General features: G+C 65.6%; 56 protein-coding genes (2 of these 56 cut by a window edge). 38 read left to right on the top strand and 18 right to left on the bottom strand.

Going from position 1 to position 56278, the window contains the following annotated elements; all coding sequences use genetic code 11:
• Window positions 1-1484 carry the 5' portion of a heavy metal translocating P-type ATPase gene (locus tag GFD32_RS17740; RefSeq protein WP_455429262.1) on the bottom strand. Its footprint begins 1297 nt before the window's first position, so 1484 of the gene's 2781 nt are visible here — the first part of the coding sequence; it begins with the start codon at window positions 1482-1484; its stop codon lies off the left edge, out of view.
• On the bottom strand, window positions 1481-1927 hold the full coding sequence (locus GFD32_RS17735; protein WP_163577905.1) for a MerR family transcriptional regulator: 447 nt from the start codon (window positions 1925-1927) through the stop codon (window positions 1481-1483). The genes GFD32_RS17740 and GFD32_RS17735 overlap by 4 nt, the downstream gene beginning before the upstream one ends.
• Window positions 1928-2199: 272 nt before the next feature.
• Here GFD32_RS17735 and GFD32_RS17730 point away from each other — a divergent pair, with 272 nt between their 5' ends.
• From GFD32_RS17730 to GFD32_RS17695, 8 genes are all read left to right on the top strand, one after another.
• Window positions 2200-3507 (top strand): OmpP1/FadL family transporter, encoded by a 1308-nt coding sequence (locus tag GFD32_RS17730; RefSeq protein ID WP_163577904.1) that lies wholly within the window; start codon window positions 2200-2202, stop codon window positions 3505-3507.
• Window positions 3508-3872: 365 nt separating this feature from the next.
• Window positions 3873-4971 (top strand): peptide chain release factor 2 gene (gene prfB, locus GFD32_RS17725; protein WP_163577903.1). Its coding sequence is split into 2 segments (ribosomal slippage): window positions 3873-3947 and window positions 3949-4971, totalling 1098 coding nucleotides; the frame shifts between segments, so codons are not numbered across the junction.
• 84 nt (window positions 4972-5055) lie between these two features.
• Window positions 5056-6606: a lysine--tRNA ligase gene (gene lysS, locus GFD32_RS17720; RefSeq protein WP_163577902.1), complete on the top strand. Its 1551-nt coding sequence runs from the start codon at window positions 5056-5058 to the stop codon at window positions 6604-6606.
• Window positions 6607-6778: 172 nt separating this feature from the next.
• Complete coding sequence (locus GFD32_RS17715; RefSeq protein WP_089683969.1) at window positions 6779-7165, top strand: hypothetical protein; 387 nt, start codon at window positions 6779-6781, stop codon at window positions 7163-7165.
• A gap of 82 nt (window positions 7166-7247) precedes the next feature.
• On the top strand, window positions 7248-8723 hold the full coding sequence (locus GFD32_RS17710; RefSeq protein WP_163577901.1) for an MFS transporter: 1476 nt from the start codon (window positions 7248-7250) through the stop codon (window positions 8721-8723).
• Window positions 8701-9009 (top strand): BolA family protein, encoded by a 309-nt coding sequence (locus GFD32_RS17705; protein WP_163577900.1) that lies wholly within the window; start codon window positions 8701-8703, stop codon window positions 9007-9009. Before GFD32_RS17710 ends, GFD32_RS17705 begins: the two co-directional genes overlap by 23 nt.
• On the top strand, window positions 9006-9818 hold the full coding sequence (locus GFD32_RS17700) for a flagellar biosynthesis protein FlhF (protein ID WP_163577899.1): 813 nt from the start codon (window positions 9006-9008) through the stop codon (window positions 9816-9818). The genes GFD32_RS17705 and GFD32_RS17700 overlap by 4 nt, the downstream gene beginning before the upstream one ends.
• Window positions 9811-10269, top strand: a complete 459-nt coding sequence (locus GFD32_RS17695) for a GNAT family N-acetyltransferase (RefSeq protein WP_163577898.1) — start codon at window positions 9811-9813, stop codon at window positions 10267-10269. Before GFD32_RS17700 ends, GFD32_RS17695 begins: the two co-directional genes overlap by 8 nt.
• A 4-nt stretch (window positions 10270-10273) precedes the next feature.
• Here the strand turns inward: GFD32_RS17695 and GFD32_RS17690 are convergent, their stop codons facing one another.
• Entirely contained in the window at window positions 10274-10477 is a 204-nt protein-coding gene (locus tag GFD32_RS17690; protein WP_163577897.1) for a cell division protein ZapB, read from the bottom strand.
• Between the two features lie 90 nt (window positions 10478-10567).
• Window positions 10568-11200, bottom strand: coding sequence for a 16S rRNA (guanine(966)-N(2))-methyltransferase RsmD (gene rsmD, locus GFD32_RS17685; protein ID WP_163577896.1), 633 nt, complete (start codon window positions 11198-11200; stop codon window positions 10568-10570).
• Window positions 11201-11290: 90 nt separating this feature from the next.
• Between rsmD and ftsY the strand changes: the two genes are divergently transcribed.
• The 4 genes from ftsY (at window position 11291) to rpoH (ending at window position 15181) form a co-directional block, all read left to right on the top strand.
• Complete coding sequence (ftsY, locus tag GFD32_RS17680) at window positions 11291-12475, top strand: signal recognition particle-docking protein FtsY (protein WP_163577895.1); 1185 nt, start codon at window positions 11291-11293, stop codon at window positions 12473-12475.
• A complete protein-coding gene (ftsE, locus tag GFD32_RS17675; RefSeq protein WP_163577894.1) occupies window positions 12472-13140 on the top strand; it encodes a cell division ATP-binding protein FtsE in 669 nt (222 codons plus the stop codon). The genes ftsY and ftsE overlap by 4 nt, the downstream gene beginning before the upstream one ends.
• Complete coding sequence (gene ftsX / locus GFD32_RS17670) at window positions 13137-14111, top strand: permease-like cell division protein FtsX (RefSeq protein WP_163577893.1); 975 nt, start codon at window positions 13137-13139, stop codon at window positions 14109-14111. The genes ftsE and ftsX overlap by 4 nt, the downstream gene beginning before the upstream one ends.
• A 203-nt stretch (window positions 14112-14314) precedes the next feature.
• Entirely contained in the window at window positions 14315-15181 is an 867-nt protein-coding gene (gene rpoH, locus GFD32_RS17665) for an RNA polymerase sigma factor RpoH (protein WP_163577892.1), read from the top strand.
• Window positions 15182-15314: 133 nt separating this feature from the next.
• Here rpoH and slmA read toward each other — a convergent pair whose 3' ends face one another.
• The 5 genes from slmA to coaBC form a co-directional block, all read right to left on the bottom strand.
• A complete protein-coding gene (slmA, locus tag GFD32_RS17660) occupies window positions 15315-15926 on the bottom strand; it encodes a nucleoid occlusion factor SlmA (RefSeq protein ID WP_163577891.1) in 612 nt (203 codons plus the stop codon).
• Between the two features lie 70 nt (window positions 15927-15996).
• The gene (gene argB, locus GFD32_RS17655; RefSeq protein ID WP_163577890.1) at window positions 15997-16914 is read right to left on the bottom strand and encodes an acetylglutamate kinase; all 918 of its coding nucleotides are present in this window, start codon (window positions 16912-16914) and stop codon (window positions 15997-15999) included.
• A 56-nt stretch (window positions 16915-16970) separates the two neighbouring features.
• Complete coding sequence (locus GFD32_RS17650; RefSeq protein WP_163577889.1) at window positions 16971-18353, bottom strand: phosphomannomutase/phosphoglucomutase; 1383 nt, start codon at window positions 18351-18353, stop codon at window positions 16971-16973.
• 43 nt (window positions 18354-18396) lie between these two features.
• On the bottom strand, window positions 18397-18873 hold the full coding sequence (gene dut / locus GFD32_RS17645; protein ID WP_163577888.1) for a dUTP diphosphatase: 477 nt from the start codon (window positions 18871-18873) through the stop codon (window positions 18397-18399).
• 35 nt (window positions 18874-18908) lie between these two features.
• Window positions 18909-20165 (bottom strand): bifunctional phosphopantothenoylcysteine decarboxylase/phosphopantothenate--cysteine ligase CoaBC, encoded by a 1257-nt coding sequence (gene coaBC / locus GFD32_RS17640; protein WP_163577887.1) that lies wholly within the window; start codon window positions 20163-20165, stop codon window positions 18909-18911.
• A gap of 161 nt (window positions 20166-20326) precedes the next feature.
• Between coaBC and radC the strand changes: the two genes are divergently transcribed.
• From radC to GFD32_RS17585, 11 genes are all read left to right on the top strand, one after another.
• Complete coding sequence (gene radC / locus GFD32_RS17635) at window positions 20327-21001, top strand: RadC family protein (protein WP_163577886.1); 675 nt, start codon at window positions 20327-20329, stop codon at window positions 20999-21001.
• Window positions 21002-21225: 224 nt separating this feature from the next.
• Complete coding sequence (rpmB, locus tag GFD32_RS17630) at window positions 21226-21462, top strand: 50S ribosomal protein L28 (RefSeq protein ID WP_089683940.1); 237 nt, start codon at window positions 21226-21228, stop codon at window positions 21460-21462.
• Window positions 21463-21491: 29 nt separating this feature from the next.
• The gene (gene rpmG, locus GFD32_RS17625; RefSeq protein WP_021819788.1) at window positions 21492-21647 is read left to right on the top strand and encodes a 50S ribosomal protein L33; all 156 of its coding nucleotides are present in this window, start codon (window positions 21492-21494) and stop codon (window positions 21645-21647) included.
• Between the two features lie 87 nt (window positions 21648-21734).
• Entirely contained in the window at window positions 21735-22559 is an 825-nt protein-coding gene (mutM, locus tag GFD32_RS17620) for a bifunctional DNA-formamidopyrimidine glycosylase/DNA-(apurinic or apyrimidinic site) lyase (protein WP_163577885.1), read from the top strand.
• A 27-nt stretch (window positions 22560-22586) separates the two neighbouring features.
• Entirely contained in the window at window positions 22587-23777 is a 1191-nt protein-coding gene (locus tag GFD32_RS17615; RefSeq protein WP_163577884.1) for a class I SAM-dependent rRNA methyltransferase, read from the top strand.
• 37 nt (window positions 23778-23814) lie between these two features.
• Window positions 23815-24135 (top strand): putative signal transducing protein, encoded by a 321-nt coding sequence (locus GFD32_RS17610; protein WP_163577883.1) that lies wholly within the window; start codon window positions 23815-23817, stop codon window positions 24133-24135.
• A gap of 34 nt (window positions 24136-24169) precedes the next feature.
• Complete coding sequence (locus GFD32_RS17605) at window positions 24170-24610, top strand: acyl-CoA thioesterase (protein WP_163577882.1); 441 nt, start codon at window positions 24170-24172, stop codon at window positions 24608-24610.
• Between the two features lie 171 nt (window positions 24611-24781).
• On the top strand, window positions 24782-25897 hold the full coding sequence (gene ald, locus GFD32_RS17600; protein ID WP_163577881.1) for an alanine dehydrogenase: 1116 nt from the start codon (window positions 24782-24784) through the stop codon (window positions 25895-25897).
• A 307-nt stretch (window positions 25898-26204) separates the two neighbouring features.
• Window positions 26205-27230, top strand: a complete 1026-nt coding sequence (gene trpS, locus GFD32_RS17595) for a tryptophan--tRNA ligase (RefSeq protein ID WP_163577880.1) — start codon at window positions 26205-26207, stop codon at window positions 27228-27230.
• 229 nt (window positions 27231-27459) lie between these two features.
• Window positions 27460-28620 carry a YeeE/YedE family protein gene (locus GFD32_RS17590; RefSeq protein WP_163577950.1) on the top strand — a complete coding sequence of 387 codons (1161 nt, stop codon included), beginning with the start codon at window positions 27460-27462 and terminating at the stop codon, window positions 28618-28620.
• A 182-nt stretch (window positions 28621-28802) separates the two neighbouring features.
• Window positions 28803-30482, top strand: coding sequence for an NAD-dependent malic enzyme (locus tag GFD32_RS17585; protein ID WP_163577879.1), 1680 nt, complete (start codon window positions 28803-28805; stop codon window positions 30480-30482).
• A 293-nt stretch (window positions 30483-30775) separates the two neighbouring features.
• Here the strand turns inward: GFD32_RS17585 and acnA are convergent, their stop codons facing one another.
• The gene (gene acnA, locus GFD32_RS17580; RefSeq protein WP_163577878.1) at window positions 30776-33520 is read right to left on the bottom strand and encodes an aconitate hydratase AcnA; all 2745 of its coding nucleotides are present in this window, start codon (window positions 33518-33520) and stop codon (window positions 30776-30778) included.
• A gap of 184 nt (window positions 33521-33704) precedes the next feature.
• Between acnA and GFD32_RS17575 the strand changes: the two genes are divergently transcribed.
• Both GFD32_RS17575 and trxB read left to right on the top strand, forming a co-directional pair.
• Window positions 33705-33914: a CPXCG motif-containing cysteine-rich protein gene (locus tag GFD32_RS17575; protein ID WP_089683920.1), complete on the top strand. Its 210-nt coding sequence runs from the start codon at window positions 33705-33707 to the stop codon at window positions 33912-33914.
• 140 nt (window positions 33915-34054) lie between these two features.
• Window positions 34055-35008, top strand: a complete 954-nt coding sequence (gene trxB / locus GFD32_RS17570) for a thioredoxin-disulfide reductase (RefSeq protein WP_163577877.1) — start codon at window positions 34055-34057, stop codon at window positions 35006-35008.
• A 146-nt stretch (window positions 35009-35154) separates the two neighbouring features.
• On the opposite strand, the gene GFD32_RS17565 is transcribed toward trxB, so the two are convergent.
• A complete protein-coding gene (locus GFD32_RS17565) occupies window positions 35155-35478 on the bottom strand; it encodes a SlyX family protein (RefSeq protein WP_163577876.1) in 324 nt (107 codons plus the stop codon).
• A gap of 50 nt (window positions 35479-35528) precedes the next feature.
• Here GFD32_RS17565 and GFD32_RS20085 point away from each other — a divergent pair, with 50 nt between their 5' ends.
• On the top strand, window positions 35529-35993 hold the full coding sequence (locus tag GFD32_RS20085; protein WP_276208819.1) for a cold-shock protein: 465 nt from the start codon (window positions 35529-35531) through the stop codon (window positions 35991-35993).
• Between the two features lie 187 nt (window positions 35994-36180).
• Here the strand turns inward: GFD32_RS20085 and GFD32_RS17555 are convergent, their stop codons facing one another.
• The 7 genes from GFD32_RS17555 to map all read right to left on the bottom strand — a co-directional run bounded on the left by GFD32_RS17555 (window position 36181) and on the right by map (window position 43999).
• On the bottom strand, window positions 36181-36579 hold the full coding sequence (locus GFD32_RS17555; RefSeq protein ID WP_163577875.1) for a hypothetical protein: 399 nt from the start codon (window positions 36577-36579) through the stop codon (window positions 36181-36183).
• An 18-nt stretch (window positions 36580-36597) separates the two neighbouring features.
• Complete coding sequence (gene dapE, locus GFD32_RS17550) at window positions 36598-37770, bottom strand: succinyl-diaminopimelate desuccinylase (RefSeq protein ID WP_163577874.1); 1173 nt, start codon at window positions 37768-37770, stop codon at window positions 36598-36600.
• Window positions 37757-38782, bottom strand: coding sequence for a 2,3,4,5-tetrahydropyridine-2,6-dicarboxylate N-succinyltransferase (gene dapD, locus GFD32_RS17545; protein ID WP_163577873.1), 1026 nt, complete (start codon window positions 38780-38782; stop codon window positions 37757-37759). The genes dapE and dapD overlap by 14 nt, the downstream gene beginning before the upstream one ends.
• Window positions 38783-38849: 67 nt before the next feature.
• Entirely contained in the window at window positions 38850-39188 is a 339-nt protein-coding gene (locus tag GFD32_RS17540; RefSeq protein WP_163577872.1) for a Spx/MgsR family RNA polymerase-binding regulatory protein, read from the bottom strand.
• Complete coding sequence (gene dapC / locus GFD32_RS17535; RefSeq protein ID WP_163577871.1) at window positions 39188-40387, bottom strand: succinyldiaminopimelate transaminase; 1200 nt, start codon at window positions 40385-40387, stop codon at window positions 39188-39190. Before dapC ends, GFD32_RS17540 begins: the two co-directional genes overlap by 1 nt.
• Before the next feature lie 127 nt (window positions 40388-40514).
• Complete coding sequence (locus GFD32_RS17530) at window positions 40515-43196, bottom strand: [protein-PII] uridylyltransferase (RefSeq protein ID WP_163577870.1); 2682 nt, start codon at window positions 43194-43196, stop codon at window positions 40515-40517.
• A gap of 11 nt (window positions 43197-43207) precedes the next feature.
• Window positions 43208-43999 (bottom strand): type I methionyl aminopeptidase, encoded by a 792-nt coding sequence (gene map / locus GFD32_RS17525; protein ID WP_163577869.1) that lies wholly within the window; start codon window positions 43997-43999, stop codon window positions 43208-43210.
• Between the two features lie 298 nt (window positions 44000-44297).
• Between map and rpsB the strand changes: the two genes are divergently transcribed.
• The 12 genes from rpsB to fabZ form a co-directional block, all read left to right on the top strand.
• A complete protein-coding gene (gene rpsB, locus GFD32_RS17520) occupies window positions 44298-45041 on the top strand; it encodes a 30S ribosomal protein S2 (RefSeq protein ID WP_163577868.1) in 744 nt (247 codons plus the stop codon).
• Window positions 45042-45123: 82 nt separating this feature from the next.
• Entirely contained in the window at window positions 45124-45993 is an 870-nt protein-coding gene (tsf, locus tag GFD32_RS17515) for a translation elongation factor Ts (RefSeq protein ID WP_163577867.1), read from the top strand.
• Between the two features lie 117 nt (window positions 45994-46110).
• Window positions 46111-46896, top strand: coding sequence for a UMP kinase (gene pyrH, locus GFD32_RS17510; RefSeq protein WP_163577866.1), 786 nt, complete (start codon window positions 46111-46113; stop codon window positions 46894-46896).
• Between the two features lie 4 nt (window positions 46897-46900).
• A complete protein-coding gene (gene frr / locus GFD32_RS17505; protein WP_163577865.1) occupies window positions 46901-47458 on the top strand; it encodes a ribosome recycling factor in 558 nt (185 codons plus the stop codon).
• Between the two features lie 60 nt (window positions 47459-47518).
• Complete coding sequence (gene uppS, locus GFD32_RS17500; protein WP_163577864.1) at window positions 47519-48286, top strand: polyprenyl diphosphate synthase; 768 nt, start codon at window positions 47519-47521, stop codon at window positions 48284-48286.
• Window positions 48279-49079, top strand: a complete 801-nt coding sequence (locus tag GFD32_RS17495) for a phosphatidate cytidylyltransferase (RefSeq protein WP_163577863.1) — start codon at window positions 48279-48281, stop codon at window positions 49077-49079. Before uppS ends, GFD32_RS17495 begins: the two co-directional genes overlap by 8 nt.
• Before the next feature lies 1 nt (window position 49080).
• Entirely contained in the window at window positions 49081-50289 is a 1209-nt protein-coding gene (gene ispC, locus GFD32_RS17490; RefSeq protein ID WP_163577862.1) for a 1-deoxy-D-xylulose-5-phosphate reductoisomerase, read from the top strand.
• A 38-nt stretch (window positions 50290-50327) separates the two neighbouring features.
• Window positions 50328-51683, top strand: a complete 1356-nt coding sequence (rseP, locus tag GFD32_RS17485; RefSeq protein WP_163577861.1) for a sigma E protease regulator RseP — start codon at window positions 50328-50330, stop codon at window positions 51681-51683.
• A 127-nt stretch (window positions 51684-51810) separates the two neighbouring features.
• Window positions 51811-54156 carry an outer membrane protein assembly factor BamA gene (gene bamA / locus GFD32_RS17480; RefSeq protein WP_240455699.1) on the top strand — a complete coding sequence of 782 codons (2346 nt, stop codon included), beginning with the start codon at window positions 51811-51813 and terminating at the stop codon, window positions 54154-54156.
• Window positions 54157-54180: 24 nt separating this feature from the next.
• Complete coding sequence (locus GFD32_RS17475) at window positions 54181-54693, top strand: OmpH family outer membrane protein (protein WP_163577860.1); 513 nt, start codon at window positions 54181-54183, stop codon at window positions 54691-54693.
• A 37-nt stretch (window positions 54694-54730) separates the two neighbouring features.
• Window positions 54731-55771, top strand: coding sequence for a UDP-3-O-(3-hydroxymyristoyl)glucosamine N-acyltransferase (gene lpxD, locus GFD32_RS17470; RefSeq protein ID WP_163577859.1), 1041 nt, complete (start codon window positions 54731-54733; stop codon window positions 55769-55771).
• Between the two features lie 144 nt (window positions 55772-55915).
• On the top strand, window positions 55916-56278 hold the 5' portion of the coding sequence (gene fabZ, locus GFD32_RS17465; protein ID WP_089683878.1) for a 3-hydroxyacyl-ACP dehydratase FabZ. 81 nt of this gene lie beyond the right edge of the window; only the first 363 of its 444 coding nucleotides appear in the window; it begins with the start codon at window positions 55916-55918; its stop codon lies beyond the right edge, outside the window.

Raw genomic sequence — 56278 nt, 5'->3', positions numbered from 1 at the left:
CGGGCCACCTGCTCGGTGATCTGACCCAGTCGCGTGTCGCTACCCACTCTTGTCGCGCGGTAGATCAGGCCGCCCTTGCCGTTCACGGTGCCGGCGCTCACCTCGTCGCCTTCGCCCTTGGCCACGGGCACGGGCTCGCCGGTGAGCATGGACTCGTCGATGTGGCTCGAGCCCTCGGTGACCTGGCCGTCCACCGGCAGGCGCTCCCCGGGCCGCACGCGGATATGGTCTCCCTCGCGTACCGCATCGATATCGACCTCCTGCTCCTGGCCGTCGCGGATCACCCGTGCAGTGCGGCTTTGCAGGTCGAGCAGGCGCTTGAGTGCCTCGCTGGTGCGGCCGCGCGCCTTGAGCTCCATGGCGTTGCCGAGCAGGACCAGGCCGATGACCATCGCCGAGGCCTCGAAGTAGATCCCCTGGGCCACTTCGGGCAGCCAGGGAGCGAAGGCCACCACTGCCATGGAGTAGAGCCAGGCGGTGCCGGTGCCCATGGCCACCAGGGTGTCCATGTTGGCCTGATGGTGCTTGAAGTTCTTCCAGGCGTTGACGAAGAAGTGGCGGCCGGGAAAGGCCATGATGGCCAGGGTCAGCAGGCCGACCACCAGCCAGTAGAGGCGCCCGCCGCCCATCGGATGCGGATGGTAGACGAACATGCTGGCCATCAGCGGCACCGCGAGTGCCAGCGACCAGGCGCTGCCGCGCAGACGCTGGCGGTAGGTTTTTTCGTCCTTCTCGGCACGGGTCGCTTCGGCCTGGCGCAGGTCGACGATGGGTTCGGCGCCGTAGCCCACGGACTCTACCGCCGCCACCAGGGCATCGGTCTCGGCCGTACCGTGCACCTGGGCGGCGTGGGTGCCGAAGTTGACGCTGGCCGTGGCCACTCCGGGCGTGCGCTCCAGCGCCTGCTGTACGCTCTTCACGCAACTGGCGCAGGTCATGCCGCTGATCGACAGCCGCTGGGTGGTGGCCCCTTCCATGGGCGCATCGCTGGCGGTCGTGGACGAACGGTCCTCCTCGCTCGCACTTTCCGGTGTACCGTCGGTTTGCGGCTCCGCCGCTTCGCCGGGCGGATAGCCCGCCTCGTGCAGGATCTCGTCCAGGGCATCGTCATCGAGTGTGGTGGTCACTTCCAGGCGCTGCTTTTCCGGCATGCCGGTCACCTCGGCATGCGGATCGCGGGCCTGGATCGCCTCGCGCATGCGTTTCACGCAGCCCTGGCAGCTCATGCCCGGCACGTTACGGGTGCGCCGGCGTCGCTCGTCGGCGTCGCCGGATCCTGTCTCGGGAGGATAGCCGGCACCTTCCAGTACACCGTCCAGTGTCTCGGCGTCGAGAGCGGCCGTGACCTCCAGGCGCTTCTCGGCTGGCGTACCGGTCACTTCGGCCTCTGGATCACGCGCCAGAATGGCGCGGCGCATGTTGGCCACACAGCCCTGGCAGCTCATGCCGGGTACGGTGCGAACCAGCGTTCGTCTAGCGTTCATCGGGCCTCCTTGGCGGGCTGTTCCTCGTCGCCTCGCAGCGGTTCGGGAAAACTCTCGATCAGCCGGCACAGGCTATGACCGTCGGGCGTGCCGTCGGGCATGTCGGCCCAGGCGTCGAGTGCCTGCTCCATGCGCGCGGCCAGCGCTTGCAGCTCGGCGATGCGGCGGTGGATTTCCGGCAGCCGGGCGGCGAGCAGGTCGCGCACCATGGGGCAGGGTGAGTCGCCGTGGTCGGCATGGACGAGGATGTCGCGCACCTCGGCCACGCTGAAGCCCAGGGTGCGGGCGCGCTGGATGAAGCGCAGCCGTTCCAGGTCGGTTTCGTCGTAGCGGTGGTAGCCGTTGCTGGGTTCGCGGTCGGGGCTCAGCAGACCCTCGCGGGTGTAGTGACGCACCGTCTCGGCGGTGACTCCGGCGTGTCGGGCCAGTTCGCTGACTTTCATGACGACTCTCGTGGTTGTCGATACATCGACAGTGTAAAACCTTTGGGTAACACAAGGGTCAAGTCGTTTTTGGCGCCTCGGCCAGGCATTGCGATCAAACGTATGTTCAATGGCTTAGACGGGCCTGCCACTAAAGTATGAGCGTTTTCAGCATTAAAACGAACGTTTGCCCTTGATCCGAGTGGACTGATAAGCGACAACTGAACGCAGAGCGCCCCGCCGAGGGCCCGACAACAATGCGCGCCAGCGTACGAGCAAGAGGAATCGAGACCATGCACAACAAGTTCAACAAGCTGTCCTGGGCCGTGGCCATCGCCGCTGCCGCCATCGCCGGTCAGGCTCACGCCGGCGGCTACCAGGTCAACGAGCAGAGCGTCAGCGGCCAGGGCTACGGCCACGCCGGGCGCAGTTCCAACGTCAACGACGCCACCATCGTGTTCGGCAACCCGGCGGGCATGTCGTTTCTCGATCGTGCCCAGGTGACGGCTGGGGGGACTTACCTGAACGTCAATAGCGATATCGACAATGCGGAAGCGACTCGCTACCCGACGGCTGTTGGCCCGATCGCTGCTCAAGATGTTTCTGGCACAGCCGATGGCGATATGGTGCCGGGCAAGTTCGTGCCCTTCGCCTTCTACGCCCAGCCGGTGACCGACAAGCTGGCTTTCGGCTTCGGCGTCTATGCGCCCTTCGGTTCGGAGACGGACTACGAAGATGGCTTCGTCGGCCGCAACCTGGGCAACTACACCCAACTGACGGTGATGAGTGCTCAGCCGACCGTTTCTTATCGTTTCAACGACCAGTGGTCGGTGGGTGCCGGCATTACCTATAACCGCGTGGATGGAGAGCTGCATCGGCAGGTTCCGGCAATTGTCGGAGCAGGACCTACTTATGCTGAGGCCGATGCCCGTGTGGAAGGCGACGACGATGGTTGGGGATACAATCTCGGTGTGGTGTTTCAGCCGGTGCCGGAAACCACGCTGGGCCTGACCTATCGCTCCAAGGTCGACTACACGCTGACCGGTGATTACCAAGCCACAATCGGAGGCGTGGTTCAGAGTGAGAGCGATGCAAACCTGGATCTGACGACGCCGGAAACCGTCAACTTCTCCATCACTCAGCAGATGAGCGATAACCTCAAACTGATGTTCGGCGCTTCCTGGACGCGCTGGAGTCAGTTCGATGAGATTCTGGTGACCAACAACCAAGGCGGCACGATCACTCGCGAAGAGCAGGACTACTCCAATGCCTGGGCCTTTGCCGCAGGCGGTGAATACCAGCTCAATCCGCAGTGGGTCTTGCGCGCCGGCGTGACTCTCGACAATACGCCGACCAGCGACGAGTTCCGCAGTGCTCGCATTCCCTCGGACGATCGCCGCATCTTCTCGCTGGGGGCCGGCTGGACGCCCACCGAGAATCTGACGCTGGACTTCGCGTATTCCTATCTGACCGAGCGCAGTACCAGTGTTAGCCAGGAACGAGTGGATAGTGGTCCCGGGGGGGATGTGACTTCCACCTACGATGCCGACTACAAGAACGAGGCCCATGGCTTCGGCGCGCAGCTGACCTATCGGTTCTGACGGCGAACCCGTTCATCGCGATGCAGGCGACCCGGCTTCGGCCGGGTCGCCTGCGTTTGGCCGACGCAGGGCAATGGCAGTTGAACACGGCGAGGTGCGCCGGGGACAGGTCGAAGAGGAGGTCTTTTGCCATGGATGGCAAAAGTAGCGCCCAGGGAGGGGTTCACAGCGCCTCCTTGCAGACCTGTCGACGGATCAGCATCGAGTAAACTTGCTAACTGCGATAGCTATGCTAGCCGACGTCGCCATGATGCGATGGCGCGGCACATTCGCTACAATGGCCGTCTTTTCCGTGCCGCCGGGGCCTGGTGTTCGACCAGTGCCGCGGCGGCCGTTTTGCCACTGACGATTCAGGTGAGCGATCCATGCTGGAAACCAACGCCATCCACAACCGCATCAAGGACCTGTCTGAGCGGACAGACGTCCTGAGGGGGTATCTTTGACTATGCCGAGAAGAAGGATCGGCTAGAGGAAGTGACCCGCGAGCTCGAGGACCCGGACGTGTGGAGCGATCCGGACTACGCCCAGAAGCTCGGCAAGGAGCGCGCCACGCTCGAGGTGATCGTCGCTACCATCGACGAGCTGGAGCAGGGGCTCGGCGACAGTCGTGACCTGCTGGAGCTGGCCGAGATGGAGGCGGACGAAGGCACTGTCGCCGAGGTCGAAAAGGAGCTCGAAGGCTTCGAGACGAACCTGCAGAAGCTCGAGTTTCGGCGCATGTTTTCCGGCGAGATGGACGCCAACAACGCCTACTTGGACATCCAGGCCGGTTCCGGTGGCACCGAGGCCCAGGACTGGGCCAACATGCTGCTGCGCATGTACCTGCGCTGGTGCGAGCACCACGGCTTCAAGGCGGAAATCATCGAGCTCTCCGGCGGCGAGGTGGCCGGCATCAAGTCGGCGACCCTGCATGTGCAGGGCGATTACGCCTTCGGCTGGCTGCGCACCGAGACCGGCGTTCACCGCCTGGTGCGCAAGAGTCCCTTCGATTCCGGTGGGCGTCGCCACACCTCCTTTGCCTCGGTGTTCCTGTCGCCGGAGGTGGACGACAGCTTCGAGGTTGAGATCAACCCGGCGGACCTGCGCGTCGACACCTATCGCTCCAGCGGGGCGGGCGGCCAGCACGTCAACACCACCGACTCCGCCGTGCGCATCACCCACGAGCCGACCGGTATCGTGGTGGCGTGCCAGAGCCAGCGCAGCCAGCATGCCAACCGCGACTTCGCCATGAAGCAGCTCAAGGCGAAGCTGTGGGAGCACGAGATGGACAAGCGCAACGCCGCCAAGCAGCAGGCCGAGGAGGCCAAGGCGGACATCGGCTGGGGCAGTCAGATCCGCTCCTACGTGCTCGACGACCAGCGCATCAAGGATCTGCGCACCGGCGTGCAGACGAGCAACTGCGAGAAGGTGCTGGACGGCGATCTGGATCAGTTCATCGAAGCCAGCCTCAAGCAAGGCCTGTAGCCTCGCGCCACGGGCCACGAGCAGTAGTCAGCCAGCTCGTGGCCCGTCGCTCGCAGCCAGTAGCCCATTTTTACAGGTAACGACATGGCCAACCAGAGCTCTTCACCGGATAGCCCGCAAACCGACGAGAATCGTCTGATCGCCGAGCGGCGCGCCAAGCTCGCCGCGCGGCGTGAGCAGGCGGCGGCGCGTGGCGCGAGCGCTTTTCCCAATCACGTGCGCCGCGACAGCCATGCCGCCGAGCTGATCGATGAACTGGGCGACAAGGACAAGGCCGAGCTCGAGGAATTGGATCGCCAGGCCTGCGTGGCCGGGCGAATCCTGCGCAAGCGCGGCCCCTTCATCGTCATCCAGGACGTCAGTGGCCAGATCCAGCTCTACGTCGACAAGAAGGGGTTGCCGGCCGAGACGCTCGAGGACATCAAAGGCTGGGACATCGGCGACATCGTCGCTGGCCGGGGGGCGGTGCACAAGTCGGGCAAGGGCGACCTCTACGTGAAGATGGACGAGGCAACGCTGCTCACCAAGAGCCTGCGGCCGTTGCCCGACAAGTTCCACGGTCTCACCGACATGGAGGCGCGCTATCGCCAGCGCTACGTGGATCTGATCATGAATCCCGGCTCGCGCCGGGTGTTCGAAACCCGTGCCGGAGTGATCAGCGCCATGCGACGTTTCTTCGAGGCGCGCGGCTTCATGGAGGTGGAAACCCCCATGCTGCAGCCGATTCCCGGTGGCGCCACGGCGCGGCCCTTCGTCACCCACCACAATGCGCTCGACCTCGACATGTACCTGCGCATCGCGCCGGAGCTCTACCTCAAGCGCCTGGTGGTGGGCGGCTTCGAGAAGGTCTTCGAGATCAATCGCAATTTCCGCAACGAAGGCCTCTCCACGCGCCACAATCCCGAGTTCACCATGGTCGAGTTCTATCAGGCCTACGCGGACTACCACGACCTGATGGACCTCACCGAGGAGATGCTGCGCACGATCACCCGAGAGGTGCTGGGCACCACCACCGTGGTCAACACCGTGCGCAACAGCGACGGTGAGGTGCTCGAGCACTACGAGTACGACTTCGGGCGGCCGCTGCGCCGTCTGAGCGTCTTCGACTCGATTCTCGAGTACAACCCGGACATCCATGCCGAGGCGCTGGCCGACGAGAGTGCCGCCCGTCAGATCGCCGAGCGCCTGGATATCGACGTCAAGGACGGCTGGGGCCTGGGCAAGGTCCAGATCGAGATCTTCGAGAAGACCGTGGAACATCGTCTCCAGCAGCCCACCTTCATCACCGACTATCCCACCGAGGTGAGCCCGCTGGCGCGTCGCAAGGACAGCGACCCCTTCGTCACCGAGCGCTTCGAGTTCTTCGTCGGCGGCCGCGAGATCGCCAACGGCTTCTCGGAGCTCAACGACGCCGAGGACCAGGCCGAGCGCTTCCGCGAGCAGGTGGCCGAGAAGGAGGCCGGCGACGACGAGGCGATGTATTTCGATGCCGACTACGTGCGCGCGCTGGAGTACGGTCTGCCGCCCACCGCCGGCGAGGGCATCGGCATCGACCGCCTGGTGATGCTGCTGACCGACAGCGCCTCGATTCGCGATGTGCTGCTGTTCCCGGCGATGCGCCCTGAAGGAGATTGAAGGGGCTGCGCTTCGGCCAGGCGTTGTTGCTAAGGCGGAAGGGCGAGCGCCTGAGTGCCTAGCCTGCCCCCGGACCAGCCCCGGGGCTGTGTTGCGCCGATGGGCGGAAGCATTGGTAAACGCCGCGACCAGCGCCCATAATGGTCAGCGTTTCGACGTCGAGGAGACCCCGATGAAACTGCTCAACCGCTCTGCCCTGAGCGTCCGGCCGACCCGCCACTTCGTGGAGTGGATCAATGCGCTGGAGCCCACCGTGGGCGATGACGACCTGACGCTTGGCGATGTCGAACGCGAAAGCACCGTCTACCTGATTCCCGAGATGGACACGCCCGAGGCCTTGGAGGCTTTCGTGCGCGAGCGTTATCTCGAGATCCTCGAGACCGAGCTGCGTGCCTGGGAGGAAGACGAACGCCAGTGGCCAGAAACGCTGGACTGGGCGCTCTTCCAGCGTTTCCTGCAGTTCGAGCACAGCTACCTGGCCATCGACCTGGATGACGAGGCGGCACTGGAAATCTCCGAGGTGGACGATAGTCTGCTGATGGACGTCGATCAGGATTGAGCCTGTAACGGGCCCCTCCCGCACAGTGAAACCGGCTTCGGCCGGTTTCGTCTTTGATGGTCCCCGCAGCGATGGAAACGGCATGAGTCGACTCTTCGAGAGCCGTCCCGGCGACGATGGCCTGCCGGGGCCGGAACGACGCCTGGCCGTGCTGGCTCTGGTGCTGGGTACCTTGATGGCGGTGGTGGACACCACCATGGTCAACCTGGCGCTGCCCAGCATCGCCCGCGATCTGGGCGTGGCCGAGTCACGCGCCGTGTGGGTGACCAACCTCTTCCAGGTCACCTGTGCGGCCTTCCTGCTGGTGTGCGCAGCGCTCAGCGAACTGGTCACCCGGCGTCGCCTCTACGTAGCGGGGCTGGCGCTGTTCGTTTGCGCCTCCCTGGGTGCGGCACTATCGCGCAGCCTGGAGTGGTTGCTGGTCTTTCGTGCCCTGCAGGGGCTAGGGGCGGCGGCGACGCTCTCCATCGGCCCGTCGCTTTATCGGGCGATCTTCCCCTCTCGGCTGTTGGGCAGCGCGCTGGGGCTCAGCGCTCTGGTGGTGGCGGGCGGCTATGCCTCGGGCCCGGCGCTGGGTGGGCTGGTGCTCTCCATGGCCAGTTGGCCCTGGCTCTTCGCCCTGCACCTGCCTCTCGGGCTCTGCGCACTGTGGCTGGCGCGGCGTGCGCTGCCCTGCGAGTCGCGTCGGCATCGTGGCTTCGATGCCGTCGGTGCGTTGCTCTCCATCACGACGCTGGCCAGCGTCTTTCTCGCCATGGATACTCTGGGGCATGGCGCGCCGGCCTGGCAGGCGCTGGGCTGGCTGGCGCTCGGCCTGGGCGCCGGGTGGCTCTTTCTGCGTCGCCAGCGTCACGCCGTGCATCCGCTCCTGCCTCTGTCGCTGTTCGACGAGCCTCGCTTTAGCCTGGCGGTCTCCGCCTCGGGGCTGGCGTTCATCGGCCAGGGACTCGCCTTCGTGGCGTTGTCGTTTCTCTACCAGCAGGAGATGGGCTTCTCGCCGCTGCAGACGGCGTGGCTGTTCACTCCCTGGCCGCTGGCCATCATGCTGGTGGGGCCACTGGCGGGGCGGTTGGCCGACCGCGTCAATCCCAGCGTGCTGTCGAGTATCGGTCTGGTGCTGCTGATCGGCGGTCTCATCGCCCTGGCCAGGCTCGAGGCGCAAGCGGGCATCGTCGATGGCCTGTGGCGCACGGCGCTGTGCGGTCTCGGCTTCGGACTCTTCCAGCCCCCCAACAACCGCGAAATGATGGCCAGCGTGCCACGCGAACGCAGCGCTAACGCTTCTGGGGTGATGAGCACCATGCGCACCGTCGGGCAGTCGTTGGGCGTGGCACTGGTGGGCGCCTTCCTGGCTGCGGGCGCGCCCGTGCAGGCCTCGCTGTGGGTGGGAGGGGCCGCCTGCACGCTCTCCCTCGTCGCTAGCCTGGCGCGCATGCCGCTGGCGGGTGCCGCTCTGAATCGAGCCCGGATGACGCCATCGTCGGTGTCCGGGCAAGGGAGTACAATGGTGCCAAACCCATCATCGAGGAGCCCTCATGAGCATTCAAGCCGTCATTGAAGAGAAGTTGCAGGCCCTCGAACCGAGTGTGCTGACGGTGGAGAATGAAAGTCATCGGCATGCCGTGCCGCCCAATTCGGAGACCCACTTCAAAGTGACGCTGGTCTCCGAGCGCTTCGAGGGGCTGATGCCGGTCAAGCGTCACCAGCGCATCTACGCGCTGCTGGCCGACGAACTTTCCGGCCCGGTCCATGCACTGGCCCTGCATCTCTACACCCCGCAGGAGTGGGAGGCGAGCGGCCGGATGCGCCCCGATTCACCCAACTGTCGCGGCGCTGGGGCGTGACCGGCGAACCGCAGCGCCTCCAGTACCTGGAGGCCATGGGGCTGACGGCTTGGGTGCCGCGCTATCGGCTACCCAATGCCCGCGCGAGCGCGGCCTGCGACTGGGTGCCTGCGACGCCGCAGCCTAGCGCTGCACCGGCTCAACGCCTTCACGAGCTGCTCGATGAGGCCGAGCGCGAAGCGCAGCAGCGGCCCGCTCGGTCCCCGCAGGAGAGCGAACCGACTCAGCAGGCAGCGCCGGAGGCGGTCGCTCCCGGACGAGCGCGGCAGCTGCTGGAGCCGACGCCAGCAGCGAGCGAGGAGGCGTCATCGTCTGGCGAGCCGATTCACGAGGCGATGACGGAAGCCTTCCGCGAACCGCTGCGTTTCACCGTGCAGATTGCCTGCCTGGATGGGCGCTGGCTGGTGCTGCTGCCCGGCGACCGGCCCCCCGGTGCGGTCGGCGTGCGGCTGCTCGGCAACATCCTCTCCGCAGCCGGCATCGACCTGCGCGAGGCACCGACGTTTCAGGCGTTTGGCTGGCCGCTGGCGGAGGGCATGCCGGTCGCTGAGCCGGAGGAGGAGGCGCGGCAGGGCTTGCAGGCGTTCATCGAGGGTGCCGGGTGGCGCGGCTGGTCGCCGGAACGGGTGCTGCTCTTCGGGCATGATGACATTCTGGTGCCGCTGCTGGGCATGACGGAGGAGCGCTGTAAGTTGCTGGGGCTGCCTGGCTGGCAGGAGCCCTCGCTCGATGAGCTGGCTGCCAGTGCTGACGCCAAGCGGGCACTGTGGCCGCGACTGGCCGGCTGGCGACGAGCCTGGCATGACTGAGCGACGGCTGCGTCGGCTGGACGAGACGGACGCGGCGACGCTGGAGGCGCTGGAGACGACACAGCCGCCGGCATTGCGTTCGCGGCAGTTGCTGGCGGCGCTGAGCGATCCGGCGATGCTCGTGCTGGGCGTGGAAAGCGGGGGCGTATTGGTGGGGCATGCCGTGGTGGCGCGGCTACCCTTCGATGCGGAGCTTCAGGCGCTGCTGGTGGCGCCGGACTGGCGTCGTCAGGGGGTTGCCGTGCTAATGCTCGACGCCGTGATAGACCAGGCGCACGCCTGGGGAAGCGAACGCTTGCTGCTGGAGGTGCGTGAAGGTAATGCACCCGCCCGGGCTCTCTACGCGCGGGCCGGGTTCGTCGAGGACGGTCGTCGCTGCGCCTACTACCCGCCGCTGGAAGGGACGAGCCAGCGGGAAGATGCGCTACTCCTCTCCCTCCCGCTGGGTTGAGCGGTCAGCGTTCGCTGTTCGTCGGGTCCGTCTCGACATCGTCGAACTTGCCCAGCAGGTCACTGAGGCGGCGCTCCCACTCCTCGCGCTCCTGCTTGAGGCGACGGTTCTCTTCGCGCAGCTCTTCGGCTTCCATCCTGTACAGCTCCAGAGCCTCCACGGCGCTGGCGACCTTCTGTTCGAGCCGGTTGAAGAGTTCGCTGCTCATCCTTTTCTCCTGACGTTTTCCTGGCGATCCGGGCCGGCCATCATGATGGGGCGGGCATTGGAGCTGGCAGCGTAACGCCGCGACGAGAGCTCAGCAAGCGTCGCCGGTCGGCGACTCGATGTGGCGCCGGTACAGGCGGGCGGTGGTGTCGCCGGCGCGCACTTCACGGTGCAGCGCCCAGCTGGCCGGCACTTTCGGTCGTGCCTCCGACTCCATCTCGACGTAGATCCAGGCGTCGTCGGCGAGCCAGCCCTGTTCGAGACGTGCGCAGCAGGGGGCGACCAGTCCCTGGCGGAAAGGGGGATCGAGAAACGCCAGCGAGCAGGGCCAGGGTTCTCCGGCGAGAAAGCCCAGCGCGTCGGCAGCGATCACCCGGCCGCGTGCGGTGGCATCCAGGGTGGCGAGGTTGTTCGTCAGTTGGCGGGCCACCCGTGGATCGCGCTCCACGAAATGCGCCTCGGCGGCGCCGCGGGAGAGTGCCTCCAGCCCCAGGGCGCCGGTACCGGCGAACAGATCCAGCACGCGGGCGCCGGAGGTGGCGGCGGTCAGCCAGTTGAACAGCGTCTCGCGTATCCGGTCGGGGGTCGGTCTGAGACCGGGGCTGTCGAGCACCGGCAGCCGCCGGCGCTTGAAGTCGCCGCCGATCAGGCGCAGCTGTCCGCCGCCACGTGAGGGGCGGTGGGGCTGGTGGCGCTGTCGGAAAGGAGGGCGGCGACGACTCATGAGGGGGAATTGTACCTGCCGCTTTATCCACAGTCATGATGCGCGGTGGTAGGATGTGGCGATCATTCACCCGCGAGGCTGAATTCCCCCATGTTCGGTTTTTTCAAGCGCAAGAAGCAGCAGGACGACCAGCAGGAAGACCAGGCCCGGCAGGCGCCGGACTCGGAGGAGGCGACGGAAACGCCGGCCGAGCCCGCGCCCGAAACGGAAGACGCGGAGCCACTACGCGAGGCGATGGATGCTGACGACGTGCCGGTGGAGCTCGAGGCTGCTGTCGAACCCGAAACGGTGCGCCCGGCGCTGCAGGAGAAGCCGGCCGGCGAGAAGAAGGGGTGGTTCGCGCGGATACGCGCCGGCCTTGGCAAGACCCGCGCCAACCTCACCGACGGCCTGGCCGGGCTTTTTCTCGGCAAGAAGCAGATCGACGACGAACTGCTCGAGGAGCTCGAGACCCAACTGCTGATGGCCGACGTGGGCATCGAGGCCACCACCGCCATCGTCGACCGTCTCACCGAACGGGTGTCCCGCAAGGAGCTTGCCGATCCTCAGGCGCTCTACCGCGCCCTGCAGGAGGAGCTCACCGCCATGCTCGACCCGGTGGCCCAGCCGCTGGAGCTGCCACCTAAGGGTGAGGGTCCCTTCGTCATCCTGGTCGTCGGGGTCAACGGCGTGGGCAAGACCACTACCATCGGCAAGCTCACCCAGCGCTTCCAGCGCGAGGGGCGCAGCGTGATGCTCGCCGCCGGCGACACCTTCCGTGCCGCGGCGGTGGAGCAGCTCAAGGTGTGGGGCGAGCGCAACGCGGTGCCGGTGATCGCCCAGCATACCGGGGCCGACAGCGCTTCGGTGGTCTACGACGCCTTGGCGGCGGCCCGGGCGCGACGGGTCGACGTGCTGATTGCCGATACGGCCGGGCGCCTGCACAACAAGGCGCACCTCATGGAGGAACTCAAGAAGGTGCGCCGCGTGATGGGCAAGCTCGATGACAGTGCGCCCCATGAGGTGATGCTGGTGCTCGATGCCGGTACCGGTCAGAACGCGCTCTCACAGGCCAATACCTTCAACGAGGCGGTGCCGGTCACCGGCATCACCCTGACCAAGCTCGACGGCACGGCCAAGGGTGGCATCATCTTCGCCCTGGCCAAGCAACTGGGCACGCCGATCCGCTTCATCGGCGTGGGTGAGTCGCTGGATGACCTGAGGCCCTTCGCGGCCAAGGACTTCGTTGATGCGCTCTTCGATCAGGGCGACACGCGAGACAGTGCTTCGGCATGATCGTCTTCGAGCACGTGGGAAAACGCTACGGCGGTCGCTTCGAAGCCCTCGCCAACCTCGATTTTCGCGTGCATCGTGGCGAGATGGTTTTCCTGACTGGCCATTCAGGGGCCGGCAAGAGTTCGCTGTTGCGGTTGGTCATGCGTCTCGAGCGCCCCTCCCGCGGGCGTATCCTGGTCGCCGGGCATGACATCGGCCGCCTGCACTCGAGCCAGATTCCCTTCTATCGTCGTCAGATCGGCGTGGTCTTCCAGGACCACCAGCTGCTCTTCGATCGTTCGATCTATCACAACGTGGCCTTGCCGCTGGAGATCCGTGGCATGGAGCCCCGGGAAGCGGCACGTCGCGTGCGTGCCGCGCTCGACAAGGTGGGGCTCCTGCATCGCGAGCGCGCCCTGCCCATCGAACTCTCCGGAGGTGAACAGCAGCGCGTGGGCATCGCCCGGGCGGTGGTCAACAAGCCGTCGCTGTTGCTGGCCGACGAGCCCACCGGCAATCTCGACCCGCAGCTCTCCGCCGACATCATGGCGCTGTTCGAGGACTTCAACCGTATCGGCACCACGGTGATGATCGCCAGCCACGACCTGGCGCTGATCGCTCGGCTGCGCCACCGGACGCTGCGCCTGCGCGAAGGTCGGCTGGTTGCCGACGAGGAGGCCGCATGAGTCGTCAGCCTCCCGCGGCGCAGCGCGGTGCCCGAACCCAGCGCACCCGTTCGTCGAGTCAACTGCGCGCCTGGCTGCGCCATCATCGGGCGATGAGTGCGGATAGTGCCCGCCGCCTGCTGCGCCACCCCATCGCCAGCCTGCTGACCATGCTGGCCATCGCCATCGCCCTGGTGTTGCCGGCGGCGCTGTGGCTCACCCTGGACAGCGCTAGGCTGCTCGATGCCGAACTCGATGAGAGTGCGACGCTGACCGCCTACCTGGAAACCGGAGTGGGCGAGGGGGAGGCCGGGCGCATCGACGAGGCGATCACCGCCCAACCGGGCGTCGCCGCTACGCGCCTGGTCACTGCAGCGGAGGGCATGGCCGAATTCCAGCAGGCGCTGGGGTTGGACGATGCGCTGGCTCGGCTCGATGACAACCCCCTGCCGGCGAGCATCGTGATCACCCCGCTCGACCCGGCCCCAGAGTCGGTGCGACCCCTTGCCGGTGAGCTCGAGGCACTGGCCGGCGTCGACGAGGTGCGTCTCGACCTCGCCTGGCTCGAGCGGCTGCGCCAACTGGCCGAGCTGGGACGGCGCACGGCCCTGGCGTTGGGCGTGCTGTTCGGCCTTGGTGTGCTGCTGGTGGTGGGCAACACCATCCGTCTGGCCGTGGAGAGCCGCCGTCAGGAGATCGAGGTAGTGATGCTGATCGGCGCCACCCACGCCTTCGTGCGCCGCCCCTTTCTCTACAGCGGAGCCTGGTACGGCCTGGGTGGCGGCCTGCTGGCCTGGGCCTTGCTGGCACTCGGCAACCAGTGGTTGGCTTCGCCGGTACGTGCGCTGGCGGCGAGCTATGGCGCGAACTTCTCGATGCCGCAGTTGGGGCTGATGGGGTCGGCAACGCTATTGATCTGCAGTACACTATTGGGCTGGCTCGGTGCCTGGATCGCCGTGAGCCGGCACTTGTCGGAGGTGCGCCCACGGTAGCGGAATTGGCCGCTTTTCCAGTGGATGCTCGCTCGAAAGGCAGCCTTGGCGTCACGATCCGCCGACCGAGCCGACAATGACGGAACATTCTCCGGTCCTGGCCGTCAAAGGTGGCAACGACGGCTATCGGGCGACCGATACGCTAGGGTGGTGAACCGGTTTTCGTGAACAGCACATTGGGCTTCGAGGGAGACAATCTGCATATGAGCACCAGTCTTCTGCCGGTAGGTCAGCTATCGCCGGGACATGACCTCAACGGGTACATTCAGGCGGTCAACGGCATTCCCATGCTCTCCGCCGACGAGGAGCGTGACCTGGCCTTTCGTCTGCACGACGAGGGCGATCTGGAAGCGGCTCGCCGTCTGGTGCTGTCGCACCTGCGCTTCGTGGTGCACATCGCCCGCAGCTATTCCGGCTACGGCCTGCCCCAGGCCGATCTGATCCAGGAAGGCAACGTGGGCCTGATGAAGGCGGTCAAACGCTTCGACCCCAACCAGGGCGTGCGGCTGGTTTCGTTCGCCGTGCACTGGATCAAGGCCGAGATCCACGAATTCGTGCTGCGCAACTGGCGCATCGTCAAGATCGCCACCACCAAGGCCCAGCGCAAGCTGTTCTTCAACCTGCGTGGCGCCAAGAAACGCCTTGCCTGGCTCAACGGGGACGAGGTGGAGGCCATCGCCAAGGACCTCGACGTCAAGCCCGAGGTGGTGCGCGAGATGGAAGGGCGCCTGGCTGCCCACGATGCCGGTTTCGACGCGGCGCCGAACGACGACGATGAGTCGGCCTATCAGGCGCCGGTACACTACCTGGACGATGCCACCGGCGATCCGGCCACTCAGCTCGAAGACAGCGACTGGGAAGATGACGCCAGTCGTCGGCTGCAACTGGCCCTGGAAGCCCTCGATGAGCGTTCCCGGGACATTCTGCAGCGCCGCTGGCTGGCCGAGAACAAGGCGACCCTGCACGAGCTGGCCGATGTCTATGGCGTTTCCGCCGAGCGGATTCGCCAGCTCGAGAAGAACGCCATGAAGAAGATCCGCCAGCAGCTCGGCGAGACGCTGGCTGCCTGAGCGCTAGCGCTTACAGCCTTCGACACACGACGACGCCCCGGCCTTGGCCGGGGCGTCGTGCGTTGAAGGCGTTTACCAGCGACGTTCGCGAACGGGGTGCACGCGCTTTGTTGGGGGGTGCCTCGGCGTGGCTTCAGGCGGTCTGGGCGGCGGGGCGCAGCAGGTGCGCCGAGAGCAGTGCCCACTGGTCGTCCCAGTGCTCGGTGGGGCGGCGCTGGAAGTCGCTGCGCACGTACTGGGCGATGCGCCCCTCGGCTTGGGCCATGAGCAGGTTGGCCGTTGCCGAAACGGGCAGGGTGGGGCGGCGCCCTTCGCGCAGCTCGGCCTCGCGCAGCACCTGCTTGAGCTGGGTCTCGAGGCGTTCGAAGAGCTGATGGATGCGTTGGCGCAGCCGGGCCGTCTCGCCGGTGAGCACGTCGCCATCGAGCAGCCGCGACAGGCCGGGGTTCTTCTCGGCGAAGGCGAGCAGCAGGGTGAGAATCTGGCCGCAGCGCGACACGGCGTCGGGCGCTTCCTCGAGAATGCGCGTGATGCGCTCGAACAGGGTCTCCTCGATGAAGGCGATCAGCCCTTCGAACATGCGGGCCTTGCTCGGGAAGTGGCGATAGAGCGCGGCTTCGGAAACGCCCACCTGTCGGGCCAGTGCCGCGATGGTGATGCGTTTGCCGCTGTCTTCCTCCAGCATCAGCGCGAGCGCCTGAAGGATCTGCTCGCGTCGGCTGGGTGAGTGAGTTTCCTGCGTCATGTCGTTCGATTCTTTTATGGGTATCGTTGCATCCTAATGGGCGCCCGGCGGCAGCGCAAAAAAGCGGCGCCTAATCGGGAAGGTCCTCGCGTCGCTCGTCGGTGATCAGGGTGCCCACCCCGGCGTTGGTGAAAATCTCCAGCAGGGTGGCATGGGGTACGCGGCCATCGATGATGTGGGCGCTTGCCACACCGCCTTTCACGGCTTCCAGGGCGCAGCGGATCTTGGGCAGCATGCCGCCGTGGATGGTGCCATCGGCAATCATGGCGTCCACCTGGGCGGTGGTGAGGCCGGTGAGCACCTCGCCAGCGGCATTCATCAGGCCCGCGACGTTGGTCAGCAGCATCAGCTTCTCGGCGCCGAGCGCTTCGGCGACCTTGCCGGCCACCAGGTCGGCGTTGATGTTGTAGCTGCGCCCGCCTGCGTCGACGCCGATGGGGGCGATCACCGGGATGAAGTCGCGCGCGGCGAGCATCTCGATCAGCTCGGTGGAGATGTGCTCGACCTCCCCGACATGGCCGATGTCGATGATCTCGGGGGCGGTCATTTCCGGGGTCTGGTGTTCCACACGGAGCTGACGCGCGCGGATCTGGGCGCCATCCTTGCCGGTCAGGCCGATGGCCTTGCCACCGCACTGGTTGATCAGGTTGACGATGCCCTTGTTGACCAGTCCGCCGAGCACCATCTCGACGACGTCCATGGTTTCGGCGTCGGTGACCCGCATGCCGCCCACGAAGCGCGACTCGATCTTGAGCTTCTCCAGTAGTTCGCCGATCTGCGGGCCGCCGCCGTGGACCACCACCGGATTGATGCCGACCTCCTTCATCAACACCATGTTGCGGGCGAAGGAGTCGATCAGGGCGTCCTCGGTCATGGCGTTGCCGCCGTATTTGACGACCACGGTCTTGCCGGAGAAACGCTGGATGTAAGGCAGTGCCTCGGAGAGCACTTCCACCACCAGCCGCGGGTCACGAGTCGTTTCGGTCATGGTCCTTCCTTAACGGGTACCAAAGATGCCCGGTGGGCACGCGCCGCGCCCGGTCGTCAGTTGGGCAGCGACAGCGACGGGTCGACCTGCTTCAGGGCGTCGGCGAAGCGGTCGCGGATGCGGGCCAGGGCCGCGTCGCTCTTGCCCTCGAAGCGCAATACCAGTACCGGCGTGGTGTTGGAGGCGCGGCACAGTCCCCAGCCGTCGGGGTAGTCGACGCGGATCCCGTCGAGCGTGGTCTTCACGCCGGTCTCGCCGAAATCGCCTTCGCGGGCGAGCTTGTCCACCAGCTCGAACTTGGTCTCGTCGCTGACCGGCACGTTGATCTCGGCGGTGCCGATGTCCTGCGGGAAGCGCGCGAAGAAGGCGTCGGCGTCGACGGCCTGATTCGACAGGATTTCCAACAACCGGGCCGCGGCGTAGAGGCCGTCGTCGAAGCCGTACCAGCGCTCCTGAAAGAAGATATGGCCGCTCATCTCGCCGGCGAGCGCCGCGCCGGTCTCCTTCATGCGCGCCTTGATCAGCGAGTGGCCGGTGCGCCACATCTCGGGCTCGCCGCCGGCCGCATCGATCACTCGGGTCAGGTTGCCGGTGCACTTGACGTCGAAGATCACTCGCGCGCCGGGGTTGCGTGCCAGCATGTCCTCGGCGAAGGCCATCAGCAGGTGGTCGGGATAGATCAGCGTGCCGCTCGGCGTGACCACGCCCAGGCGGTCGCCGTCGCCGTCGAAGGCCAGGCCGATGTCGGCGCCGCTTTCCTGCACCGTGTGGATGAGGTCCTGGAGGTTCTCGGGCTTTCCCGGGTCCGGGTGGTGGTTGGGGAAGGTGCCGTCGACCTCGGCGAACAGCGGTAGCGTCTCGGCGCCGAGCGCTTCGATGAGTTTGGGCCCCAGTTCGCCGGCCACGCCGTTGCCGCAGTCCACCACCGCCTTGAGGGGACGGGTTGGTTTGACGTCGCCGAGGATGCGCTCGAGGTAGGCATCGCGCACGTCCTCCTGGCGCACCTCGCCCTCGCCCTCGGTCAGGTCGCCTTCCTCGAGCCGGCGATGCAGATCGGTGATTGCCGCGCCGGAGAGCGTCTCGCCATCCAGCACGATCTTGAAGCCGTTGTAGTCGGGCGGGTTGTGGCTGCCGGTGACCATGACCCCGGAGGCGGTGCCGTCCAGCACGTGGGTGGCGAAGTAGAGCACCGGCGTGGGCACCCTGCCGATGTCGACCACGTTGCGCCCGGCGGCGGTGAGGCCGCGCACCAGGGCATCCTGGAGTCGTGGCCCGGAGAGGCGGCCATCACGAGCCACGACGACGGTGGTCTCGCCGCGGGCGGCCGCTTCGCTGCCGATGGCACGGCCGATCCCCTCGACTCCCGCCTCGGTCAGGGTGTCATCGACGATGCCGCGAATGTCGTAAGCGCGAAAGATGGAAGCCGGTGCCTGACTCATGGCGTTTCCTTGGCGATCAATGGTGATGAGAAGCCCGGGCGCGTCAGCGGCGACCCGAACTGCCGAAGCCGGCGGCGCCTCGCCGGCTGGCGTCGAAGTCCTCGACGACCCGGAGTTCGGCCTGCACGACCGGGACCAGCACATACTGCGCCAGCCGTTCGAAGGGTTCCAGTACGAAGGGGCGGTCGCCGCGGTTCCAGGTGGAGATCATCAGCTCGCCCTGGTAGTCGGAGTCGATCAGCCCGACCAGGTTGCCGAGCACGATGCCGTGCTTGTGGCCGAGACCCGAGCGCGGCAGGATCAGGCCGGCCAGCCCAGGGTTGCCGATGTGCACGGCGAGCCCCGTGCGCACCAGCTCGCACTGCCCGGGCTGCAGTGTCAGCGGGGCATCGAGCAGGGCATGCAGGTCCATGCCGGCGGAGCCGGTGGTGGCGTAGCGCGGCAGGAAGTCGGCCATGCGTTCGTCGAGCAGCTTGACGGCGAGCTGTGGGGTGGACACGACGGCGTGTGAGTCGGGCATCGGCGGCTCCTGGTCAGGCAGGTTGGACAAGGTGTCTAGTGGGCGGTAGCGGCTCGGCGCCGCTCCAAGGCGCGCTCGATGACGGCACGGGCGAGCGCGACCTTGGGCTGGGGCGGCAGGGCCTCGCCGCCGTCGCCATCGGCGTCGCGCCACAGCAGCAGGGCGGCATTGTCGTCGGCACCGAAGCCCAGCCCCGCGGCGGAGACGTCGTTGGCGACGATCATGTCGAGGCCCTTGCGGTTCAGCTTGTCCCGCGCGTATGCCTCGAGGTCGCGGGTCTCGGCAGCGAAGCCGACCACGAAGGGACGGTCGGGGCGCGCCGCCACCTCGGCGACGATGTCGGGATTCTCGATCAACCGTAGGGTCAGGCCCGTTTCGCCATCACGCTTCTTGAGCTTGTGCTCGGCCGGGCTTTCGGCGCGGTAGTCGGCCACGGCGGCACAGCCGATGAACAGATCGCACTCGCCGGCCAACCGCTGGGCGGCCTCGTGCATCTCGCGGGCCGTCTCCACGTCGAGGCGTTCCACCCCTGGGGGAGTGGCCAGCGCCACCGGGCCGCTGATCAGGGTGACGCGAGCCCCCTGGGCGGCAGCGGCCGCGGCCAGCGCAAAGCCCATCTTGCCGGAGCTGTGGTTGGAGAGGTAGCGCACCGGATCGAGCGGCTCGCGGGTCGGGCCGGCAGTGATCACCACGTGGAGGCCCGTAGCGGCATGCGAACCCGTCGTCGGATCGAGATCGCCGAGCGCCGATACGATGGCTTCGGGTTCGAGCATGCGCCCGGGGCCGGTGTCGCCGCAGGCCTGGTCGCCGCTGTCAGGGCCCAGCAGTCGCCAGCCGTCGGCAATGAGCTGGTTGGCGTTGCGCTGGGTCGCCGGATGGCGCCACATCGCCTGGTTCATGGCCGGTGCCATGACCCGTTCTGCGTCGCTTGCCAGGCATAGGGTGGTGAGGAGGTCGTCGGCCTGGCCGGTGGCCAGCCGCGCCATCAGGTCGGCGGTGGCCGGGGCGATCAGGAGGGTGTCGGCCCAGCGTGCCAGCTCGATGTGGCCCATGCCGGCTTCGGCGTCGGGGTCGAGCAGCGAGGTGCGAACCGCCTCGCCAGTGAGCGCCTGCAGGGTCAGGGGAGTGATGAAGGCCTGGGCACCCTCGGTCATGACCACGCGCACCTCGGCACCGGCCTGCTTCAGCAGGCGAGCGAGCATGGCACTCTTGTAGGCGGCGATGCCGGCGCTGATGCCGAGCAGGTAACGCCGTCCGGCGTGCCGGTTGGCGGAGGAAAAAGAGGACGACATGACGGCTTCCCGTGCTGGAATCCAGCCATCTACCTTACCACCCTGGCGAATGTCGCGCAGCCGCGGTGTGACGTTGACCGAGCGGCTACACTGGTGGATGCGGCGGGAATGCCGTGAGGCGGTCTCGCAACGCTGAAGCCATCATCGAGAAGGAGACAGGGATGTCGATTCGCGACTGGCCGGAGGGCGAGCGCCCCCGGGAAAAACTGCTGGCGCTGGGGGCCGAGGCGCTTTCCGATGCCGAGCTGCTGGCGATCTTTCTGCGCGTGGGCGTGGCTGGTCGCTCGGCGGTGGATCTGGCGCGCGACCTGCTCCTCGAATTCGGCGGCCTGCGCCAGCTGCTCGAGGCCGATCGCCAGCGCTTCTGTGCGGCGCGAGGCATGGGCAGCGCCAAGTACGTTCAGCTTCAGGCGACGTTGGAGCTGTCGCGGCGGCATCTGGCGAGCCAACTGGCCCGGGGCGATGCACTGACCTCGCCGACCCTGGTGCGCGCCTACCTGGCCTCCCAGTTGCGCCACCTGGGGCATGAAGAGTTCGCCGTGTTGTTTCTCGACACCCAGCATCGGGTCATCCGCTTCGAATCGCTGTTCCGCGGGACGCTGGACAGCGCCTCCGTCTACCCCCGCGAGGTGGCGCGTCGGGCGTTGGAGCTGGGCGCCGGGGCGATGATCTTCGCCCACAACCATCCGTCCGGTGTCGCCGAGCCCAGCGATGCCGACCGGCGCATCACCGACCGGCTGCGCGAGGCGCTTGCGCTGTTCGAGATTCGGGTGCTGGATCATTTCGTGGTCGGGGATGGGGAGGTGGTGTCGTTCGCCGAACGCGGCTGGCTATAGAAGGGGAACCGGCTGCGTTCGGCCGTCGCTCGCACGGTTCGTGAGCAGGGCAGTCTGGTGCGATGGGCTTGCCTGGGAGGGTGCACTCTGGTATAAAGTGCAGCCTTTGAATTCCCTTGGGTCAAATCACAACGGGGTCGTTCCCGGTTTGCCCGACAGGTTTTGAACACTCAGGTCGCGAATGCTCATGTCGCGAATACCTGGCCAAGCGGTTGGAGGCTCCCATGTCCAAAGTATGTCAGGTTACCGGCAAGCGCCCGGTGACTGGTAACAACGTTTCACACTCCCAGCGCAAGACGCGTCGTCGCTTCTTGCCCAACCTGCACTCCCACCGCTTCTGGGTGGAGTCGGAGAACCGCTTCGTCAAGCTGCGCGTTTCCTCCAAGGGCATGCGTATCATCGACAAGAAGGGCATCGAGGCGGTGCTCAGCGACATTCGCAAGCGCGGCGAAGCCGTCTAAGCCAAGCGTTCACCTGAGGGAGAGCAGTCATGCGCGACAAGATCAGAATGGTGTCCAGCGCCGGTACCGGCCACTTCTACACCACCGACAAGAACAAGCGGAACACTCCGGACAAGCTCGAGATGAAGAAGTTCGACCCGGTGGTCCGCAAGCACGTGATGTACAAGGAAGCCAAGATCAAGTAACGCTTGATGGCATCCTTCCGCAGGTAGCGAGACCTGTCCCTGAACCCGGCCCTGTGGTCGGGTTCTTGCGTATCGACGGACGAGACCATGCCCGAGCTGCCCGAAGTCGAGACCACCCGCCGCGGCATCGCTCCCCATGTGGAGGGGCGCGAGGTCGTCGAGGTGGTCGTGCGCCAGCCGCGTTTGCGCGTGCCGGTGCCGGCCGACCTCGTCGACCGGCTGGTGGGGGCGCGCCTGGGACCGCTCGGCCGGCGCGCCAAGTACCTGCTGGTGCCCGTCGAGGGCGACGAGCCCGGCACGCTGCTGTGGCATCTGGGCATGTCCGGCAGCCTGCGCATCGCGCGCTTGGGCGAGCTGCCGCGCAAGCACGACCACCTCGACCTGGTGCTCGACGACGGCGGCATCCTGCGCTACCACGACCCGCGCCGCTTCGGCTTCGTCGACTGGCTGGCCGGCAGCGTGGAAGCCGATCGCCGGCTGGCGCGGCTGGGGCCGGAGCCGCTGTCAGAGTCTTTCGACGGCGAGCGGCTCTATCGTCTGTCGCGCGGACGCCGCCTTGCCGTCAAGCCCTTCGTGATGGACAGTGCCGTAGTGGTCGGCGTGGGCAACATCTACGCTGCCGAGGCACTGTTCCTGGCCGGCATCGATCCGCGCCGCAGTGCCGGGCGTGTCTCGCTGGCGCGTTATCTCCGCCTTGCCGCGGCGGTGAAAGAGGTGCTGGCCGCCGCCATCACACAAGGCGGAACGACCCTGCGCGACTTCGTCGGCGGTACCGGCGAGCCGGGCTATTTCAAGCAGCGCCTCAACGTCTATGGCCGCCATGGCGAGGCCTGTCGGCGCTGCGGCGGCGAGCTGCGCCTGGTGACGCTCGGCCAGCGGGCCAGCGTCTTCTGCACCCGCTGCCAGACCTGAACCCCCCTTTATTCTGCGAGATGGATCATGACCCAAGCGCTGCGCCTGAAGAAGAACGCCGACCGTCGACTCAAGGCTGGCCATCTGTGGCTCTACTCCAATGAGATCGACACCGACGCCACGCCGCTCAAGGGCTTCGAACCGGGAGCTCAGGCGCTGGTGGAAGCGGCCGGCGGCAAGCCGTTGGGCATCGCTTACGTCAATCCCCATTCGCTGATCTGCGCGCGAGTGGTCTCGCGCGACCCGAGCGTGCGGTTGGATCGTTCGCTGCTGGTGCACCGCTTCAACCAGGCACTGGCGCTGCGCGAGCGGCTCTATGCCAAGCCCTTCTACCGGCTAGTTCACGGCGAAGGCGACTTGCTGCCGGGTCTGGTGGTCGACCGCTTCGACGACGTGGTCGTCGTGCAGCTCAATACGCTGGGCATGGAGCGCCTCGGCGAAGAGGTCGTGGCCGCTCTCGACAAGGTGCTCACCCCGCGTGTCATCGTCTTCAAGAACGACTCCTCGGGGCGTCGCCAGGAGCAGCTGGAGACGAGCGTCGAGGTGGTCAAGGGCGTGCTCGATGGCCCGGTGTTGCTGGAGGAAAACGGCGTGCGCTTCGCGGTGCCGGTGCTCGATGGCCAGAAAACGGGCTGGTTCTACGACCACCGATCCAACCGCGCCTGGCTCAACGCCCTGGTGCCCGGCAAGCGGGTGCTCGATGTGTTCAGCTACGTCGGAGGCTGGGGCGTGCAGGCGGCGGCCCATGGTGCCTCGGAAGTGCTGTGCGTGGACGCCAGCGCCCCGGCGTTGGAGCGGGTGGCCGAGAACGCCGCGCTCAACGGCCTGCACGAACGGGTGGCGGTGGGCGAGGGCGACGCTTTCGAGGCCCTGTCGGCACTTCGCGCCGAGGGTGAGCGCTTCGACGTGGTGATCCTCGACCCTCCCGCCTTCATCAAGAAGCGCAAGGACATCGCCAGCGGCGAACGCGCCTACTCACGGCTCAACCGCGAAGCCATGCGCCTGCTGGGGCGCGATGGCCTGCTGCTCTCGGCGTCTTGCTCCATGCACCTGGCCCCGGAGCGTCTCGTGGAGGTGGTGCGTGGCGCCGTGCGCCACCAGGACCGTCACGGTCAGGTGATCTTCCAGGGCCACCAGGCGGGGGATCATCCGGTGCATCCGGCGATTCCCGAAACCGCCTACCTGAAGGCGCTGGGCGTCAGGGTGTTTCGGGACTAGCAGGGGAACGCCGGCGCTCGCTGCCGGCTCTACGCCCATGAATGACTTTTCCTACGTTCGCGTTTTCGCCCACTCCAATGCACTGCTGGTCAGCCATGTGGGCAACCTGCTCGAGGCAGCCGGCATTCCTGTCGAGCGGCACAATCTCGCGCTCGGCGGCGGTGCCGGCGAGCTGCCGCTGACCGAGTGCGAACCGCAAATCTGGGTGGCGCCGCACAATTGCGAACGCGCTGAAGCCCTGATCCACGCCGCCATGACGGGCATCAGCGGGGCTCCGGGGTGGACCTGCCCCGGCTGTGGCGAGGCGCTGGAGGGGGCGTTCGATACCTGTTGGCGCTGTGGCACGCCGAGAGCCTGACTCCATCAGGATCGATCCAGCCAAGGAGAGCGCCATGTCGCAGGTGTGGGACCTTCCCGACCCGTTCGTCATCGAGCTCGGGGTAGCCGCCTCGGCCATCGACGAGTATGGCCACGCCAATAACGCCGAGTACCTGCGCTGGGTCGAACGGGTGAGCTGGGCCCACTCGGACTACCTGGGGCTCGATCTGGCGCGCTACCGCGAGCTGGACCGCGCCATGGCGGTGCATCGTCACGAACTCGATTATCTGGCTCCGGCCTTCCAGGGAGAACGCCTGCAACTGGCGACGTGGATCGTCGGCTGCGATGGACGCCTCACCCTGACTCGGCGCTTCCAGCTGATACGTCCCGCCGATGGCCGTACTCTGCTACGGGCGCGCACACGCTTCGCCTGCATCGAACTCTCCAGCGGTCGCCCGCGGCGACTGCCGGATGAGTACGTTGCCATTTACGGCGGTGCGCGCGTTGCCGAGTGAGGCTGTGTTTTTTTTGTCAGCCTTTTTTCTGTCGATACGATTTTCTGATCAAAATTTGATATTTGGAGTTTATTACCGTTTTTCGTTTTGGTGCCTTCATGTTTTGACTGCCTGTGCTGTAATGCGCGTGTTTCCATCTAACAACACGCAGCAGATGCTCAGGAGGTACCCATGCAGATCGCCGTCCCGAAGGAAATCAAGAACCATGAATATCGCGTTGCCCTGACCCCCACGGGCGCGCGCGAGCTGGTGGCACGCGGCCACCGGGTGACCGTGCAGGCCGGTGCCGGCGAAGGCGCAGGCTTCCCCGATGCCGCCTACGAAGCGGCCGGCGCGGCGCTGGAAGCCGATGTGGCCAAGGTGTGGGACGCCGCCGAGCTGATCCTCAAGGTCAAGGAGCCGCAGTCCGAGGAGGTCGCGCGCCTCAAGGCCGGCCAGACGCTGTTCACCTATCTGCACCTCGCCGCCGAGGAGCGCCTGACCCGCGGTCTGATGGCCAGCGGTGCCACCTGCATCGCCTACGAGACCATCACCGACCGCCAGGGCGGTCTGCCGCTGCTGGCGCCGATGAGCACCGTGGCCGGCCGCATGGCCATCCAGGCCGGCGCCCACAGCCTGGAGAAGGCCCAGGGCGGGTCCGGCGTGCTGCTGCCCGGCGTGCCCGGCGTGGCCCCGGCCAAGGTGGCGGTGATCGGCGGTGGCGTGGTGGGCGAGAACGCCGCTCGCATGGCGCTGGGCCTGGGCGCCGAGGTGACGGTGCTGGACAAGTCGATCCCACGCTTGGAGACCCTCGACGACCGCTACCAGGGGCGCATGAAGACGGTGTTCTCCACCGCCGATGCCATCGACGAGGCGGTGCGCGAGAGCGACCTGATCGTCGGCGCGGTGCTGATTCCCGGCGCCGCCGCCCCCAAGCTGATCACCCGCGCCATGCTCGCCGACATGAAGCCCGGCAGCGTGCTGGTGGACGTGGCCATCGACCAGGGCGGCTGCTTCGAGACCAGTCGCGCCACCACCCACGCCGAGCCGACCTACATCGTCGACGGCGTCGTCCACTACTGCGTGGCCAACATGCCGGGCGCCGTGGCGCGTACGTCCACTCAGGCGCTGACCAATGCCACCATGCCCTACGTCATCGCTCTGGCCGACAAGGGCTGGCAGCGGGCGCTGGCCGACGATGCTCACTTCCTGCCGGGGCTCAACGTTCACGACGGCCAGGTGACATACCGGGCCGTGGCCGAAGCTTTCGACCTTGAGAGCGTCGATCCCGCGCGCCTGGTGAGCTAATCACTCAGCACCTAGGCATCCCACTGTGGCGAGCGGCGCCGGGGATAGGCCGCAGTGGAGGTCCGATGCCATGGGTGAGGAGCACTGCTCCGAACGGGCTGGCCATGGATGGCCAGCCCCGGTCCTGCAAGCGGAGCAGGATGCGAGAGCGAAGCAGGGCATCGGTAGCGCCCAGGGATGGGTTTACAGCGCCTCCACGGAGGCCTGTCGCCGGGAAAGCCGCGGGGGACCGCATCTGGCTAGGTCGCCTTGACCGTCCCCTCGCGTTACCATAGCGGGCATTTTCGTCAGCAGAGTCCGCTTTCCCATGAGTGCAGCTTCCCAGAAGACACGCGTTCTCACCGGCATCACCACCACCGGCACCCCCCACCTGGGCAACTATGTCGGGGCCATCAAGCCCGCCATCGCGGCCAGCCAGGATCCCAGCGTCCAGTCCTACTACTTCCTTGCCGACCTGCACGCCCTGATCAAGTGCCAGGATCCCAAGCGCGTGCAGGCGTCACGCCTGGAGATCGCCGCCACCTGGCTGGCGCTGGGCCTGGATACCGACAACGCCATCTTCTACCGCCAGTCGGACATCCCCGAGATCCCCGAGCTCACCTGGTTGCTCTCCTGCGTCTGCGCCAAGGGGCTGATGAACCGCGCCCACGCCTACAAGGCGGCGGTGGCGGAGAACGAGGCCGCCGGCAACCAGGATCCCGACAAGGGCATCACCATGGGCCTGTTCGGCTACCCGGTACTGATGGCCGCCGATATCCTGATGTTCAACGCCCACAAGGTGCCGGTGGGCCGCGACCAGATACAGCACATCGAGATGGCGCGTGACATCGCCGGTCGCTTCAACCATCTCTACAAGGGCGACTACTTCGCCTTGCCCGAGGCGGTGGTGGACGACGACGTGGCGACCCTGAACGGCCTCGACGGGCGCAAGATGTCCAAGAGTTACAACAACACCATCCCGCTGTTCGTGTCCGAGAAGAAGCTGCTCAAGCTGGTTCGCAAGATCAAGACCAACTCGTTGGAACCCGGCGAGCCCAAGGATCCCGACACCTGTACGCTGTTCCAGATCTATGCCGCCTTCGCCACCCGCGAGGAGCGCGAGGCGATGCGCGCGGAATACGCGGCGGGCATTGGCTGGGGCGAGGCCAAGAACCGCGTGTTCGACTACCTCAACGAGCATCTCAGGGAGCCCAGGGAGCGTTACCAGGCGCTGCTGGAAGACCCGGGGCATATCGAGGCGGTACTGATGAAGGGCGCCGAACGGGCCCGGGCCCAGGCGGCACCCACCATGGATCGCCTGCGTCAGGCGGCGGGCCTCGGTCGTTTCGTCTGATTCGGGGGGGTGAAGCCCAACCATGCTACGGGCGCCTTTGGGCGCCCGCGGTCTTTGTGAAACCGTTCTTTATTCCTTTGAAGAATTGATATCTTTTTTTAAATGCTTTTACGTGCTTTTTCTCCATGGTTATCCTGCCGGTCAATCGGGCACTAGCCCCTGACGACTTCAGGAGAACACCGTGAGTGAACTCGCCCTGACCCAACGCCCCCGCCTTTCCGTACCTGCCATGGCAGCAGGCGCTCTGTTGCTGGGCGCCCTGGCCGTGGGTGCCGCCTTTGGCGCGCGCGTCGGTTGGCTGATGGTGGTCGGCGGTCTGTTCGGCATGGTGCTCTACCATGCCGCCTTCGGCTTCACCGCGGCCTGGCGGGTATTCATCGTCGAGCGTCGCGGGCGCGGCCTGCGTGCGCAGATGGTGATGCTGGCCATCGCCGTGTTGCTATTCTTTCCCGCTCTGGGTGCCGGCAGCCTGTTCGGCCAGTCGGTTTACGGTTTCGTGGCGCCCATCGGCGTTTCGGTGGTGGTCGGTGCCTTTCTGTTCGGCGTGGGCATGCAACTGGGCGGTGGCTGCGCCTCCGGCACCCTGTTCACCGCCGGCGGCGGCAACGCGCGCATGCTGATCACTCTGCTGTTCTTCATCGTCGGTTCGCTGATCGGCACGGCTCACTTCAGCTGGTGGCAGAGCCTGCCGGCGTTTCGTCCCGTCTCGCTGGTTGGCGAATTCGGCGCTGGCGGCGGTATCGTCGTGAGTTTGGCGCTGTTCGCCGCCATTGCCGCCTTCACCGTACTGATGGAAAAGCGCCGTCATGGTCAGCTGGAGCAGGCGCCGCGCATCGGCGCCGGCAACCGGCGCTGGCTGACCGGCCCCTGGCCGCTGCTGGCCGGTGCGGTGGCACTGGCACTGCTCAACTTCGCAACCCTGGCCTTGGCCGGCCGGCCCTGGGGCATCACCTCGGCCTTCGCGCTGTGGGGAGCCAAGGGGTTCGAGTTCCTGGGCGGCGACGTCTCCGCCTGGGGCTACTGGCAAGCGCCGGGCAACGCCGCGGCCCTCGAGGCCAGCGCATGGAGCGACATCACCACGGTGATGAACGTCGGCATCATGGTGGGCGCCCTGGTGGCGGCCTCGCTGGCCGGCAAGTTCGCTCCCAACTTTCGCATTCCGGCCAAGTCGGTGCTGGCTGCGGTGCTCGGCGGCATTCTGCTCGGTTACGGGGCGCGTCTGGCCTTCGGCTGCAACATCGGCGCCTACTTCAGCGGCATTGCCTCCGGCAGTCTGCATGGCTGGGTGTGGTTGGTGGCCGCCTTTGCCGGCAACATGCTGGGCGTCAAGCTGCGCCCGTTGTTCTTCGCGGGCGAGGCGGCTCGTCAGCCGGCCGCCAAGGGTTGCTGAGCGGCGAACCTGGCGAGCCGTGCGGCGCCCCGGCTCCGGCCGGGGCGCCGCCGTTTCAGGCGTGGTAAAGTGTCGCAAAAGGCGCCTTCAGAGCGCCTAGGTTGCGTCCGAAAGCCGGCTGCGTTCGCCGTCTCTTCAGACACCGCCTAAGGCACGTTCCAGTCACCGCATCGAGAGAAGAGATGACCACCGAACCCAAGCGTCCCCTCTACATTCCTTATGCCGGACCTCCGCTTCTGGAGATGCCACTGCTCAACAAGGGCAGTGCCTTCACCCGGGAGGAGCGCATCGAGTTCAACCTGATCGGCCTGCTGCCGCAGAACGTGGAGTCCATCGACGAACAGGTCGAGCGGGCCTACCGCCAGTACCAGCAGTGCCAGAACGACCTGGACAAGCACGTCTACCTGCGCGCCATTCAGGATGACAACGAGACCCTCTACTTTCGGCTGGTCTCGGAGCACCTGGCGGAGATGCTGCCGATCATCTACACGCCGACGGTCGGCAAGGCGTGCCAGGAGTTCTCGAACATCTATCGCAACCATCGCGGGCTGTTCGTCAGCTACACCGACCGCGAGTACATGGACGACATCCTGCGCAGTGCCACCAAGGACAACGTCAAGGTCATCGTCGCGACCGATGGGGAGCGCATCCTCGGGCTCGGCGATCAGGGCATCGGGGGCATGGGCATTCCCATCGGCAAGCTGGCTCTCTATACCGCCTGCGGCGGGATCAGCCCCGCCTACACCTTGCCGATCATGCTCGACGTGGGCACCAACAACCAGGCGCTACTGGACGATCCCATGTACATGGGCTGGCGGCATCCACGTATTTCCCAGGAGGAGTACGATGCATTCATGGCCGAGTTCATTGCGGCCGTGAAGCGTCGCTGGCCCAATGTGCTGCTGCAGTTCGAGGACTTTGCCCAGGCCAACGCCGTGCCCCTGCTGGAGCGCTACCGCAACGAACTGTGCTGCTTCAACGACGACGTTCAGGGTACCGCCTCGGTGGTCGTGGGTACCTTGATGGCGGCCTGCCAGGCTCGCAACGAGAGTATCGGCCAGCAGCGCGTGGTGTTCGTGGGGGCGGGGTCGGCCGGCTGCGGCATCGCCGAACAGGTGGTAGTGGCCATGCAGGCCGAAGGTCTCTCCGAGAAGGAAGCTCGCAGTCGGGTGTTCATGGTCGACCGCGAAGGCTTGGTCACCGACGACCAGACCTGGCTGCGCGATTTTCAGCGTCGTCTGGCCCACGATTCCGCCCTCACCGAGGGCTGGCGGGGGCAGGATCTGGTGGAAACGCTTCGTCAGCTCGCGCCATCGGTACTGATCGGCGTCTGCGGCCGGCCGGGCATCTTCACCGAGGAAGTGGTGCGTACCATGCATGCCGGCTGTGAAATGCCGGTGATCATGCCGCTCTCCAACCCCACGTCCCAGGCCGAGGCGTTGCCGGAGGATGTCATCCGTTGGACCGAGGGGATGGCCTTGGTGGCGACAGGCAGCCCCTTCCCGCCGGTCGAGTATGAGGGGCGCAAGATTCCCATCGCACAGTGCAACAATGCCTACATTTTCCCGGGGATCGGCCTCGGCGTGGTGGCCGCCGGCGCACGCCGGGTGACGGACGACATGCTGATGACCGCTTCACGTGCCCTGGCCCGGGAAGCGCCCATCGTCAAGGAGGGAAAGGGGGCGCTGCTACCGCCGTTGGGCAAGATTCGCGAGCTTTCCAAGGCCATCGCCTTCGACGTGGCCGCCCAGGCCCAAGGTGAGGGAGTGGCGCTGAAGACCGATGGCATCAAGCTGCGTGCGGCCATCGAGCGCAACTGCTGGACGCCGGAGTATCGGCGCTATCGTCGACGGTCGTTCTGACGCTTCGCCTGGAACGACAAAGGCCCTGCCGGGTTAGTTACCCGGCAGGGCCTTTTGAGATCTGCCTCAACTGTAGAAGCTCAAGGCTGTTTCGGCGACAGGCCTTCGAGGGGGCGCTGTAAACCCGTCCCTGGGCACTACCGATGCCCTGCTTCGCTCTCGCATCCTGCTCCGCTTGCAGGACCGGTGCTGGCCATCCATGGCCAGCCCGTTCGGAGCAATGCTCCTCACCCATGGCATCGGACCCCCTCTGCGGCTTGTTCCCGACGCCTTTCGCCGTCAGGCTGCTCCGGTCAAGCCGAGCCGATCATCTTGCGCAGCACGTAGTGGAGGATGCCGCCGTGGCGGTAGTACTCCAGCTCGTTGGCGGTGTCGATACGGCACAGCGCCTCGATCTTCTTCTTGCCCTTGTCGGAGGCGATGGTCACCGTGACCTTGCCGCCGGGGGTGAGCTCGCCGAGCCCCGTGATGGAGACCCGTTCGTCGCCAGTGAGGCCGAGCGTCTTGCGGCTCTCGCCCTCGGGGAACTGCAGTGGCACCACGCCCATGCCGATCAGGTTGGAGCGGTGGATGCGCTCGTAGGATTCGGCCAGCACGGCGCGCACGCCGAGCAAACGAGTGCCTTTGGCCGCCCAGTCGCGAGAGGAGCCTGTGCCGTACTCCTTGCCGGCGATCACCACCAGCGGCGTGCCCTCCTGCTGATACCTCATGGCGGCGTCGTAGATGGCCATCTGCTCGCCGGAGGGCACGTGGCGGGTTTCTCCGCCGACCACGCCATCGAGCATTTCGTTCTTGATGCGCACGTTGGCGAAGGTGCCGCGCATCATCACCTCGTGATTGCCGCGCCGCGAGCCGTAGGAGTTGAAGTCCACCGGCTTGATGCCGCGCTCCTGCAGGTAGCGCCCAGCGGGGCTGTCGGGCTTGATGGCGCCGGCCGGCGAGATGTGGTCGGTGGTCACCGAGTCGCCCAGCATGGCGAGGATACGGGCATCGGCGACATCTTCCACCGGGTTGGGCGTCTTGCCCATGCCCTCGAAGAAGGGCGGGTGCTGAATGTAGGTGGAGTCCGCCGACCACTGGTACACCCGGCTCTGCGGTACCTCGATGGCCTTCCACACTTCGTCGCCGTCGAAGACTTCCGCGTACTCCTTGCGGAACATCTCGGTGTTGACCTGCTCCACTGCCGCGGCGATTTCCGCTTGGGAGGGCCAGATATCCTTGAGGTAGACCGGCTGGCCGTGACGGTCGGTGCCGATGGGGTCGCGGCTCAGGTCGACCTGGACGTTGCCGGCCAGCGCATAGGCGACCACCAGGGGCGGCGAAGCCAGCCAGTTGGTCTTGACCAGTGGATGCACGCGGCCTTCGAAGTTGCGATTGCCCGAGAGCACCGAGGCCACGGTGAGATCGCCATTCTCGATGGCTTCCTCGATCGGGCCGTCCAGCGGACCGGAGTTGCCGATGCAGGTGGTGCAGCCGTAGCCCACCAGGTTGAATCCCAGGGCATTGAGGTCTTCCTGCACGCCGCCGGCGGCCAGGTAGTCGGTCACCACCTTGGAGCCCGGCGCCAGCGAGGTCTTGACCCAGGGTTTGGTGGTCAGCCCCTTCTCGCGGGCCTTTCTCGCCACCAAGCCGGCGGCCATCATCACGCTGGGGTTGGAGGTGTTGGTACAGGAGGTGATGGCGGCGATCACCACGGCACCGGGATTGAGGCGGAAGGCGTCGCCGTCGAGATCGACGTCCTGGCTGTCATGGTGATCGTAGCTTTCGTCGATGCCCACGGCGGTCTGGCCGCCTTCGGACATCAGTTTGCCGTTTTCGGTGGAAGAGAGCGGCTTGCCGTCGTCTTCCATCACCTTGGCGAAGGTGGCTTTCATGTCCTTCAGGGCGACGCGATCCTGGGGGCGCTTGGGGCCGGCCAGGCTGGCTTCCACCTCGCCCATGTCCAGCGCCAGGGTATCGCTGAAGATCGGTTCGTCGCCGGGGTCGCGCCATAGTCCCTGGGCCTTGCTGTAGGCTTCCACCAGCGCGACCTGAGCGTCGTCACGACCGGTCAGACGCATATAGGTCAGCGTCTCGTCGTCCACCGGGAAGAAACCGCAGGTGGCGCCGTACTCCGGGGCCATATTGGCGATGGTGGCGCGGTCGGCCAGTGGCAGATCCTTCAGGCCGTCGCCGTAGAATTCGACGAACTTGCCCACCACGCCCTTCTTGCGCAGCATCTCGGTGACGGTCAGCACCAGGTCGGTGGCGGTGATGCCTTCACGCAGCTTGCCGGTGAGCTTGAAGCCCACCACCTCGGGAATCAGCATCGACACCGGTTGGCCGAGCATGGCGGCCTCGGCCTCGATGCCGCCCACGCCCCAGCCCAGCACGCCCAGGCCGTTGATCATGGTGGTGTGGGAGTCGGTGCCGACCAGGGTGTCGGGATAGGCGTAGGCCTTGCCGTCCACCTCCTTGGTCCACACCGCCTTGCCCAGGTATTCGAGGTTGACCTGGTGACAGATGCCGGTACCCGGCGGCACCACGCGGAAGTTGTCGAAAGCGTCCTGGCCCCAGCGCAGGAACTCGTAGCGCTCGCGATTGCGCTCCATCTCGATGGCTACGTTGTCCTTGAACGCCGTGGGGTTGCCGTACTTGTCGACCATCACCGAGTGGTCGATGACCAGATCTACCGGTGACAGCGGATTGATGCGCGCCGGATCTTCGCCGAGTTTTTCGACTGCCGCACGCATGGAGGCGAGATCCACGACGCCGGGCACGCCGGTGAAGTCCTGCATCAATACCCGTGCAGGGCGGTAGCCGATCTCGCGGTCTGAATGGGCCGCCTTCTGCCAGTCCACCAGTGCCTGCATGTCTTCTCGGGATACGCTGTCGTCGTCGGCGAAGCGTAGCTGGTTCTCCAACAGAATCTTCAGTGTCTTGGGCAGTCGTTCGATGTCGCCCAATGCGGCGGCAGCCTTGGGCAGGCTGTAGTAGTGGTAGTTGGTACCGCCGGCTTGCAGTGTGTCGAGAGTCTCGGGGGTGGGATCGTTGCTCATTGCTGTCCTCCTTTGCGGCCTCGCCTTGGGAGAGTGGACGAACCTTCCTGGTGCCACCATTAACACATGGTCATGATCGCTGGCATTTTCAAGCAAGGATGGGGCAGTGCCGGTCGCCAGCGACGACACCGCGCGCCGTACTGAACTACAGTGGTGACGATAGGTTCGGCGATAGGAGTCCGTCATGCATGAGGAGTGGTTGGAAAGCCGAATGGTTCACTGCCCGTACTGTGACGCTCCCTTCGACCTGCTGGTCGATCTCTCTGGCGGCGACCAACAGACGTGGGAGGATTGTCCTCATTGCTGTGCGCCGATCCAGGTGCGCATCGCCGTCTCTTCGGTGGATGGGGACCTCGAGGAGCTGACCCTGGGGCGTGACGACGAGGTGTTGTAGGGCGTCGAGCCCGGGCTGGGAGGCTGGTACAATGGCGGTCGTTTGCAGTCGCTACCGGCGGTGGACGGCCAGCCGACAGTGCCCTGGGCTGTCGTCTCTCTTTTTCGATGACCTTTTTCCGCGAGTCACGAGGTTTCCCCATGAGCGAAGCGCGTCACGAACGCCTGATCATCCTTGGTTCCGGTCCGGCCGGCTACACTGCCGCCGTCTACGCGGCCCGCGCCAATCTCAAGCCGTTGCTGATCACCGGCATGCAGGCGGGCGGCCAGCTGACCACTACCACCGACGTGGACAACTGGCCCGGTGACGACGCCGGCGTTCAGGGGCCGGAGCTCATGGAACGCATGAAGCGTCATGCCGAGCGCTTCGATACCGAGGTGACGTTCGATCATGTCCACGAGGTCGAGCTGCGCAGCCGCCCCTTCACGCTGAAGGGCGACAGCGGCACCTATACCTGTGATGCCCTGATCATCGCCACCGGCGCCAGTGCGCGCTATCTGGGGCTGGCGTCGGAACAGCAATTCATGGGCCAGGGCGTATCGGCCTGTGCGACCTGTGACGGTTTCTTTTACCGCAACCAGGAGGTGGTCGTGGTGGGCGGCGGCAATACCGCCGTGGAGGAGGCCCTCTACCTTTCCAACATCGCATCCAAGGTGACGCTGGTGCACCGTCGTGACAGCCTGCGCGCCGAGAAGATTCTCCAGGACAAGCTGTTCGAGAAGGCCGAGAACGGCAATGTCGTGCTGGAATGGAACCATACCCTCGACGAGGTGCTGGGCGACAACACCGGGGTGACCGGGGTGCGGCTCAAGTCCACCGCGACCGGCGAGACGAAGGAACTGGCGGTGCCGGGGGTGTTCATCGCCATCGGCCACAGCCCCAATACCGGTCTTTTCGAAGGTCAGCTCGAGATGCGCGGCGGTTACATCACCGTCCAGTCCGGCCTCGATGGCAATGCCACCGCCACCAGCGTGCCGGGCGTGTTCGCCGCCGGCGACGTCATGGATCACGTCTACCGTCAGGCGGTCACCTCCGCCGGCACCGGCTGCATGGCGGCGCTGGACGCCGAGCGTTATCTGGACGAATTAAGCTAGAAGCTGGAAGAGCGCCGCTGCGCGGCTGGAAGCTGGAAGAAAACCCTTTATTCAGGAGCCGGTGGCGACATGCTGCCTTCCAGCTTCCAGCTTCCAGCTTCCAGCTTCCAGCTTCCAGCTTCCAGCTTCCAGCTGTCGCGAAGCGACTAGTAATGTGGCGGCACTTCGTCTTGCGAGTGGGGTGACGCGGCATCGGATTCCTCCAGTGCCCGCTGCTGCTCGCGCAGCTTCTGCTGCATCAGCGCATTGAGCCGTTCGAGCTGGACGAGGCGCCGTTCCTGGGCGGCTATCGCCTCGTCCAGGGTGTCGAGCCAGTGCTCCTGGTAGGCGAGGCGGCTTTCCAGGTCGTCCAGTCGGGTTGCCAGCCGGGCGGGCGATGGCTCACCGCTCGTGCTAGAATCGTCGCGCTGCGTGTCGCCGTTGACCGCGACATGCTCTTTAGGCGGCGTGGCGCCATGCCGTGTCGTCATCGCAACTCCAGTCGTGTCGTTTCACCATCAAAAGCGAGCATTTCCCCTCCATGAATCGTAAGGTTATCTTTCGTTGCAGTCTCATCAGCCTGCTGCTGGCCGCGCCGGCCCCGCTGCTGATCGCTCTGTTCGTTCATCTTACCGGCGGCGATCTGGCGCGTCGTCTTTTTGCCAGCCTCGAGGTCGGCGGCATCGCCGTCGTCTACGTGGCCGCCGCGGCCGCCGTCTTCCTGCTATTGCTGATCGCTACCCTGGCGGTCAATGCACTGACTCCGCAGCTTGCCAATATCGCCGAGGTCGAGAACGACGACCGTGAAATCGGTGAGGTCAAATGGTTCAACGTCAACAAGGGCTACGGGTTCATCAAGCGCGACAGCGGTGAAGATGTCTTCGTGCATTTTCGTGCCATCCGCGGACGCGGCCATCGCACCCTGGCCGAAGGTCAGAAGGTGCGCTATCACGTGATCGAGAATGAGCGGGGGCTGCAGGCCGACGACGTCACCGTGATTACCTAGGAAAGCGGCTGCGCTCGGTCATACTGCGTTAAAAATCGAACTCAAAGTACTCATTGACTACAGTAAACTCCGTCTTTTCGTCGATTTTTGCCTTGTCTGACCTTCGCTCGCCGGCTTTCGCGAGAACGGCAGCCCCGCCGCCTCAAGTGACAGCGCCCCGCCTCGCGCGGGGTGATGCCGTTTCCGGTTACCGGCCGGAGTCGGGCCAGTCGATCGCCCGTTCCGTGCCGTCGGGCAGCACCTGCCAGAAGCGGTCGGGGTCGTCGCCGGGTTGCCAGCTGCCCAGCGAGCAGCGCACTTCACAGCCCAGTCGGGCGGCGGCGTCCCGCGCGCAGTCGGTGTCGCGCGGCCAGGGCGTGTGGGCGCTGTCGAACCACAGGCTGGCGAAGCCGTCGGCGGCGTTCTCCACCAGTAGCACCGGAATGGAGTGGCCCTTGCGATGGCCGTGGGTCTTCCACTGGCGGCGGCCGGCGCCGCGCAACGGAGCGGCGTCAAGCAACTCTCCCAGCCAGGCGTTCAGGGGCTCCCGCGGGGCCTGGGCCAGATAGATCTCGATGTCCGGATAGGCGGCGTCACTGGACGTCATGGCATTCTCTCGTGGCATTCAGGGCTGGGCTTTACCGTTGACGAACAGCTTGGTCAGAACCGCCTCGTAGATGCGGCTCAATTCGTCCAGGTCGGTGGCACGGACGCGTTCGTTGGTCTGGTGGATGGTGGCATTGCACGGGCCGAGCTCGACGACTTGGCTGCCCAGGGTGGCGATGAAGCGCCCGTCCGAAGTGCCGCCGCTGGTCGAAAGCCGGGGCTGGCGTCCCGTTACCGCCTCCACGCCGTGCAGGGTGGCCTCCACCAGTTCGCCTTCGGCGGTGAGGAAGGGCTCGCCGTTGAGCGTCCAGTCGATGTGATAGTCGAGATCGTGGGCATCGAGGATCGCTCGAGTGCGTGCCTGGAGATCGCCGTGGGTGACCTCGGTGGAGAAGCGAAAATTGAAGACGACCTCCACGTCGCCGGGAATCACGTTGGTGGCGCCGGTACCGGCGCGAAAGTTGGAAACCTGGAAGCTGGTGGCGGGGAAGAAGTCGTTGCCGCCGTCCCAGTGCTCCTTCACCAGAGCGTTCAGTGCCGGCATCGCCTGATGGATGGGATTGTTCGCCAGATGCGGGTAGGCAACGTGGCCCTGAATGCCCTTGATGTGCAGTACGCCGCCCAGCGAGCCACGCCGGCCGTTCTTGATCACGTCGCCCATCGCGTCGGTGGACGAAGGCTCGCCCACGATGCAGTAGTCGAGCCGCTCGTGGCGCTCGCGCAGATGCTCGACCACGGCGCGGGTGCCGTCCACCGCCGGGCCCTCCTCGTCGGAGGTGATCAAAAAGCCGATCTTTCCGTGATGGTCGGGGTGGGTCGCGACGAAGCGCTCCACGGCGGTGATCATGGCTGCCAGGCTGCCCTTCATGTCGGCGGCACCCCGGCCCCTGAGCATGCCGTCATCATCGATGCACGGCTCGAACGGGGGGTAGTCCCAGCGGACGTGGGGGCCGCTGGGCACCACGTCGGTATGGCCGGCGAAAGCCATCAGCGGGCCGTGATGCCCACGGGTCGCCCAGAAATTCTCCACGTCGCCGAAGGGCAGGCGCTCGATATGGAAGCCGAGCGCCTCGAGGCGCTCGATCATCAGGTCCTGGCAGCCCAGGTCGTCCGGCGTCACCGACGGGCGGCGCAGCAGCTCGAAAGCCAGCTGCAGGGTGGGCGAGAGGCTGGCGGGATCAGTTATGGGCATGCAGCGCCTCGTTGAGTGCCACGGCGCTCTTGTTGGTCAAGCACTCGATGCGGCCATTCTGCGAATTGCGACGCAGCAGCAGGTCGCTCTGATTGGCCAGTTCGCGTGCCGCCACGGTGTCGACCTCCTGCCCCTGATCGTCGAGCAGCGTCACTTTGGCACCGGCGGTGATGTAGAGCCCCGCCTCGACGGTGCAGCGGTCGCCCAGCGGGATGCCGATGCCGGCATTGGCGCCGATCAGACAGCCCTCGCCGACCTTGATGACGATGTTGCCGCCGCCGGAGAGCGTACCCATGGTGGAGCAGCCGCCACCCAGGTCGGAGCCCTTGCCGACCACCACGCCGGCGGAGATGCGGCCTTCGATCATGCCGGGGCCTTCGGCGCCGGCGTTGAAGTTGACGAAGCCTTCGTGCATCACCGTGGTGCCCTCGCCGAGGTAGGCGCCCAGGCGCACTCGGGCGGTGTCACCGATGCGCACGCCGCCGGGTACTACGTAGTCGGTCATCTTGGGGAACTTGTCGACGCAGTCCACCGAAAGGGTACGGCCGGCCAGGCGCGCCTTGAGGCGACGTGCCGGCAGTTCCTCGATGTCGATGGGGCCTTCGTTGGTCCAGGCGATGTTGCGCAGCAGGCCGAACATGCCGGTGAGATCGAGCTCGTGGGGTTTGACCAGGCGGTGCGAGAGCAGGTGCAGCTTGAGATAGACTTCCGGGGCACTCTGCGGGGGCAGGTCTTCGGCCAGGAGCATGGCCACCAGCGGACGCTGGCTCGTGGCTAGGGTTTCGGCCAGCTCGGCCTGGCCGGCGTGCCCCGCGGCCTTGAGGGCGCCGGCCAGCTCGGCGCAATGCTCGGGCAGAAAACTCACGGCGGCGTTGCCTTCCGGCACGTCCAGCACGCGCTTGACGGCGTCGATCAGGGCGTCATCAGGCTGGAACAAAGGGGCCGGATAATAGATCTCCAGCCAGTCGCCCTGGGTGTTCTGGGTGCCGATTCCAAGTGCAAAGCTCAGCATGGGGTGGTGTCCTCTGGCATGGGTCGTGGGTTCGGAAACGGGCGGCTGGCGGAGAAGGCCGGCCGACCTAAAGCTTGTCGTAGTCGCCCTCGCGGTAGCCGACGAGGATATCGTCGCCGGTGTCCAGCAGCGGACGCTTGAGCAGGGTGGGGTTGGCTAGCATCAGCTCGCGCGCCGTGTTGGCATCGATGTCGGCCTTGGTCTCGTCATCGAGTTCGCGCCAGGTGCGGCTCTGCTTGTTGAGCAACGTCATCAAGGGTACGTGGTGCAGGATGTGCTCGAGCAGTGGCGCCGAGAGACCGTCTTCACGCAGGTCGTGCACCTGGTAGGGCATGCCCTTGCGGTCCAGGGCTTGGCGTGCTTTGCGGCAAGTGTCGCAGTTCTTGATCACGAATAGGGTCAGCATCATGCGCTCCTTTCGATGAACCGTCGAATGCGTTCGGCGGCTTCCTGGGCAATGGCCGTTTCCGCGACCAGGGCCAGTCGTACCCGCCCGGCGCCGGGGTTGACGCCATTCGTGCCGGGCCGGCCCATGAAGGAACCGGGCAGCACGCTGACGTGGGTTTCGGCGAAGAGTCGTCTGGCGAAGGCGGCATCATCGCCGCCGGGAACGGCCGGCCATAGATAGAAACTGGCTTCGGGGTCGGGGAAATCAAGGACCGGTGCCAGCACTTCGGTGACGGCGGCGAAGGTGGCCCGGTAGGCGTCGCGATTGTCGCGAACGTGGGCTTCATCGGTCCAGGCGGCGATCGAGGCGTGCTGCAGCGGCAGCGACATGGCGCAGCCGTGATAGGTGCGATAGCGCTTGAAGGAGCCGATCAGCTCGGCGTCGCCGGCGACGAAGCCGGAGCGCAGCCCTGGCAGGTTGGAGCGCTTGGAGAGCGAGTGGAAGACCAGGCAGCGACGGTAGTCGTGGCGGCCGAGGGCGGCGCAGGCCTCGAGCAGCCCTGCCGGCGGAGCGTCCTCGTCCAGGTAGAGTTCCGAATAGCATTCGTCGGAGGCGATGACGAAATCGTGTTCGTCGGCCAGTGCCAGCAACGCCTGGAAGTCGGTCAGCGGCATCACCGCCCCGCTGGGGTTGCCCGGCGAACAGACGAAGAGAATCTGCACGTCGCGCCATACCTCGGCAGGCACGCTGCCGACATCGGGCAGAAAGCCCGTATCGGCGTGGCACGCCAGGTAGTGGGGCGTGCCGCCGGCCAGCAGGGTGGCGCCTTCGTAGATCTGGTAGAAGGGGTTGGGAATCGCCACCTTGGCCGGACGGTTGCGGTCCAGTGCTGCCTGGACGAAGGCGAAGATGGCCTCGCGGGTCCCGTTGACCGGCAATACCTGGGATTCCGGGTCCAGGCCTTCGAGGCCGAATCGCCAGCTCGTCCAGTCGGCGATGGCCTGGCGCAGTGCGGGAAGGCCGGCAGTGGCTGGATAACGGCCCATCTCGGCCAGGTGGGCGCCCAGCGCCTTCAGTGCCTCCGCATAAGGCGCGTGCCGGGGCTCGCCGATGGTCAGGGGGATGGGGGCGAGCCCCTCGGGCGGCGTGACACCGGCCTTGAGCGCGGCCAGCCGCTCGAAGGGGTAGGGCTTGAGGGCGTCGAGATCGGGGTTCATGGGTGTCCAGGCGCGCCTTGCCGGCCATGGCCTCGGGCGTCATTGTCGTGGTTGGAAGGGGGTTGATTATAGGGAAGCCCGGGAGCGGCCTCAAACGGAGCCAGGGGGTTCGGTGCACCGAGAGGCCTTAGCCGGACACGTCCAGCACTTCGACGAGCCGCTTGCGCAGGCTCTGCTGGCGATCGGGGTCGGTGAGCGGCGCGCCGGTCTTGTCGGTGATGAAGAAGACGTCTTCCACCCGCTCGCCCAGGGTGGCGATCTTGGCGGCGGAAAGGGCGATGTTCTGCTCCATGAAGATACGCCCGACCCGGGCCAGCAGTCCGGGGCGGTCGGGAGCGGTCAGTTCCAGAAGGGTGCGTTCGTTGGCTGGATCCTGTTCGATGCGCACCTCGGTGGGCACCTTGAAGTGGCGCAGCTGGCGCGGGGTGTGGCGGGTGACGATCTGCGGGTAGTCGTCCGGGTCGTCGAGCTCCTCCACCAGGTGACGACGCAGCGCCTCGATGCGCTCGGGGTCGCGAATGGCGCGGCCCTGATCGTCCAGCACGATGAAGGTGTTGAGGGTCCAGTCGTTGCTCGAGGTGGCGATGCGGGCATCGTGGATCGATAGCCCTAGCTGCTCCATGGCGGCGGCAGTGGCGGCGAACAGGTCTTCCACCGAGCGGGTATGGATGAACACCTTGGTGCCGCCATCGTCCCTCTCGTCGGCGGGCGGGCTGACCAGGACGAGCGGCAGCGGGTTCTCGCCATGAGCCAGGATGCCCTGGGTCTGCCAGACGATCTCGCTGGGAGCGTACTGCAGGAAGTAGTCCTCGCCGAGCGACTCCCACAGCCGTTCGACCCGGGCCAGGTCCACCCCTACGGTGGCCAGCAGCGAGCGCGCCTCGGCACGCGTCTCGCGTACCCAGTCTTCGCGGTCCAGCGGGTTTTCCAGACCGCGGCGCAGGGCGCGCTTGGTTTCGGCATGCAACTGGCGCAGCAGCGATGCCCGCCAGCCGTTCCACAGCGTGGGGTTGGTGGCGTTGATGTCGGCCACCGTCAGCACGTAGAGATAGTCGAGCCGGGTTTCGTCACGCACGGTGCTGGCGAAATCGGCGATCACGTCAGGATCGGTGATATCGCGCTTCTGGGCGACCATCGACATCAGCAGGTGATGCTCTACCAGCCAGCTCACCAGTCGGGTGTCGCGCGCCGGCAGGCCATGACGCTCGGCAAAATCCGCCACGTCACGGGCGCCGAGCTCCGAGTGGTCGCCGCCGCGTCCCTTGCCGATGTCGTGGTAGAGCCCGGCGATCCACAGCAGCTCCAGCTTGGGCAGCTGGTGAACCAGCGCCGTCGCCACCGGGAACTCATCGTGGGCCTCGGGCTCGCGGAAGCGCTGGATGCACTTGAGCAGGCGCAGGGTGTGGGCGTCCACGGTATAGATATGAAAGAGGTCGTGCTGCATCAGGCCAACGGCTTGGCCGAACTCCGGGAGGTACTTGCCGAGCACGCCATAGCGGTTCATGCGCCGCAGCTGACGCGGGACGTTGCCGCCGGAGCGCAGCAGGTCCAGAAACAGCTGCTGGTGGCGGGAGTCGTCGCGGTAGAGGTCGTCGATCTGATGGCGGTGGTCGCGGATCAGGCGAATGGTGTCGGCGCGCACGCCTTCGATCTCGGGATGCTCTGCCATCAGCAGGAAGAGCTCGAGCAGGGCTGAGGGCTGTTCGCGGAAGATCGCCCGCGAGCGAGCCTGGATGTAGCCCCCCTTGATCTCGAAGCGCTCATTGATCGGCACCAACTCCAGGCGCTCGCCGCCACGCAGGATGACCTCGTCGAAGTGCTGCAGCAGCATGTCGTTGAGGCCGGCCAGCGCGGTGACGTGGCGGTAGTAGCGTTTCATGAACTGTTCGACGGCCAGCCGTTCGGGGGTGTCGCGAAAACCGAACAGTTCGGCGATGGTGCGTTGATGGTCGAACTGCAGGCGGTCTTCGGCGCGCTCGGTGAGCATGTGCAGGGCATAGCGCACCTGCCACAGGAAGGCCTGGCCCTGGCTGAGGATGCGCAGTTCGGCATCGTTCATGAAGCCGTTGGCCACCAGGTCTTCGTAGCGCTGACTGCCGAAATGGCGCTTGGCCACCCAGCCGATCATCTGGATGTCGCGCAGCCCACCCGGTGAGCTCTTGAGGTTGGGTTCCAGGTGGTACTCGGAATTGTTGTGACGGTAGTGGCGACTGATCTGCTCCTGCCACTTGGCCTCGAAGAAACGGTCCGCCGGCCATAGCCGTTCGGGGGCTAGGCGAGTCTTCATGGCATCACGCAGCCGCTCGGGGCCGGCCAGGGTGCGCGACTCCAGCAGATTGGTCATCACCGTGATGTCGTTGGCCGCTTCGCGTTCGCAGTCGGACAGCGAGCGGACGCTGTGTCCGATCTCCAGGCCGATGTCCCATAGGAAGGTGATGAAGGCCGTCAATGGCTCGCGGTACGGCGCGTCATCGTCGTTCTCGAGCAGCAACTGCAGGTCGATGTCGGAGTGCGGGTGCAGCTCGCCGCGTCCATAGCCGCCGACGGCAAGCAGGGCTACGTCGTCGTCCGGCCAGTCGTGACGCTCCCAGGCGATGGCCAGCAGCCGGTCGAGGCACCAGGCTCGCCCATGCACCAGGTCGCGGATGTCGGCGCCGGCGCGAAAGCGTTCGTCGAGCCGGACCTGAATATTGCGCAGGGCGTCCTTGAAGGGGGCGATGGGAGAGCGGCTGCCGGCCAGTTCGGTGCGAAAGGTTTCGGCGTCGAACAGCGACTCGTCGGGCACGAAGCGGTAGTGATGCAGGAGCATGGGCGATCGACTCAGCGGTCGAGGAAGGCGAGGTCTTCGTCGCCGCGGGCGGTGAGCACTTCGACGCCGCTTTCGGTGACCAGCAGGGTGTGCTCCCACTGGGCGGATAGGCTCTTGTCGCGCGTCACCGCAGTCCAGCCGTCGCGCAGTACCTTGGTCTGATGACCGCCGATGTTGATCATCGGCTCGATGGTCAGGCACATGCCGGCGGCCAGCTCGATGTCGGCCTCCGGGGCATAGCCGTCGTAGTGCAGCACCTGCGGGTCCTCGTGGAAGCTGGCGCCGATGCCATGGCCGCAAAAGTCGCGTACCACCGAGTAGCCGTTGGCTTCGGCGTGGGACTGGATGGCGCGGGCCAGCGTCGAGAGGCGTACGCCTGGCTGCACCTGGGCAATGCTGTGGTACAGGCATTCCTGGGTGATGCGGCACAGCCGTTCGCCCTGGATGGTCTCGCCGATCACGAACATCACGCTGGAGTCGCCGTGGTAGCCGTCGGCGGTCTTCACGGTGATGTCCAGGTTCATGATGTCGCCGTTCTTGAGTTTCTTGGCGGCATCGGGGATGCCGTGGCAAACCACGTGATTGATGGACGTGCATACCGACTTGGGGAAGCCGTGATAGTCGAGCGGGGCGGGGGTGGAGCCCAGCTCGTTCACGATGTAGTCGTGGCACAGGCGGTCGATCTCACCGGTGGAGATGCCAGCCGTGACGTAAGGTGTGATCATCTCGATCACGCTGGCGGCCTGACGGCCAGCTTCGCGCATCTTCTCGATCTCGTCGGGCGTCTTGATGGGAATGTTCATGGAATCTCGGTTCACAGGGGTGGATCGCCCGGCAATGCGGCGGGAGCGGGGGCGGGCGACTTCATCTCGCTGGCGAACTATGGTATAAAGCCGCGCGCTTTCCTGCAATGTCGACCCGGTGGGCCCAGCCCCGATCGCGTCTCGGCCGCAGCGACGGCGTTGGCGCTTTTGCGCCGTGAACCTCAAGCCTTGAAAACACACATGCACCGGCACATGGTCCCGGGTGCTGCCGCGGTTTCCCCGGCAGTCGGATCCATGGGGTGCATGGAGGCCTAACCCGATTTTTCAGGAGTCATCCATGGCACATGTCAACATGCGCGACCTGCTCAAGGCAGGCGCCCACTTCGGTCACCAGACCCGCTACTGGAACCCGAAGATGAGCCAGTTCATCTTCGGCGCCCGTAACAAGATTCACATCATCAACCTCGAACATACTCTGCCGGCGCTCAACGAAGCGATCGATGTGGTCGAGAAGATGGCCGCAGCCAACAACAAGATCCTGTTCGTTGGCACCAAGCGCAGCGCTAGCAAGATCATCAAGGAAGAGGCCACTCGCGTCGGCCAGCCTTTCGTCAACCATCGCTGGCTGGGCGGCATGCTGACCAACTACAAGACCATCCGCGTCTCGATCAAGCGTCTGCGCGAACTCGAAGCGATGCATGAAGACGGCACCTTCGACAAGCTGACCAAGAAAGAGGTCCTGATGGCGACTCGCGAGCAGGACAAGCTCGAGCGCAGCGTGGGCGGCATCAAGGATATGGGCGGCCTGCCCGATGCCCTGTTCGTGATCGACGTCGACCACGAGCGCATCGCCATCAACGAGGCGAACAAGCTCGGCATCCCGGTCATCGGGGTGGTGGATACCAACTCCGACCCGGACGGCGTCGATTACGTGATCCCCGGCAACGATGACTCCATCCGTGCCATTCAGATCTACGTCAAGGCCGTCGCCGACGCCTGTGTGCGCGCGAAGGAAGGCCGTCCCGACGAGTTCGTCGAGGTCACCGAGGGCGAGAGCGGCGACGCCGCCGCCGCCGAGTAACCGCGATTGCCGCAGCGGGCCCCGGATGCCCGCTGCGTTCACGCAATCCATCATCGGTCGAATCATTCCAGAGGACATTACCATGGCAGCGATTAGCGCCTCCCAGGTCAAGGAACTGCGCGAGCGTACCGGGCTCGGCATGATGGAGTGCAAGAAGGCACTCACCGAAGCTGGTGGTGACATCGAGGTCGCCATCGAAAACCTGCGCAAGAATTCCGGCCTCAAGGCCGCCAAGAAAGCCGGCCGTACCGCCGCCGAGGGCGCCGTGGTGACGCGTGTCGCTGACGACGGCAGCTACGGCGTGGCGGTCGAGATCAACTCCGAGACCGATTTCGTCGCCCGCGACGACAACTTCAGGGCTTTCGCCGACAAGGTTGCCGATGCCTTCTTCGCCGCCAAGAGCGAAGACGTGGCCGCGGTGATGGATGGTGAGCTCGAGGTCGCCCGCGAGCAACTGGTGCAGAAGATCGGCGAGAACATCGGCGTGCGGCGCTGTGCCGTGGTCGAGGCGCCGCAAGGCGGCCTGGTGGGTGCCTATGTTCACGGCGGCCGCATTGGCGTGTTGACCGTGCTCAATGGGGGCAACGCCGAGGTGGCCAAGGACGTCGCCATGCACGTGGCCGCCATCAACCCGACCGTGGCGCGTCCCGATGAAATGCCGCAGGAAAAGCTCGACGAAGAGAAGGCGATCATCCTGGCGCAGCCGGACATGGCCGGCAAGCCCGAAAACATCGCCGAGAAGATGGTTCAAGGCCGCCTCAAGAAGTACCTGGCCGAGAACAGTCTGACCGAGCAGCCCTTCGTCAAGGATCCCAACCAGAGCGTGGCCGAGTTCGTCAAGGCCGCCGGTGGCGAGGTGGTCGGCTTCACCCGCTTCGAAGTGGGTGAAGGCATCGAGAAGGAAGAGGTCGACTTTGCCAAGGAAGTGATGGAACAGGCTGGTCGTAGCTGAGGTCTGAGCATCCAGCGCGTGAAGGCGTGCGCATGAGCGCACGCCTTTGCGTATCCGGGCGGTGCGTCCGGACGAGCCCGCCTTGCAACCCATTCGACGGTGATACAGGAGACGCCCATGCCCAGTGCCGATCGCAGTGAAGCCCCGCCCCGGCCCGACGCCGGCCGAGCGGAGAAGTCGCGTGACGACAAGTCGAAGTACAAGCGCATTCTGCTCAAGCTCTCCGGAGAAGCGCTGACCGGTGATGCCGAGTTCGGCATCGATCCTAAAGTGCTCGACCGCATGGCGCTGGAGATCGGCCAGTTGGTCGGCATCGGCGTGCAGGTCGGCATCGTGGTCGGCGGCGGCAACCTGTTTCGCGGTGCGGCGCTGCACGAGGCCGGCATGGATCGGGTCACCGGCGACCACATGGGCATGCTGGCTACGGTGATGAACGCGCTGGCCATGCGTGACGCTCTGGAGCGCTCCAACATCCGCTCGCGGGTGATGTCGGCCATCCCCATGAGTGGCGTGGTGGAGCACTATGACCGTCGCACGGCCATACGCTACCTGACGTCGGGCGACGTGGTACTGTTTTCTGCCGGTACCGGCAACCCGTTCTTCACCACGGATTCGGCGGCCTGTCTGCGCGGCATCGAGATCGATGCCGACGTGGTGGTCAAGGCCACCAAGGTGGATGGCGTCTACGACAAGGATCCGGTCAAGCACGCCGAGGCGGTGAAGTACGAGCGACTGACCTACGACGATGCGATCGACCAGAAGCTCGGCGTCATGGATTTGACCGCCATCTGCCTGGTACGGGACCATGATATGCCGGTTCGCGTCTTCAACATGAACAAGCCGGGCGCCCTGCTGAATCTGGTCGTGGGCGGCAAGGAAGGCACCCTGATAGACAGAGGTTGATACCGTGATCGATGACATCAAGAAAGACGCCGAAAGTCGCATGAAGAAGAGCCTCGAGTCGCTTCATGCCAACTTCAACAAGATTCGTACCGGCCGCGCCCATTCGAGCATTCTCGATTCGGTGACCGTGGATTACTACGGCAGCCCAGTACCGATCAATCAGGTCGCCTCGATCAACGTCGAGGATGCCCGCACCCTGACGGTCGTGCCGTGGGAGCAGAACATGGTGCCCAAGATCGAGAAGGCGATCATCAGCTCTGACCTGGGGCTCAATCCCGCCAGTGCGGGCAACGTGATTCGCGTGCCGATGCCGATGCTTACCGAGGAAACGCGCAAGGGCTACATCAAGCAGGCGCGCAGCGAAGCCGAGCACGCCCGTGTGGCAGTGCGCAACGTGCGTCGCGATGCCAATGGAGACATCAAGGCGCTGCTCAAGGAGAAGGAGATCACCGAGGATGAGCAGCATCAGGGCGAGGAGGCGATCCAGAAGCTCACCGACAAGTACATCGCCGAGATCGACAAGACGCTCGAGTCCAAGGAGCACGACCTGTTGCAGGTGTGATTCCGCCAGGTCCGCGGCCTCTTGAGGCCTGACTCCGTCCATCCCGCGATGTGAGACACCATGACGTCAACGCACACCTCCGCGCCCTCGGCACCCGGTAGTGCCGGCGTGCCACGCCATGTGGCCATCATCATGGATGGCAACAACCGCTGGGCCAAGGCGCGCGGCATGTCCAGCGTGCGCGGCCATCGCGCCGGCGTCGAGGCCGTGCGGGCCGTCATTCGGCGTGCCGGCGAGCGTGGCGTGGAGATGCTGACGCTGTTCGCGTTCTCCAGCGAGAACTGGAAGCGCCCCGAAGCCGAAGTGAGTGCTTTGATGGAGCTCTTTCTGCTGGCGCTGAAGCGCGAAGTGAGAAAGCTGCACGAGCACGGCATTCGTCTCTCGATCATCGGCGATCGCAGTGCCTTCTCGCGCTCGATTCAGAACTATATCGAGCAGGCAGAGGCACTGACCGCCGAGAACCGTGGAATGCATCTGGTGATTGCGGCCAACTACGGAGGGCGTTGGGACATCACGCGGGCGACGCGAAGGCTGGCCGAGCGCGTCGCCGCTGGCGAGCTCGCCCCCGAAGCCATCGACGAGGCAGCCGTCGAGCGCGTCCTCTCCCTCGCCGATGCGCCGCCGGTCGATCTGTGCATCCGCACCAGCGGCGAGCAGCGGATATCCAACTTCCTGCTGTGGCAGATGGCCTATGCCGAGCTCTACTTCACGCCGCGGCTGTGGCCCGACTTCGACGGTGAGGCGCTCGATGCCGCCTTCGATGACTTCCGCGGCCGGCAGCGGCGTTTCGGCAAGACCGACGAACAGGTCGAGGTCGACGGTGCTTAGGCAGCGAATCCTCACCGCTCTGTGGCTGGTGCCGCTTGCCCTAGGAGGGCTGTTCGGCCTTAGCGGTGCCGCCTTTGGGCTTTTCACCGGTGGCATGGTACTGCTCGCCACCTGGGAGTGGACCAATCTCGCCGGCGTGACTCGGCGAGGTGTGCGCGGAGTTCTGGTCGCCATCTTGGCAGTGGTCATGGTGCTGCTGTGGCTCGCTGGCAGTGCCCACGCGACCTGGCCGCTCTGGCTGTCTGTGGTCGGCTGGCTGCTCAACCTCTACTGGGTCATCCACTATCCCGCCCGCCGGGAGCAGTGGCAGCCCTCTGCGCGCCGCCTGGCCATGGGACTATGGGTGCTGTTGCCGGCTTGGGTCGGTTTCAACGTGTTGCGGGATCTCGGCAGCGTGTGGCTGCTCTTCGTGTTGCTGCTGGTATGGGGAGCCGACATCGGCGCCTACTTCAGCGGCCGGGCCTGGGGACGGCACAAGCTGGCGCCGGCTGTCAGCCCGGGCAAGAGCTGGGAGGGCGTGGCCGGGGGCCTGGCAGTCACGCTGGCACTGGCCCTCGTCTTTGCCGTCTGGCAAGGATTGGGGACGGGTGGTGGCGTGGCGCTGCTGGCCGCGACGGCAGTAGTGACGCTGGTGTCGGTGCTCGGCGATCTGCTCGAGAGCATGCTCAAGCGCCACCGCGGCATCAAGGATTCCAGCAACTTGCTGCCCGGCCATGGCGGCGTGCTCGATCGCATCGACAGCCTGACCGCCGCGGTGCCGCTGTTCGCGCTGTTCTCGCTGGGGGTGCTGTGACATGAGCCTCGATACCCCGGGCATAGCCCGTCACCGGCAGGCCGTTGCGGTGCTGGGGGCCACCGGCTCCATCGGCACCAGTACCCTGGACGTGATCGCGCGCCACCCCGACCGCTATCGGGTGCATGCGCTGACCGCTCACCGCTCTCGTGAGGCGCTGCTGGCCCAGTGCCGTGAGCACTGCCCCGAGGTGGCGGTCCTGGATCAGGAGCAGGATGCCGTCTGGCTGCGATCGCGGCTCGCCGATGAGGGGTTGGCCACCGACGTGCGTGCCGGCACCGCGGCGCTGGTCGAGGTGGCCGAAGCCAGTGACGTCGACGTGGTCATGGCGGCCATCGTCGGTGCTGCCGGGTTGCTGCCGACGCTCGCCGCCGTGCGTGCCGGCAAGCGCGTGCTGTTGGCCAACAAGGAGGCGCTGGTGATGTCCGGCGCGCTCTTCATGGATACCGTGACGCGATACGGTGCGACCCTGCTGCCCATCGATTCCGAACATAATGCCATTTATCAGTGTCTACCCGTGGAGCATCGCGGTGGGCTATCCCGGCACGGAGTGACCCAACTGCTGTTGACCGCTTCGGGGGGGCCGTTTCGTGGCTGGACGCCCGAGCGCCTGTCCACGGTGACCCCCGATCAGGCCTGTGCTCACCCCAACTGGAGCATGGGGCGCAAGATTTCGGTGGACAGTGCGACCCTGATGAACAAGGGGCTGGAGCTGGTGGAGGCTTGCTGGCTGTTCGATGCGCGCCCCGACCAGGTGCAGGTAGTGGTGCATCCGCAGAGCGTGATCCACTCCATGGCCGCCTACAGCGACGGCTCGGTGATCGCCCAGCTCGGCAACCCCGACATGCGCACGCCGATCGCCTATGGGCTGGCCTGGCCGGAGCGCATCGAGGCCGGCGTCGAGGCGCTCGACCTCTTTCAGGTCGCGCGTCTCGACTTCGAGGCACCGGACGAGACGGCATTCCCTTGTCTGCGTCTGGCGCGCCAGGCAATGGCGGCTGGCGGTACTGCTCCGGCGGTGCTCAATGCCGCCAATGAAGTGGCGGTGGGTGCCTTCCTGTGCGGGCGGCTCGGGTTCATCGGTATCGGCGAACTGGTGGCGCGTGTCTGCGATGCGCTTGCGGTAGGGCGGGCGGATGACCTGGAGTCCGTGCTCGAGGCCGATACCCTTGCGCGCCGCATGGCCACGAGCCTGTTGGGCGATGACTGAAGAGACCGCCATGCTGTCAATGCAACGAGGAGAGTGACTTGGGCCTGATCCAGAACGTGCTGGCCGTCATCGTGGTGCTGGGCTTGCTGATTACCTTCCATGAGTTCGGCCACTTCTGGGTGGCGCGGCGGTGTGGCGTCAAGGTGCTGCGTTTTTCGGTAGGCTTCGGCAGGCCGATCTGGTCACTGTACGACCGGCATGGCACGGAATTTGCCGTGGCCGCCATTCCGCTGGGTGGCTACGTCAAGATGCTCGATGAACGCGAGGCACCCGTTCCGCCCGATCAGCGCGATCTGGCATTCAACAGCAAGACCGTGTGGCAGCGGATCGCCATCGTGGCTGCCGGGCCCTTGGCCAACTTCCTGCTGGCCATCGCCGTCTACTGGGCGCTGTTCGTGGCGGGTACCACGGCAGTCGTGCCCGTCATCGGCGATGTCGAACCCGAGTCGCCCGCAGCGCGCGCCGGACTGTCCGGTGGCGAAGAGATCGTCGCGGTGCGCGGCGATGCGGTGCGCTCCTGGGATCAGATCAATCTCAAGCTGGTGGCGGCGATCGGCGTCGACGGCGAACTGAGCCTGCAGGCCCGTGACGGTGTCGCCGATCCGCGTGAATACCGCCTGCCGGTGGAGAACTACCTGGTGCGCCAGGACCCGCCTCGGCCGCTTGCCACGCTGGGCATCACACCCTGGCAGCCGGATATTCCGGCGGTGCTTGGCCAGGTGATGGACGGAGAGGCGGCGGCCGAGGCAGGGCTCGAGCCGGGCGACGAGGTGGTCGCGGTGAACGGCGAACCGGTGGCCGACTGGATGGATTTCGTCAATCGCGTGCGGACGAGCCCGGGTGAGGCACTGTCCCTGGATGTCGCGCGCGGGGGAGAGCGTTTGGAACTGACGCTTACCCCGGGGGAGCGCGAGGTCGAAGGCGGTACGACCATCGGTTACGTGGGCGCCGGGGTCGAACCGGTGGCATGGCCGGACGAATATCGCCGCGAGATACGCTATGGTCCGGTGGCAGCAGTGGGGCAGGCGCTCTCGCGAACCGGTGAAATGTCGTTGTTGACCCTGGATGCCATTCGCAAGATGCTGGTGGGGCTGATTTCGCCGTCCAATCTATCCGGTCCCATCACCATCGCTCAGGTGGCCGGCGATACGGCGCGAACCGGGCTGGAGAGTTTCGTCAGTTTCATGGCCTACTTGTCGATTAGCCTGGGAGTGCTGAACTTGTTGCCCATTCCGGTACTCGACGGCGGTCACCTGCTTTACTACTTCGTCGAGGCGCTGCGCGGGCGTCCGGTTTCCGAGCGTACCCAGGCCGTGGGACTGCGTATCGGCCTGGCATTGGTCGTCACCCTGATGGTGATGGCGCTCTATTTCGATCTGATGCGGCTCTGGTAGCGAGCGACTCCCCCTAGGGGGCATGGGACGGGCGCCAACGGGTATGCCCACCTTGTCAGTCACCCGCACAAATGTATAAGGTGCCTGTCTGGATTGACAGGCGGATCAACGCGAGCGAAGCGACTGCATGAATATCAAGACCCTTGGACTGGCGGCTCTGCTGCTGGCCGGTGCGCAGGCCGCGCAGGCCGAACCCTTCGAAGTTTCCGACATTCGCGTGGAAGGCCTGCAGCGCATTTCACCGGATTCCGTCTTCAATGCCTTCCCCGTCAGCGCCAGCGACCGGGTCGATGATCGGGAACTGGCCGAGGCGGCTCGTCGCCTCTTCGAAACCGGCCTGTTCGAGGACGTCCAGTTGGCACGCGAAGGTGACGTGCTGGTCATTCAAGTGGTCGAACGTCCGACCATCTCGCGGCTCAACATCTCGGGTAACAGCCAGATCGAGGACGAGCAGCTGCGTGACGGTTTGCGCGAGGCCGGCTTGGCCGAGGGTCAGGTGCTGCAGCTTTCCACGCTGGAGGAGATCCAGCGTGAGCTCGAAGGTGTCTACCAGGCCCAGGGGCGCTACAGCGCACGAATCGATGCCCAGGTTCGCGAGATCGATGAAGGTCGTGTACAGGTCGACATCGACATCAACGAAGGCGAAGTGGCCAAGATTCGTCAGATCAACATCGTCGGCAATCGCGACTTCGACGATGACGAACTGCGCGACACCTTCGAGCTCGAGGACAAGCCCGGCTGGTTGTTCGGCTGGTTTTCCAGCGACGAGTATTCCCGCGAAGCCCTCGCCGGCGATCTCGAGCGTCTGCGCTCCTTCTACCTCGATCGCGGCTACGTGAACTTTTCCATCGACTCCACCCAGGTGTCGATCAGCCCTGACAAGTCGCAGATCTTCGTCACCGTGAACCTCTCTGAGGGCCAGCAGTATCGGCTTGGCGATATTCGCTTTCAGGGGGACCTGCACATCAGCGAAAGCGAAGCGCGGGATCTGCTGACCATCGAGAGCGGCGAGATCTTTTCGCGCAGTGACGTGACCGAGTCCAGCGAGGCGCTGCGCAACCGGCTCGGCGCGGAAGGTTTCGCGTTCGCCAATGTCGAAGGGGTGCCCCAGCCGGGCGCCGATGAGGACAGCGTGGACCTGACGTTCCGCGTTGACCCGGGGCAGCGAGCCTACGTGAGACGCATCGAGTTCGTTGGCAATACCACCACGCAGGATGAAGTGCTGCGCCGTGAGATGATTCAGATGGAAGGCGCACCCGCTTCCACCGAATCGATCAGCCAGTCGCGCCAGCGCCTCGAGCGCCTGGGCTTCTTCCGCCAGGTGGAAGTCGAGACGCAGCCGGTTGCCGGGGAGCCCGACAAGCTCGATGTCACCTATGAGGTGGAAGAGCAGCCTTCGGGCTCCATTTCCGCGAGTATCGGTTACTCGCAGAGTGCCGGCGTCATCTACGGGGCCGCGCTGTCGCAGAACAACTTCCTGGGAACCGGCAATCGCGTCAACATCGGCGCCCAGCGCAGCGACACCTTCACCAACATCAATTTCGGCTTCACCGATCCGTACTGGACCCTCGACGGCATATCGCTGGGTTACAACGTCTTCTACCGCGAGACCGACTACGAGGACTCGGACATTTCCACCTACTCCACCGATGCTTACGGTGGTGGCATCAACATGGGTTATCCGATCAGCGAGCTGTCGCGCCTCAACTTCGGGCTCAGCGCCGAGGATCTGACGATCAAGACCTACCGCGATACCGCTTCGGAGATATTCCGCTACGCCGACGACCAGGGAGAGGACGCCCAGAGTCTGAAGTTCACCACTAGCTGGACGCGCAACAACCTCAACCGCGGCGTCATGCCCACCGATGGCAGTTATCAGCGGGTCTCGCTGGAAACCGCCGTGCCGGGCAGCGATGCCGACTACTACAAGCTGCGCGCCAATGCCAAACAGCTGTTCCCGTTCAACGAGGAGCAGACCTGGGGGCTGAAGTTGGATGGCAGCTTGGGCTATGCCGATTCCATCGGCAATGACCCCTATCCGTTCTACGAGAACTTCTATGCCGGCGGCCTGGGCTCGGTACGTGGCTTCACCAGCAATACTCTGGGTCAACCGACCACGCCTTCGGCGAATTCGACCCGCGATCGTACCCTGGGCGGCAACGTGCTGGTCGAGGGCAGTGCCGAGCTGCTTTTCCCGCTGCCCTTCGTGGAAGATCAGCGCTCGTTGCAGGCCGCCTTCTTCGTCGATGCCGGCAACACCTTCCTGACCGACTGCTATCCGGTGAGAGCGAGCGATGGCCCTTCCCGCTGCAGCAGCGGCGTCGATTTCGGCGACCTTCGCTATAGTGCCGGCGTGGGCCTCTCCTGGCTGACCCCGGTGGGGCCGTTGACCTTCAGCATCGCCGAGCCGTTGAACGACGAAAGCGGCGATGATACCCAGGCGTTCCAGTTCTCTCTGGGCCAGACATTCTGATCGTTGTTGAGTGAGGTAACCCGTATGCGTAAATTCTTCGCTGTATTCTGGCTCGGCCTGATGAGTGCCTTTGCCGTTTCGGCTCAGGTTCAGGCGGCTGAGGTCGCTCTGCTGGATTGGCGCACGGCACTGATGGAGTCGAATGCCGCTCAGCGTTCCATGGGCGATCTCGAGAGCCGCATCGGCGGCCAGCAGCGGGAGGCCGAGTCGCTGGGTCAGGAGCTTCAACAGATGCAGCAGCGCCTGCAGCAGGAAGGTGACAGCCTGCCTGAAGGCGAGCGGCAGGCCCTGATGCAGGAGTTCCAGCAGAAGGGCAGCCGCTTCGAACAGCTGCGTGGCGAGATCATGCAGGCGCAGCAGGAGGCGGAGCAGGCCTTCCTGTCCGAGGCCGAACCCAAGCTGGAACAGGCCGTCGACCAGGTGATCACGCGGCACAGCGTCGAGGTGTTGGTGGAGCCGCAGGGCGTGCTGCATTCCGATGTCGATCTGCCCGACCTGACGTCGGAAGTGACTGAGATTCTGAACACGCTCCTCTGATTTCGGCGCATGACGCCCTTGCTTGCTCCAGGCTTCCATGATCCCAAACGATTCCTCCGGCTTCACTTTGGATGCGCTCGCCGAGCGTCTCGGCGCACGCATTCAGGGTGATGGATCGCGACGTGTATACGGCCTGGCCACGCTGAAGGATGCCGGACCTCAGGATGTCGCTTTTCTGGCCAATGCCGCCTACCTGAAGGACCTTGCCACTACCGGTGCGGCCGCGGTGCTGATCCAGCCTGAGCATGCCGAGGCGTGTCCCGTGGCACGTTTGGTGCTGGACAACCCCTACCTGGCCTATGCGCAGCTATCACAGCTGTTCGACCCTTTTCTGGCGCGCCCGACTGGCGGTGTCCATGCGTCTGCGGTAGTGGCCGAGGATGCCGTGTTGGGCGATGGCGTCGAAGTTGGGCCCAATGCCGTGATCGAGGCCGGTGTCATTCTGGACGATGAGGTGGTGGTCGGGTCGGGTAGCGTGGTGGAGGCCGGTGCGCGGATCGGCGCCGGTTCTCGACTGCATGCCAATGTCACCGTGTGCCGAGGGGCAGTGATCGGTGCGCGGGCCATCCTGCACAGCGGCTGCGTCATCGGCGGCGATGGTTTCGGCTTCGCTCACGATGGCGGGCGTTGGCACAAGATCGCTCAGCTGGGTGGCGTGGTGCTGGGTGACGATGTCGAAGTGGGCAGCTGCTCGAGCATCGACCGCGGAGCACTGGACGACACGGTGATCGGCAATGACGTCAAGATCGACAGTCAGGTCCAGATCGCGCACAACGTGCGTATCGGCGATCACAGCGCCCTGGCGGGGTGCGTTGGCATCGCCGGCTCCACGCGAGTGGGCAAACACTGCATGCTGGGCGGCGGCGTGGGGCTTTCCGGCCACCTGACGATCTGCGACGGAGTCCATGTGACGGGTATGAGCCTGGTCACCAACTCCATCGATGCGCCGGGCGTCTATTCGTCCGGCACCGGGGCCATGCCCAACGCGCAATGGCGCCGGAATGCGGTGCGTTTCAAACAGCTCGATGACATCGCGCGGCGCCTGTCGCGTCTCGAGAAACGCGATCGCGACGCTTGAGTGCCGCGCGGGTGACGCTATAATCCCTCGCCCGTCTGACTGGCTGCGCCCAGGCGGCGGTCGCAGCGCAGGCGGGGGCCTCCGGGAAGCCGGTACAGCCGCCACTGCCGCCGGTCTCATCCCCACACCTCAGAGGTCGCTACGATGGTAATGGACATCAACGAGATTCGTGAGTATCTGCCGCACCGCTACCCGTTCCTGCTGGTGGATCGGGTCACGGAGCTGGCGCTCGGCGAATCCATCGTTGCCTACAAGCACGTCAGCATCAACGAGCCGTTCTTCAACGGTCATTTTCCGCACCATCCGATCATGCCTGGCGTGCTGGTCATCGAGGCACTGGCTCAGGCGTGCGGTATTCTCGGTTTCAAGACCGTCAACAAGCTGCCGGCCGATGGCTACGTCTACTATCTCGTGGGTAGCGACAACGTGCGCTTCAAGCGCCCGGTGATGCCCGGTGACCGTCTGGTCCTGCAGGCTGACGTGGTGCGTGAAAAACGCGGCATCTGG

This window comes from Halomonas faecis (assembly GCF_010993975.1).
Classification (GTDB): domain Bacteria; phylum Pseudomonadota; class Gammaproteobacteria; order Pseudomonadales; family Halomonadaceae; genus Halomonas; species Halomonas faecis.
This window is presented reverse-complemented; position numbering and strand designations above follow the sequence as displayed.

Coding starts and splice junctions, on each gene's coding strand:
- GFD32_RS17735 (WP_163577905.1), bottom strand. CDS start 1,927: ATGAAAGTCAGCGAACTGGCCCGACACGCCGGAGTCACCGCCGAGACG.
- GFD32_RS17730 (WP_163577904.1), top strand. CDS start 2,200: ATGCACAACAAGTTCAACAAGCTGTCCTGGGCCGTGGCCATCGCCGCT.
- lysS (WP_163577902.1), top strand. CDS start 5,056: ATGGCCAACCAGAGCTCTTCACCGGATAGCCCGCAAACCGACGAGAAT.
- GFD32_RS17715 (WP_089683969.1), top strand. CDS start 6,779: ATGAAACTGCTCAACCGCTCTGCCCTGAGCGTCCGGCCGACCCGCCAC.
- GFD32_RS17710 (WP_163577901.1), top strand. CDS start 7,248: ATGAGTCGACTCTTCGAGAGCCGTCCCGGCGACGATGGCCTGCCGGGG.
- GFD32_RS17705 (WP_163577900.1), top strand. CDS start 8,701: ATGAGCATTCAAGCCGTCATTGAAGAGAAGTTGCAGGCCCTCGAACCG.
- GFD32_RS17695 (WP_163577898.1), top strand. CDS start 9,811: ATGACTGAGCGACGGCTGCGTCGGCTGGACGAGACGGACGCGGCGACG.
- GFD32_RS17690 (WP_163577897.1), bottom strand. CDS start 10,477: ATGAGCAGCGAACTCTTCAACCGGCTCGAACAGAAGGTCGCCAGCGCC.
- rsmD (WP_163577896.1), bottom strand. CDS start 11,200: ATGAGTCGTCGCCGCCCTCCTTTCCGACAGCGCCACCAGCCCCACCGC.
- ftsY (WP_163577895.1), top strand. CDS start 11,291: ATGTTCGGTTTTTTCAAGCGCAAGAAGCAGCAGGACGACCAGCAGGAA.
- ftsE (WP_163577894.1), top strand. CDS start 12,472: ATGATCGTCTTCGAGCACGTGGGAAAACGCTACGGCGGTCGCTTCGAA.
- ftsX (WP_163577893.1), top strand. CDS start 13,137: ATGAGTCGTCAGCCTCCCGCGGCGCAGCGCGGTGCCCGAACCCAGCGC.
- rpoH (WP_163577892.1), top strand. CDS start 14,315: ATGAGCACCAGTCTTCTGCCGGTAGGTCAGCTATCGCCGGGACATGAC.
- slmA (WP_163577891.1), bottom strand. CDS start 15,926: ATGACGCAGGAAACTCACTCACCCAGCCGACGCGAGCAGATCCTTCAG.
- argB (WP_163577890.1), bottom strand. CDS start 16,914: ATGACCGAAACGACTCGTGACCCGCGGCTGGTGGTGGAAGTGCTCTCC.
- GFD32_RS17650 (WP_163577889.1), bottom strand. CDS start 18,353: ATGAGTCAGGCACCGGCTTCCATCTTTCGCGCTTACGACATTCGCGGC.
- dut (WP_163577888.1), bottom strand. CDS start 18,873: ATGCCCGACTCACACGCCGTCGTGTCCACCCCACAGCTCGCCGTCAAG.
- coaBC (WP_163577887.1), bottom strand. CDS start 20,165: ATGTCGTCCTCTTTTTCCTCCGCCAACCGGCACGCCGGACGGCGTTAC.
- radC (WP_163577886.1), top strand. CDS start 20,327: ATGTCGATTCGCGACTGGCCGGAGGGCGAGCGCCCCCGGGAAAAACTG.
- rpmB (WP_089683940.1), top strand. CDS start 21,226: ATGTCCAAAGTATGTCAGGTTACCGGCAAGCGCCCGGTGACTGGTAAC.
- rpmG (WP_021819788.1), top strand. CDS start 21,492: ATGCGCGACAAGATCAGAATGGTGTCCAGCGCCGGTACCGGCCACTTC.
- mutM (WP_163577885.1), top strand. CDS start 21,735: ATGCCCGAGCTGCCCGAAGTCGAGACCACCCGCCGCGGCATCGCTCCC.
- GFD32_RS17615 (WP_163577884.1), top strand. CDS start 22,587: ATGACCCAAGCGCTGCGCCTGAAGAAGAACGCCGACCGTCGACTCAAG.
- GFD32_RS17610 (WP_163577883.1), top strand. CDS start 23,815: ATGAATGACTTTTCCTACGTTCGCGTTTTCGCCCACTCCAATGCACTG.
- GFD32_RS17605 (WP_163577882.1), top strand. CDS start 24,170: ATGTCGCAGGTGTGGGACCTTCCCGACCCGTTCGTCATCGAGCTCGGG.
- ald (WP_163577881.1), top strand. CDS start 24,782: ATGCAGATCGCCGTCCCGAAGGAAATCAAGAACCATGAATATCGCGTT.
- trpS (WP_163577880.1), top strand. CDS start 26,205: ATGAGTGCAGCTTCCCAGAAGACACGCGTTCTCACCGGCATCACCACC.
- GFD32_RS17590 (WP_163577950.1), top strand. CDS start 27,460: ATGGCAGCAGGCGCTCTGTTGCTGGGCGCCCTGGCCGTGGGTGCCGCC.
- GFD32_RS17585 (WP_163577879.1), top strand. CDS start 28,803: ATGACCACCGAACCCAAGCGTCCCCTCTACATTCCTTATGCCGGACCT.
- acnA (WP_163577878.1), bottom strand. CDS start 33,520: ATGAGCAACGATCCCACCCCCGAGACTCTCGACACACTGCAAGCCGGC.
- GFD32_RS17575 (WP_089683920.1), top strand. CDS start 33,705: ATGCATGAGGAGTGGTTGGAAAGCCGAATGGTTCACTGCCCGTACTGT.
- trxB (WP_163577877.1), top strand. CDS start 34,055: ATGAGCGAAGCGCGTCACGAACGCCTGATCATCCTTGGTTCCGGTCCG.
- GFD32_RS17565 (WP_163577876.1), bottom strand. CDS start 35,478: ATGACGACACGGCATGGCGCCACGCCGCCTAAAGAGCATGTCGCGGTC.
- GFD32_RS20085 (WP_276208819.1), top strand. CDS start 35,529: ATGAATCGTAAGGTTATCTTTCGTTGCAGTCTCATCAGCCTGCTGCTG.
- GFD32_RS17555 (WP_163577875.1), bottom strand. CDS start 36,579: ATGACGTCCAGTGACGCCGCCTATCCGGACATCGAGATCTATCTGGCC.
- dapE (WP_163577874.1), bottom strand. CDS start 37,770: ATGCCCATAACTGATCCCGCCAGCCTCTCGCCCACCCTGCAGCTGGCT.
- dapD (WP_163577873.1), bottom strand. CDS start 38,782: ATGCTGAGCTTTGCACTTGGAATCGGCACCCAGAACACCCAGGGCGAC.
- GFD32_RS17540 (WP_163577872.1), bottom strand. CDS start 39,188: ATGCTGACCCTATTCGTGATCAAGAACTGCGACACTTGCCGCAAAGCA.
- dapC (WP_163577871.1), bottom strand. CDS start 40,387: ATGAACCCCGATCTCGACGCCCTCAAGCCCTACCCCTTCGAGCGGCTG.
- GFD32_RS17530 (WP_163577870.1), bottom strand. CDS start 43,196: ATGCTCCTGCATCACTACCGCTTCGTGCCCGACGAGTCGCTGTTCGAC.
- map (WP_163577869.1), bottom strand. CDS start 43,999: ATGAACATTCCCATCAAGACGCCCGACGAGATCGAGAAGATGCGCGAA.
- rpsB (WP_163577868.1), top strand. CDS start 44,298: ATGGCACATGTCAACATGCGCGACCTGCTCAAGGCAGGCGCCCACTTC.
- tsf (WP_163577867.1), top strand. CDS start 45,124: ATGGCAGCGATTAGCGCCTCCCAGGTCAAGGAACTGCGCGAGCGTACC.
- pyrH (WP_163577866.1), top strand. CDS start 46,111: ATGCCCAGTGCCGATCGCAGTGAAGCCCCGCCCCGGCCCGACGCCGGC.
- uppS (WP_163577864.1), top strand. CDS start 47,519: ATGACGTCAACGCACACCTCCGCGCCCTCGGCACCCGGTAGTGCCGGC.
- ispC (WP_163577862.1), top strand. CDS start 49,081: ATGAGCCTCGATACCCCGGGCATAGCCCGTCACCGGCAGGCCGTTGCG.
- bamA (WP_240455699.1), top strand. CDS start 51,811: ATGAATATCAAGACCCTTGGACTGGCGGCTCTGCTGCTGGCCGGTGCG.
- GFD32_RS17475 (WP_163577860.1), top strand. CDS start 54,181: ATGCGTAAATTCTTCGCTGTATTCTGGCTCGGCCTGATGAGTGCCTTT.
- lpxD (WP_163577859.1), top strand. CDS start 54,731: ATGATCCCAAACGATTCCTCCGGCTTCACTTTGGATGCGCTCGCCGAG.